Below are 57,088 nucleotides of genomic sequence, written 5' to 3'. Positions count from 1 at the left end.
TCGCTAAAAGTATGGGAAAAGAACAAACAACCTTAATGAAAACATTACTAAAAGACCCTGAATACCAAGCAGGCGTTATAGAAATTATGAAAAACCCTGAAGTAGAAAAAATGATGTTACAAACAATGAAGAGCAAAGAATACCGCCAATATTTACAACAAGTACTAACCGAAACTGCCGAAAGCCCACTCTTCCAAGCTAAGATGATTGATATTATTAGTAAAGGTGTACAAAAGGCCGAAAAAAGTGGATCTGATAAAAAAGAAGCAGGCGGTGAAGGTGGTTCCCAAGACGGTAAAAAGGAGCAACAGTAAAAATAATAATTATAATAATGAGTGGACAATATATGTATTGTCCACTCATTATTATTTTATTTTTGCGCGACAGCTATTTTATCAATTACTGTCTCAGCTATCGTACGATAAATAAGACCCGTCGTATGTGTATCTTCATATACTGAAGGCGCAAAGTCATCTTTATTCCAATCAGGTTGTTGAAGCGGGATTCGGCCAAGTACTTCTGTTTGAAGTTCTGTAGCTAATTTATCTCCTCCACCTCTTCCAAACACATATTCTTTTTCACCAGTTGTTTTACTTTCAAAATACGCCATATTTTCAACAACACCAAGAATACTATGTTCTGTACGTAAAGCCATGGCTCCAGCACGCGCTGCCACAAATGCCGCTGTTGGATGTGGCGTTGTTACAATAATCTCTTTACAAGCTGGCAACATTGAATGTAAGTCTAGCGCAACATCACCTGTACCCGGTGGTAAATCTAAAACTAAATAGTCTAAATCGCCCCACTCTACTTCTGTAAAGAAGTGATTTAACATTTTCCCAAGCATAGGGCCTCTCCAAATAACCGGTGCATTATCTTCTACAAAGAATCCCATTGAAATTACCTTTACACCTAGACGCTCCACTGGAATGATTCTATCCCCTCTTACAACAGGACGTTTTTCTATCCCCATCATATCCGGTACGCTAAAACCATAAATATCAGCATCAATGATACCAACCTTTTTACCTAAACGAGCTAAAGCAATGGCAAGGTTAACAGAAACTGTTGATTTTCCGACTCCACCTTTTCCACTCGCCACTGCTAAAAATGTTGTTTTTGAATTTGGTGACAATAAAGATTCAGTTTGCTCTTCTTCCTGTTCCGGTGCAAACTGAGCTAATTCCTCTTCTGTAAATTCTGCAAAGCGAAGCCCTACTGTTGCTGCCCCTAGTTCTTTTACTAACTTTACAATTCCAGATTGCAATTGCATTTGTTCCGCTGTACCGGTTTTTACAATTGCAATTTTAACACTTACATGTTCCTTCTCAGGCTTAACTGTTACCTCTTTAATTGCACCTGTTTCTTTTAACGTTTTATGTAAAAACGGATCTACAATCCCTTCTAACGCTTCCACTACTTGCTCTTTCGTTACCATAGTTAGCCCAGCCCCCTGTATGAAAAATAACGTAATGTTAATTAAATGTATCTCTCTTTATTTTTGAAATAAATGCGTTTACATTTCCAGTATAACATATTTTCGGAAAACTTCGTTAACGAGAGAAACTCAAAAAATCCTCCTTATTCTGGAGGATTCCCTTTTTCCGTGAAATAACGTAATATACCACGATATACTGCAGCCGCTACCTTTTGCTGATATTTCTCCGAATTTAACATATACCTTTCGTTTACATTCGATAAAAAGCCAGCTTCAATTAAAGCACCTGGTGTTTTCGCATACTTTAATAAATACACATGAGAAATTGTTTTAGCAGAACGATTCGTATTCTCTAAACTCGTTCTCAATTCAGCTTGTATAAATTTCGCAGCACGTTCATTTTCAACCGAAGAACGGTAGTAGAACGTTTGTGCGCCTTTCGATCCACTGCTAGTTAAAGCATTTAAATGAATACTCGCAAAAAAGTCTACATCAGGCTTATTAATAATCTCTACACGCTTTTTTAAATCCTCTGCTTTACGTCTACTATATGATTTTGTATCTTTCTGAGCTAAATCATAATCTCCCTCACGTGTTAAAATAACTAGTGCACCTTGTTCTTGTAAATAATCTTGTACCTTCTTTGTAATCTCAAGCGTAATATCTTTTTCTATAATATCTTTTCCACCAACAGCCCCTCCGTCTGGCCCACCATGCCCAGCATCCAATACAATCACTTTCCCCGATAAGGGTAAATTCCAAGCTCGCCACGATTTTGTAATTTGAAATTCTTGTTTAACTAAAAAAAACAAAACAACCGCAGCGAGTGCAAAAGAGATAATTCGAATTCTCTTCATACCTTTCCTCCTCCAGCTAGTCCCTCTAATTACTTATATGGGACAAGAGGAAAGTTTATGCTTGTCTTAATGAAGCTTTAATCGATATCTTCTTTCACCTTTTTCATATCCTTCCTGCCACCATAAGCCTATAAACTGCTGGCAGGATTCAAAAAGTAATTCCTCATCTTGTAACTTAATTTCCCGCATAGTCATGCTCGTTAAAAATTGAAATAGTGTTTCCGTTAATTGTTGCTCTTCTTCTAAGGCTCTATATTTTACATCAAAGAATGATTCACCATAATAACCAAACTTACTGTATCTCGCTCCTAATAAATACGATTCTATCCCTAATTCAATACAGTAATCTTCATACTGACGATGAAGTTCCTGCATCTGAAAGGCATCCCTAATATTTGAACGTAATGTTTTTAATGATAATTCTCGCAGCATCTTCCGTTCATATTTCAACTGCTTTTCTTTTTGTTTTTCTTGTAAGCTGACAATGACATTCATAGTACTTATAAACCTCCCTAATAAGTATTAGTCTAAACTTCTAAAGAAGAAGCATACGCGAGAGAATAGCACTAAAATATTCCAAACTACAAAAATTACAAAAGAGGAATGAAACATAAAAAAACCCCAACCAAAATGGTTGGGGTTTGTAGTTCGCAAAAATTAACGTTTTGAGAACTGAGGTGCACGACGTGCGCCTTTAAGACCGTATTTTTTACGCTCTTTCATACGTGCGTCACGAGTTAATAGACCTGCACGTTTTAGTGTTAGACGGTATTCTGGATCAGCTTTTAATAAAGCGCGAGAAATACCGTGACGAATAGCACCAGCTTGACCAGTGTATCCACCACCATTTACGTTTACAAGTACATCGTAGTTACCTAAAGTTTCTGTTGCAACTAGAGGTTGTTTCACTACTTCACGTAATGCAGCAAATGGGATATAGTTTTCAAAATCACGACCGTTAATGATAACGCGTCCTTCGCCTGGAACTAGGCGTACGCGCGCTACTGAACTCTTACGACGTCCAGTGCCATAGTATTGAACCTGTGCCAAAGTAAGCCCTCCTTTAATTGATTATCCACGAAGTTCGTAAACTTCTGGTTTTTGTGCTTGGTGTGGATGCTCTGCTCCAGCATACACGTTTAATTTCTTAGATACTTGACGTCCTAAACGTCCTTTTGGAAGCATCCCTTTAATTGCAAGCTCTAACATTTGTACAGGGTAGTTTGTACGCATTTCTAGAGCTGTTCTTTGTTTAAGTCCACCTGGGTGGTTAGTGTGACGGTAGTAAATTTTATCGTTTAATTTATTACCTGTTAAATGAATTTTTTCAGCGTTAATAATAATTACATGATCACCCGTGTCAACGTGTGGTGTAAATGTAGGTTTGTTTTTACCGCGTAAAATAGATGCTACTTCAGTAGATAGGCGACCTAAAGTTTGACCTTCAGCATCAACCACATACCATTTACGCTCAACTTCGTTAGCTTTTGCCATAAAAGTCGTACGCATGTGTTTCCCTCCTCGTTATCTTTTCCATAGAAAAAATCTATTGTTTATCTTAAACACGATTTCCTTCCGGGGCTAATCGTGGTTTTAGAAACAATACCATATGTTATGATATACTTTTGAGTTTCTAATGTCAAGCAAATGTTACACCAGGATTAGTTGTTATAGTTTACCTGCCATAAGTAAAGTCCATGACCTGGAGCCATCTTTCCAGCAAACTGACGATTTTGTTTCGCTAAAATCTCTGGAATGCTATCAGGATCAAGCTTTCCTTGTCCTACGCTAAGTAACGTACCAACAATAATTCTGACCATATTATATAAAAATCCATTACCTACAAAACGAAAAATTAATTCATCGCCTTGCTCAATTAACTCAATTTCATAAATCGTTCGCACTTTATCTTTTTTGTCAGTTTTTGCCGAACAAAAAGAAGTGAAATCATGCGTTCCAATAAAATAAGGAATCGCTTTTCTTATAGAGCTTATTTCGAGCGGATATGGATATTGATATACGTAATTTCTACGGAATACATCCGCAGTCTTTGATAATAATACACGATAACGATATTCTTTTCTCTCGACACCGTAACGCGCATGAAATTCATCTGTTTTTTTCTCTACCTGTCTGATAACAATATCATCTGGCAACATTGTGTTTAATGCATTACTCCATTGCCACTCTTCAAGAGACAACGGTGTATCAAAGTGTATGACTTGTCCTTTAGCGTGAACAGTAGAATCCGTTCTGCCCGATGCCTGAACACGAACAAGTTCTCCTTTATGCAATTTCTGCAAAGCTTTCTCAATCTCTTGTTGAACAGTACGATGCTGCGGCTGAATTTGATAACCACAAAAATGCATGCCATCATATGCAACCGTACATTTTATTCTATCCATTTCTCTATTCTCCATTACGATCGCACCCATGCCAAAATACAAGCTAAACAAAGTAAGCTTATAATCGTTACTGTATCGCTTGTTTTCCAGCGTAGTTGCCTAAATTTAGTACGTCCTTCGCCATTTTGATACCCACGTGCTTCCATAGCAATTGCTAAGTCCTCAGCACGCTTAAAAGCACTGATAAATAGAGGAACGAGTAGTGAGATAATAGCTTTTATCCTATCTTTTATCGGTCCTCCTGCGAAATCAATACCACGTGAAGCTTGTGCCTTCATTATTTTACTTGTTTCATCCATTAATGTCGGAATAAAACGAAGAGAAATTGACATCATTAATGCGATTTCATGAACAGGAACTTTTATACGTTTCAACGGCTTTAATAACGTCTCCAAACCATCTGTAATCTCAATAGGTGTCGTCGTTAACGTTAATAATGTCGTCATTAAAATAATAACGAAGAATCGTATAGAAATGTATATCCCTTGCTCTAATCCTTTTTCATGTATCGAAAACCAACCAAGCTGGAATAGTACTTCCCCTTCTTTATTTGTAAAAATATGCAGGAAAAATGTAAAAAGAAAAATCCATAGAATTGGTTTTAAGCCCGAAAGTACATAACGAATCGGCACTTTTGCAAAAAATAAAGCAATGAGTGCATATAAAAATAAAAATCCATATGAAATCGCATTATTTGCTAAGAAAACAACAAATACATATAAAAAGACAATCAGCAGCTTCGTACGTGGATCAAGTTGATGAATAAGAGACTTCCCTGGAATATATCTTCCAATAATCAACTGCTGCATGATTCATGACCACCTTTTCGTAACACCTGCACAACTTCATGAGTAAGATCCTCTAAAGATAAGGTAGCCTTTGGGATTGAAATGCCAAACTTCTCTTCAATTGCACGTTTATACTTTAAAGACATAGGAAGATCCACGCCAATTTTCTCTAGTTCATCAGCATGTGAAAATACTTCCTCTGCACTTCCTTGCAAAAAGACCGTTCCTTTATGCATGACTACAATCTGCTCCGCATACTTAGCAGCATCCTCCATATTATGTGTTACTAGGATAACTGTAAGACCTTTTTCCTTATGCAGCTTATAAAACATCTCCATAAGTTCATTCTGCCCTTTTGGATCTAGTCCTGCTGTAGGTTCATCTAATACAAGCACTTCGGGTTCCATCGCCAATACACCCGCTATCGCAACACGCCTCATTTGCCCACCACTTAACTCAAACGGTGAACGTGTTAACAGTTCTGGCTCTAACCCTACAAGTTCAATTGCCTCTCTTGCCTTTTGCTTCGCTTCTTCTACAGATATCCCAAAATTAGTAGGGCCGAAACAAATATCCTTCTCCACAGTCTCTTCAAACAACTGATGTTCTGGGAATTGAAAGACAACCCCTACCTTTTTACGTAGTGGCTTTAGCTTTTTTTCTTTCTTTCCTGCCGAAATGAAATGTTCACCAATTTGAACTGTGCCATTCGTCGGCTGCAATAAACCATTTAAATGTTGAATCATCGTCGACTTACCTGAACCAGTATGACCGATAATGGCATAATAGCCCCCACTTGGAAACGACACGTCTACATCATAAAGTGCGCGTCTTTCAAATGGAGTTTTATATTGATAACGATGTTCTACTTTTTGGAATGTAATCTCCAAAGTTCGTTCACCAAGCTTTCCATTGTAAGATGCGTATTTTGCAAGAGAATTTCATTTCTTTTTAATAATTCTGCTATTTTCACTGAAAATGGTACATCTAATCCAATTTCTTGGAGCATATGAGAGGACTTGAATATTTGCTTTGGAGTCCCTTCCTCTAATATTTCTCCCTTATTTAAAATAATGACACGGTCTGATTGCGCCGCTTCTTCTAAATCGTGCGTAATTGATAACACGGTAATACCTTTTTGATTAACAAGTTGTCTAACCGTTTCTACTACTTCACGTCTCCCTTGAGGATCTAGCATTGACGTTGCTTCATCTAATATCAAAATAGATGGCTGAAGTGCTAAAACGCCTGCTATTGCCACTCGCTGCTTTTGCCCACCAGATAACGAATGAGGTTCATCATTAAGAAAATCTTCCATACGGACAAGTTTGAGGGCCTGATCTAATCTTTCTACCATTTTTTCTCTTGGCATTCCGATATTCTCTAAGCCAAAAACAACGTCGTCTTGCACTGTCGTTCCAACAAATTGATTATCTGGATTTTGAAATACCATCCCAATTTGTTTTCGAACATCCCATACCGTTTCCTCTGATAAAACCATTGTATCATTTACTGTAATAGTCCCTGCTTCTGGCAAAAACAAACCATTCAATAATTTTGCAAGTGTAGACTTCCCTGAACCGTTTTGTCCAATAACAGATACCCATTCTCCCTCATACAAGGAAAATGAAACATCTTTTAATGCATAAGTGGCTGCCCCAGGATATTGAAATGATATATTCTCTGTCCGAAGTTTCTCTTTTTTCAATACAAGGCACCCTTTCCTTCGCCAAGTTAGCCTATTTTTATATTTAAAAAAAAGGGCCATGACCAGTTTCTTGAAAAGAACTGTCCTGCCCTTTTAATTATCATTATACTAACTCGATAATTACCATTGGTGCTGCGTCTCCGCGACGTGGACCAATTTTTGCAATACGAGTGTATCCGCCTTGGCGCTCAGCATAGCGTGGAGCTACATCAGCGAATAATTTTTGAAGTGCATCTTGACCAGTCTCAGCGTTAGCTACTTCATTGCGAATGAAAGCTGCTGCTTGACGACGAGCGTGAAGATCTCCGCGTTTACCTAAAGTGATCATTTTTTCCACTACAGAACGAAGTTCTTTTGCACGAGTTTCTGTCGTTTGGATGCGCTCGTTGATAATTAAATCAGTAGCTAAATCACGTAACATAGCTTTACGTTGCGCACTTGTACGGCCTAATTTTCTGTATGCCATTCGTAGTTCCCTCCTTTGTTGATGGGTTTAAATCCTCAGTCGTCTTTACGTAAACCTAAACCTAATTCCTCAAGTTTATGTTTAACTTCTTCTAAGGATTTACGTCCTAAGTTACGAACTTTCATCATATCTTCTTCTGTTTTGTTCGCAAGCTCTTGTACAGTATTAATTCCTGCACGTTTTAGGCAATTATAAGAACGAACAGAAAGATCTAGTTCTTCGATAGTCATCTCAAGAACTTTCTCTTTTTGATCTTCTTCCTTCTCGACCATAATCTCAGCATTTTGTGCTTCATCAGTTAAACCAACAAAGATATTTAAATGCTCAGTTAAGATTTTGGCACCTAAAGAGATAGCTTCTTTTGGCCCGATGCTTCCATCCGTCCATACATCAAGCGTAAGCTTATCATAATTAGCCACTTGTCCGACACGTGTCTTTTCCACTTGGTAAGTCACACGTGATACTGGAGTATAAATAGAATCAATAGGAATTACTCCTATTGGTTGATCTTCGCTTTTATTTGCATCAGCTGGCGTATACCCACGGCCACGCTTTGCAGTTAAACGCATGCGGAAATGCGCATTTTTTGCTAACGTTGCAATGTGTAAATCTGGATTTAAGATTTCTACATCACTATCGTGAGTAATATCAGCAGCTGTGACAATACCTTCGCCCTGCACATCAATTTCCAACGTCTTCTCTTCTTCAGAGTAGATTTTAAGAGCTAACTTTTTCAAGTTTAAGATGATCGTCGTAACGTCTTCTACTACGCCCTCAACTGTTGAAAATTCATGTAATACGCCATCGATTTGGATAGCAGTAACAGCGGCACCAGGGAGTGAGGATAAAAGAATACGACGTAAGGAGTTACCCAAAGTAGTACCATATCCACGCTCAAGCGGTTCAATTACGAATTTACCATATTTAGCATCTTCGTTAAGTTCAACCGTTTCGATTTTCGGCTTTTCGATTTCAATCATTAACTAAACCCTCCTTCAAAACGTCGAAACCCCGGTTAAACAAAGGGATACCCCCTGTCTAACCGAAAGTCCCCCTTAGGCAGTTCCCGATTGTGCACAACAAGCGATGTTTCTGTACGAAATTTCTCGATAATGCATCATATCCATTATAGACAAAAGGGAAAATTCTATACAGAAAAATTACACACGACGACGTTTTGGTGGACGACATCCATTATGAGGAACTGGAGTAACATCTCTAATTGCTGTTACTTCTAGACCTGCAGCTTGAAGAGCACGAATTGCAGCTTCACGACCAGCACCAGGACCTTTAACAGTAACCTCTAAAGTTTTTAAACCGTGCTCCATTGCAACTTTAGCAGCAGCTTCAGCAGCCATTTGCGCAGCGAATGGAGTAGACTTACGAGATCCACGGAAACCAAGTGCACCAGCACTAGACCAAGAAAGTGCGTTACCATGAGTATCTGTAAGTGTTACGATTGTGTTGTTGAAAGTAGAACGAATATGAGCTATACCAGCTTCAATATTCTTTTTCACACGTTTTTTACGAGTGTTTGTTTTACGTGCCATTGTTAGTTCAACCTCCTTTACTTATTATTTCTTTTTATTTGCTACTGTACGACGTGGACCTTTACGTGTACGAGCATTGTTTTTAGAGTTTTGACCACGAACTGGTAAACCACGACGGTGACGAAGACCACGGTAAGAACCGATCTCCATTAGACGTTTAATGTTAAGAGATACTTCACGACGAAGGTCTCCCTCAACTTTAATACGATCGATGATATCACGGATACGTCCTAGTTCGTCTTCCGTTAAATCACGAACTCGTGTTTCTGAAGAAATACCAGCTTCAGTTAGAATTTTTTCAGCAGTTGTGCGACCAATGCCGAATACGTAAGTTAAAGAAATAACAACGCGTTTGTCTCGAGGAATATCTACACCTGCGATACGTGCCATTCTGAATGCACCTCCTTCTGATTAACCTTGTTTTTGTTTATGTTTAGGGTTTTCACAAATAACCATTACTTTTCCACGTCTACGAATAACTTTACATTTTTCGCAGATTGGTTTAACTGACGGTCTTACTTTCATGTCTCGAACCTCCTTAAAGATTACGGAGTGCTATATTATTTAAAACGGTACGTAATACGACCACGATTTAAATCGTACGGAGATAATTCTACCGTAACTTTGTCTCCTGGTAAAATACGAATGAAGTTCATACGGATTTTACCAGAAACGTGAGCCAATACGACATGCCCATTCTCTAATTCTACTTTGAACATAGCATTTGGCAACGTTTCAAGAACGGTACCTTCGACTTCAATTACATCATCTTTAGCCATTCAATAGTTCTCCCTTCTTCAAATCAGTAACATTTTACACTGCTCTGAAATCCCGGAGAGCCAGCTACTTATAAAGTGGTAAGGATTTCGTATCCTGCTTCTGTAAGAGCAATCGTGTGCTCAAAGTGTGCACACCATTTACCATCTACCGTTACCACTGTCCAGTCATCAGATAGTGTTTTTACATATCGTCTTCCTTGATTCACCATCGGCTCAACACAGATGACCATTCCCGGCTTTAATCTAGGGCCTCTATTTGGTGGACCATAGTGCGGGATTTGAGGGTCCTCATGTAAGTCTTGCCCGATTCCGTGACCAACATACTCCCTAACGATCGAGAACCCATTCTCTTCAGCATGGGTTTGAACCGCATGTGAGATATTTGATAATCTTTCGCCTGGTTTTACTTGTTCTAGACCAAGATACAACGATTTTTCTGTGACATCAAGTAGCTTTTGAACAGATTCAGAAATGTTTCCAACTGGATACGTCCATGCAGAATCTCCATGGTACCCATTGTATTTCGCACCAATATCGATACTGATGATATCGCCCTCTTCGAGCTTGCGCTTCCCTGGAATTCCGTGTACAAGCTCTTCATTTACAGAAGCACATATGCTCCCCGGAAATCCGTTGTATCCTTTAAAAGATGGCGTAGCACCATATTTTTGAATCGTCTTTTCCGCTATTTGATCGAGCTCTTTCGTTGTAATTCCTGGAGTAATATGCTGTTTCAACTCTTGATGAGTTAAAGCAACGATCCTGCCAGCTTCTCGCATGATTTCTATCTCGCGAGGAGTTTTGCAGATGATCATTACGCTAAGCCTCCGATGAGAACATCGATATCAGCAAATACTTTATTGATATCTTGCTCACCATTAATGCTTTGTAAGTAACCAAGCTCCTCGTAGAAATCAAGCAAAGGTTTTGTTTGCTTAATATTTACATCTAAACGATTTGCCACAGTTTCTTCATTGTCATCAGAGCGTTGATATAATTCGCCACCACATTTATCGCACACATCAGCTTTTGCTGGTGGATTGAATTCTAAGTGGTAAGTCGCACCGCACTCTTTACAAATGCGACGGCCTGTAAGGCGTGTTAATAACAACCCTGAATCCACATTAATGTTTAAAACATAGTCGATTTTTTTACCAAGATCTTTCATAATCTCTTCAAGAGCTGATGCTTGTGCAACAGTTCGTGGGAAACCGTCTAGTAAGAAACCTCTTACGCAGTCTTCTTGACTTAAACGTTCACGAACGATTCCGATTGTAACTTCATCTGGAACAAGTGCACCTTTATCAATAAAAGATTTTGCTTGTAGACCCATTTCAGTTTCAGCCTTCATAGCTGCACGGAACATATCTCCTGTTGAAATGTGAGGGATGTTATACTTGGCAACAATCTGTTCGGCTTGTGTACCTTTACCAGCACCAGGAAGCCCCATTAAAATTAAGTTCATCCTTGTTCCCCCTCAGAGTACATGAGCATGTAGGGAAGACAATTCTTCCCACTTACTCATTGCTTGATAAACCCTTTGTAATGGCGTTTTACCAGTTGACTTTCTAGCTGCTTCATTGTTTCTAAAGCAACGCCGACAACGATTAACATACTCGTTCCACCAATCTGTGCAGATGGAGGAAGATTTCCCAATTTTGTAAAGATAACTGGTAAGATTGCAATCGCTGCTAGGAAAATTGATCCTACAAAGGTCAAACGATACAAGATTTTTGTTAGATATTGTTCCGTATTCTTACCCGGACGAATACCTGGAACATATCCACCTTGTTTGTTTAGATTCTCTGACATTTGCTCTGGATTAACCTGAACAAACGCATAGAAATATGTGAAGGCTACAATGAGCGCAACATATATGATCATTCCCACTGGGTGAGAATAGTTAAAGTTTGCAATGATCCACTGCGATACATCATGATTCGGGAAGAACTGTGCAATAGTTGGAGGCGTAATTAAGAATGAAACAGCAAAAATGACTGGAATAACACCCGCACTATTTACCTTAAGCGGTAAATGTGTGTTTTGTGCTCCAGCATGATTCCCATTCCCTCCTGTTACACGCTTCGCATATTGAATTGGGATCTTTCTAACAGCCTGTTGAATGAAAATAACACCAACAATAACCGCTAGCACAGCTAGTAAGATCAATGCAACTTTAACGATACTCATGAACAATTGATCTCCGATATTTTGAAACTGTTGTTGATACACTTGAGATATAACACTTGGGATCGCTGCGGCAATACCGCCAAAGATAAGGATGGAAATACCATTACCTACACCTTTAGCTGTAATCTGTTCACCTAACCACATTAAAAATGCAGTACCAGCAGTCAGTACCGTAGCAATGTATAAATAAGTGCTCCAACCAGGATTCAAAATTAATTGCCCACCTACCATACCGTTAAAACCGATTGACATACCAAACCCCTGAATAAACGCAAGAACAATTGTAAAGTAACGCGTGAATTGCGTTAGTTTACGACGGCCCATTTCACCTTGCTTCGACCATTCCGAAAATTTAGGAACAACATCCATCTGCAATAATTGCACGATGATGGATGCTGTAATATACGGCATGATTCCCATCGCGAAGATGGAGAAGTTTTTCAAGGCGCCACCGCCAAATGTATTTAGGATACCTAAGGCATTTAATTGATCTTGTGCTTTCAGTACGTCTCCATTTGTAAATGGCACTGGGATAAACGTGCCAATCCTGAATACGATTAACATCGCTAAAGTGAATAATATTTTACGTCTTATCTCAGCAACGCGCATAAAGTTGGAGATTGTACGAAACATTAGATCACCTCAACTGATCCGCCAGCTGCTTCAATTGCTTCTTTAGCACTTGAAGAGAACTTGTGCGCTTTAACAGTTAATTTTTTCTCTACTGCGCCGCTTGCAAGAATTTTAACACCGTCGTTTAACTTGCTGATAACGCCAGTTTCCAGCAATAATTCAGGTGTTACTTCTGTACCATCTTCAAAACGATTTAACGTTGATAAGTTTACAATAGTAAACTCTTTACGGTTAATGTTTGTGAAGCCGCGTTTTGGTAAACGACGGAATAATGGAGTTTGACCACCTTCGAAGCCAAGACGAACACCGCCACCAGAACGTGCGTTTTGTCCTTTATGACCTTTACCAGCAGTTTTACCGTTACCAGAACCGATACCACGACCGACACGGTTACGTACTTTACGAGAACCTTCTGCAGGTTTTAATTCATGAAGTTTCATTCCCAGGCACCTCCTTATATTAATGAGTTATCCTTAAGCTTCTGTTACAGTTATAAGGTGAGAAACTTTGTTGATCATACCAAGAATAGCAGGAGTTTCTTCCTTAACTACAGTTGAATTCAACTTTTTAAGACCTAAAGCTTCTACCGTCGCACGTTGATCTTGTGGACGACCAATTACACTACGAGTGAGGGTAATTTCTAACTTTTTCGCCATTTGTTTTCCCTCCTTAACCTAGTAGCTCTTCTACAGATTTACCGCGTAATTTTGCAACATCTTCAGCGCGCTTAAGTTCGCTTAATCCGTTCACAGTAGCGCGAATCATGTTGATTGGTGTGTTAGAACCAAGAGATTTCGAAAGAATATCTTGTACACCAGCTAATTCAAGTACCGCACGAACAGGTCCACCAGCAATAACACCAGTACCTTCAGCAGCAGGTTTTAAGAATACTTCACCAGCTCCAAAATGACCGTTGATTGTGTGTGGAATTGTTGTACCAACTAATGGTACAGCGATTAAGTTTTTCTTAGCGTCTTCGATAGCTTTGCGGATTGCGTCTGGTACCTCTTGTGCTTTACCAGTACCGAATCCAACATGACCGTTTTTATCGCCAACTACAACTAGTGCAGCAAAGCGGAAACGACGACCACCCTTAACAACTTTCGCGACACGATTTATCGTAACTACACGTTCTTCAAGTTCTAATTTACTTGGGTCAATGCGATGCATCAATTTTCCCTCCTTTGACCATTAAAATTGTAATCCAGCCTCACGAGCAGCCTCAGCTAGAGCTTTAACACGGCCATGGTATAAGTAACCACCGCGATCGAATACTACTTCTTTAACGCCTTTCTCTACAGCACGCTTAGCAACTGATTCTCCTACTTTCGTAGCAGCTTCAGTATTGCTAGTACCGTTAAGAGCAAGGTCTTTATCAAGAGTAGATGCACTTACTAACGTTACACCATTTACATCATCAATAACTTGAGCGTAAATATGTTGGTTAGAACGGAACACGTTTAAACGTGGACGTTCTGCAGTACCAGTAAGTTTAGCACGTACACGTGCATGTCTTTTCTTACGAGTCGCATTTTTATCAGCTTTAGTGATCATTCTTGTCACTCCTTTCTCTCACCTAACGGGTTTACTTAGCAGTTTTACCTTCTTTACGACGAACAACTTCGCCTTCGTAACGAATACCTTTACCTTTATAAGGCTCAGGAGCACGTACAGCACGGATGTTAGCAGCAAATTCGCCAACACGTTGCTTGTCGATACCTTTGATTACGATTTTAGTTGGTACAGGTACTTCAACTTCAAGACCTGCTTCCGGAGTCATTTCTACTGGATGAGAATAACCTACGCTTAATACAAGTTTATCTCCTTGTTTTTGAGCACGGTAACCAACACCGACTAATTCAAGTCCGCGTGCGAAACCTGTAGTTACACCTTCAACCATGTTTCCGATTAAAGCACGAGTTGTACCGTGTAATGCACGGTGTTCCTTCTGTTCAGATGGACGCTCAACTGTTAGTGTATTTTCTTCAATTTTGATAGACATATCAGCATTGAATTTACGAGTTAATTCACCTTTAGGGCCTTTTACTGCTACAGTATTGTCTTCTGCAATTGTAATAGTAACACCTGCAGGGATTTCAAGAATCTTTTTACCAATACGAGACATGTGGTCACACCTCCGTTCGTTTTAAATATATATTACCAAACGTATGCTACTACTTCTCCACCAGTTTGTAATTGACGAGCGTCTTTGTCTGTCATTACTCCCTTAGATGTAGAAACAAGAGCGATACCTAATCCGTTAAGTACACGTGGTACTTCATCAGCTTTAGCGTAAACGCGTAAGCCAGGTTTACTGATACGTTTTAATCCAGTGATTACACGTTCATTGTTTGCACCATATTTCAGGAAAATACGAAGGATACCTTGTTTGTTATCCTCGATGTATTCTACATCACGAATGAAACCTTCACGTTTTAAAAGTTCAGCGATCTCTTTTTTGATTTTAGAAGCAGGAACCTCTAATTTCTCATGACGTACCATGTTCGCATTACGGATGCGAGTAAGCATGTCTGCAATTGGATCTGTCATCACCATGTGTTTTACCTCCTTCCCATTTGTGGGTTTTACCAACTAGCTTTTTTAACACCAGGAATTTGACCTTTATATGCAAGTTCACGGAAACAAATACGGCAAAGCTTAAATTTGCGGTATACAGAATGCGGACGACCGCAGCGTTCGCAACGTGTATACTCTTGTACTTTAAACTTAGGAGTACGCTTTTGTTTCGCTATCATAGATTTTTTAGCCACGTTTTCGCCTCCTCTACTTAGCGTTGGTTTCCATTATTTTTGGAATGGCATACCGAATTGTGTTAAAAGTTCACGAGCTTCTTCATCAGTTTTCGCTGTAGTAACGATTACGATGTCCATACCGCGGACTTTGCTTACTTTATCATAATCAATCTCAGGGAAGATAAGTTGCTCTTTAACACCTAATGTGTAGTTCCCACGACCATCGAATGATTTCTTAGAAACACCACGGAAATCACGTACACGTGGTAAAGAAACTGATACTAATTTGTCGAAGAACTCATACATTTGCTCGCCGCGTAAAGTTACTTTCGCACCGATTGGCATACCTTCACGAAGACGGAAACCAGCGATTGATTTTTTAGCACGAGTTACAACAGGTTTTTGACCTGCGATTTGTGTTAATTCTTCTACTGCATTGTCTAAAGCTTTTGAGTTAGATACCGCGTCACCAACACCAGTGTTGATTACGATCTTTTCGATTTTCGGTACTTCCATCACAGATTTATAGTTAAACTTGCTCACTAGAGCAGGAGTAATTTCCTTTTGGAACTTCTCTTTAAGGCGATTCAATGAAGTGACCTCCTTTCTTAAGAAAATTATTTATCTAATAATTCACCAGATTTTTTTGCAATACGAACTTTTTTACCATCTTCTACTTTGAAGCCTACGCGAGTAGGTTCACCTGTTTTCGGATCTAAAACCATAACGTTAGAAACGTGAATAGGTGCTTCTTTAGTAATAATTCCACCTTGTGGATTTAATTGAGATGGCTTAGAGTGTTTTTTAACGATGTTAACACCCTCAACGATAACACGGTTTTGCTTTGGGAAAGCCACAAGGATAACGCCTTGTTTTCCTTTGTCTTTTCCAGTGATTACCTGTACTTTATCACCTTTTTTTACATGCATCTTAATTCTGCACCTCCTTAGCAAGGCAATACCTTAAATTATAGAACTTCTGGAGCTAAAGAAACGATCTTCATGAAGTTGCTATCACGTAATTCACGAGCTACTGGTCCGAAGATACGAGTACCACGTGGGCTCTTATCGTCTTTGATGATAACCGCTGCGTTTTCATCAAATTTGATATAAGAACCGTCCGGACGACGAGCTCCGCTCTTCGTACGTACCACTACTGCTTTAACAACGTCACCTTTTTTAACAACGCCACCTGGTGTTGCTTGTTTTACCGTAGCAACGATAATGTCACCAATGTTAGCATATTTACGACCAGAGCCGCCTAATACTTTAATTGTTAAAAGTTCACGTGCACCAGAGTTGTCAGCAACTTTCAAACGAGATTCTTGTTGGATCATGTTATGAAACCTCCCTTCGGACTAAAAATTCCGATTCGTCTATTTAGATAATAACCGCTTCTTCAACGATTTCAACTAAACGGAAACGCTTAGTAGCAGAAAGCGGGCGAGTTTCCATGATTTTAACGATATCGCCAAGTTTCGCTTGGTTTTGCTCATCATGGGCTTTGTACTTCTTAGAATACTTAACACGTTTTCCGTACAAGGAATGAGTTTTGTAAGTTTCAACTAAAACTGTAATCGTTTTGTCCATTTTGTCAGACACAACACGACCAGTATAAACTTTGCGTTGGTTACGTTCGCTCACTATGCAAACCTCCCCTCAATTTATCGATTAATTCCGATCTCTCTTTCACGAACTACAGTTTTCATACGAGCAATTGCTTTACGCACTTCACGAATGCGAGTTGGATTCTCTAATTGTCCTGTAGCAAGTTGGAAGCGAAGATTGAACAATTCTTCCTTTAAAGCTTTAACTTTTGTTTCGATTTCGGCAGTGGTTAATTCACGAATATCATTAGTTTTCATTAGATTCACCACCATTTTCTTCACGTTTTACGAATTTACATTTCACAGGTAACTTGTGAGCTGCAAGACGTAATGCTTCGCGTGCTACCTCTTCAGATACACCCGCGATTTCGAACATAATTTTCCCAGGTTTTACTACTGCTACCCAGCCTTCTGGTGCCCCTTTACCGGAACCCATACGTACTTCTAGAGGTTTTGCAGTGTAAGGTTTAGAAGGGAAAATTTTAATCCATACTTTACCGCCACGTTTCATGTAACGAGTCATTGCACGACGAGCAGCTTCGATTTGACGGTTTGTAATCCATGAAGCAGCTTGTGCTTGTAAACCGAATTCACCGAAAGCAATTTCAGTTCCACCTTTTGCACGACCACGCATTTTACCACGATGCTCTCTACGATATTTTACGCGTTTTGGCATTAACATATTATTTTCCTCCTTCCTCAGAAGCTTTCTTTTTTGTAGGAAGGACTTCTCCACGGTAGATCCATACTTTTACGCCTAATTTACCGTATGTTGTATCAGCTTCAACTGCTGCATAGTCAATATCAGCGCGAAGTGTATGAAGTGGAACAGTTCCTTCACTGTAAGATTCTGCACGAGCGATATCAGCTCCGCCAAGACGACCAGAAACCTGTGTTTTAATACCTTTAGCACCTGCACGCATAGCACGTTGAATAACTTGCTTTTGTGCACGACGGAATGATACACGGTTTTCTAATTGACGAGCGATGTTTTCGCCTACTAATTTAGCGTTAAGATCAGCTCTCTTAACTTCTAAAATGTTGATGTGTACACGCTTGCCTGTTAATTGGTTAAGAGCTTTACGAAGTGCTTCAACTTCAGTACCACCTTTACCAATTACCATACCAGGTTTTGCAGTGTGAATTGTAACATTTACACGATTTGCTGCACGTTCGATTTCTACTTTAGCAACAGCAGAATCTTTTAAGCGTACAGTAATGTACTCACGGATTTTGATGTCTTCATGTAGTAATGTAGCATAATCTTTCTCTGCGAACCAACGAGATTCCCAGTCACGGATAACGCCGACACGAAGACCAATTGGATTAACCTTTTGACCCATCGATTATCCCTCCTTCTTTTCTGATACCACAACTGTAATGTGGCTTGTGCGTTTGTTAATTTGGCTTGCACGACCCATTGCACGTGGACGGAAACGTTTCAACGTTGGACCTTCGTCAACGAAAACTTTTTCAACAACTAGGTTGTTAATATCCATCTCATAATTGTGCTCTGCATTTGCGATTGCAGATTTTAAAACTTTCTCTACAACTGGAGAAGCAGTTTTTGGTGTGTGGTTAAGGATAGCAATCGCTTCACCCACTTGCTTACCTCGGATTAAGTCTACTACTAAACGAACTTTACGAGGAGCAATACGAACTGTTCTCGCTACTGCTTTAGCTTGCATTGAAGTGCCTCCTCTCATTATCTTCTAGTTTTCTTATCGTCAGCAAGGTGACCTTTATACGTACGAGTTGGTGCGAATTCACCTAACTTATGGCCAACCATATCCTCAGTGATGTACACAGGTACGTGTTTACGACCATCATATACAGCGATTGTGTGTCCGATGAACTGAGGGAAGATTGTTGAACGGCGAGACCAAGTTTTAACAACTTGTTTTTGCTCAGATGCAACTAATTTTTCCATTTTGCTCATTAAGTGATCATCGACAAATGGTCCTTTTTTTAAGCTACGAGCCATTTTGGTGCCTCCCTTCGTGATTGGCGTACGGTTCTAGAAATGAACCGTACTACAATCCCATTATTTTTTACGACGACGAACGATAAATTTGTCAGACGCTTTGTTTTTCTTACGAGTCTTGAATCCAAGAGTTGGTTTACCCCATGGAGACATTGGAGACTTACGTCCGATTGGAGAACGTCCTTCACCACCACCGTGTGGGTGATCAACCGGGTTCATTACAGAACCACGAACTGTTGGGCGTTTACCTAACCAGCGAGAGCGACCTGCTTTACCGATTTTGATAAGTTCGTGCTGTTCGTTACCTACTTGACCGATTGAAGCGCGACAAGCAGATAATACAAGACGTACTTCACCAGAAGTTAAACGTACAAGTACGTATTTACCTTCTTTACCAAGTACTTGAGCAGAAGTACCAGCAGAACGAACTAATTGTCCGCCACGACCAGGCTTAAGCTCGATATTATGAACAACAGTACCTACTGGAATGTTGATTAATGGTAATGCGTTACCGATTTTGATGTCAGCTTCTGGGCCAGACATAACTTCCATACCTACTTCTAAAGATTTAGGAGCAAGAATGTAACGTTTTTCACCGTCAACGTAGTTAATTAATGCGATATTCGCAGAGCGGTTTGGATCGTATTCGATCGTAGCAACGCGTCCTGGAATTCCATCTTTGTTACGCTTAAAGTCGATGATACGGTATTGACGCTTATGTCCGCCACCTTGATGACGTACAGTAATTTTACCTTGGTTATTACGACCAGCCTTCTTGCTTAAAGGAGCAAGTAATGACTTTTCTGGTCTGTCAGTCGTGATTTCAGCGAAATCATTCGTAGTCATATTACGACGACCGTTAGTAGTTGGATTATACTTTTTAATTCCCATCTCAATTTCCCTCCTTCTTTAGTAAGAATTAAACACCTTGGAAGATTTCGATTTCTTTGCTGTCAGCAGTTAGCTTAACGATTGCTTTACGACGACGGCTAGTAAAACCAGCGTGACGACCAACGCGTTTTGCTTTCGGCTTGTAGTTCATGATGTTCACTTTTTCTACTTTAACACCAAAGATCGCTTCAAGAGCATCTTTAACTTCTGTTTTATTAGATTTAACGTCCACATCGAACGTGTATTTTTTTTCAGCCATCATTTCCATAGAACGTTCAGTGATAACTGGGCGCTTAATGATATCACGAGGATCTCTCATTATGCAAGCACCTCCTCTACTTTTTCCACTGCCGCTTTTGTCATGATTAGCTTATCATGATGAAGCACGTCTAAAACGTTTACGCCATCAGCAGTGATTACTGTTACTCCAGGGATATTGCGAGCAGATAACTCTACAGATTCGTTTGCATCAGCAGTTACGATAAGAGCTTTCTTCTCAACAGTTAATCCTTTAAGTACTGCTAGCATGTCTTTTGTTTTTGGTGCATTTAACACTAGGTCTTCAAGAACTACAATGTTGTTCTCAACTACTTTAGTAGCTAATGCAGATTTGATTGCTAAACGACGAACCTTCTTAGGAAGTTTGTACGCATAGCTTCTTGGTGTAGGTCCGAATACCGTACCACCACCACGCCATTGAGGAGAGCGGATAGACCCTTGACGAGCACGTCCAGTTCCTTTTTGACGCCATGGTTTACGACCACCACCACGAACTTCAGAACGAGTTTTTACTTTGTGTGTACCTTGACGTAAAGATGCACGTTGCATCATTACAGCTTCGAAAAGTACAGCTTCATTTGGTTCGATACCGAAAATAGCTTCAGCTAATTCGATTTCACCAACCTGTGAACCAGTTTGGTTATATACAGTAACTTTTGGCATTGGAATTCCTCCTTCCTATTGTGAATTATTTGCTAACCTTCACAGCGCCTTGAACAACTACAAGAGATTTCTTAGCACCTGGAACGTTACCTTTTACTAGTAATAAGTTGCGCTCAGTGTCAACTTGAACGATTTCTAAGTTTTGGATAGTAACTTGGTCTCCACCCATACGTCCAGCAAGTTTTTTGCCTTTGAATACACGGTTCGGAGCAACTGGGCCCATTGAACCTGGACGACGGTGATAGCGAGAACCATGAGACATAGGTCCGCGAGATTGTCCGTGGCGTTTGATAACACCTTGGAAACCTTTACCTTTAGAAATTCCTGTTACGTCAACGATTTCACCTGCAGCGAAAACTTCAACTTTTACCTCTTGACCAACCTCTAATCCGTCCACGTCTGCATCGCGGATTTCGCGAATGAAGCGCTTAGGAGTTGTAGATGCTTTAGCAGTGTGGCCTTGTTCAGGTTTGTTAGTTAACTTTTCACGTTTATCTTCAAATCCTAACTGGATTGCATTGTAGCCATCAGTTTCAGTTGTTTTCTTTTGAAGAACAACGTTTGGATTAGCAGCGATAACTGTTACTGGGATTAACTCACCGTTCTCAGCAAATACTTGAGTCATACCGATCTTTCTTCCTAAGATTCCTTTGGTCATGAGTTACACCTCCTACATTTTTAAGTTATATGAATTATAGTTTGATTTCGATATCTACACCAGACGGTAAGTCTAAACGCATTAATGAATCTACTGTTTGTGGAGTAGGACTCACGATATCGATTAAACGTTTGTGTGTGCGCATTTCGAATTGCTCACGAGAATCTTTGTACTTATGAACAGCACGAAGAATTGTGTAAATAGTCTTCTCAGTTGGTAATGGGATCGGACCAGAAACTGTTGCCCCAGAACGCTTAGCTGTTTCTACAATTTTCTCAGCTGATTGATCAAGAATACGGTGATCATAAGCTTTTAAACGGATACGAATTTTTTCTTTTGCCATTATTTTCCCTCCTTCGTTCGCCTATTTCTAAAATAGACCTTCTCCATGGAAATTTCCCCACACCATGCCATGGCAAAGCGGCCGGGTGTGTCAGCAACCTTCCACTTCATCGCAGTCAAAGACCAACATTGTTTATTATACAATGTTATTCGTCTAGATGCAAGCATCTTTTTGTTTGCATCTGCTTTTCTCTACTTTTGCTATTATACATGGCACTTTAAAGAATTTCAAGTTTTCATCTCATAGAATCCGTTTTACAGTTTCTGGATTTTAGTTTTATTGATTTTGTATTACTATAGAAGAAACTCGTCAAAATATAAAAAAATCATTTCATTCATTATATAAATACAAACAAAAAAACCAAGGGAAAATCCCTTGGTTTTTTTATATCAGTTAAGATTACTCAACGATAGTAGCAACTACACCGTAACCTACTGTACGTCCACCTTCACGAATAGAGAATTTAGTTCCCTCTTCGATAGCGATTGGAGCGATAAGTTCGATAGTCATTTCGATGTTGTCACCAGGCATTACCATTTCAGTACCTTCTGGTAATTGGATGATACCAGTTACGTCAGTTGTACGGAAGTAGAACTGAGGACGGTAGTTAGCGAAGAATGGAGTGTGACGTCCACCTTCTTCTTTAGATAATACGAAAACTTCAGCTTTGAATTTAGCGTGAGCTTTTACAGAGCCAGTTTTAGCAAGAACTTGTCCACGTTGGATGTCTTCACGAGCAACCCCACGAAGTAAAGCACCGATGTTGTCTCCAGCTTGAGCTTGGTCAAGAAGTTTACGGAACATCTCTACACCAGTTACAGTTGTAGAAGCATTTTCTTCAGCAAGACCGATGATTTCTACTACGTCACCAACTTTAACGATTCCGCGCTCTACACGACCAGTTGCAACTGTACCACGACCTGTGATAGAGAATACATCCTCGATAGGCATTAAGAATGGTTTGTCAGTTTCACGTTCTGGAGTTGGGATGTAAGCATCAACTTCAGTCATTAATTCAATGATTTTTGCTTCCCAATCAGCTTCTCCTTGAAGAGCTTTAAGAGCAGAACCTTTGATTACAGGAATATCGTCGCCTGGGAATCCGTATTCAGATAATAGGTCGCGAACTTCCATTTCTACTAATTCTAATAATTCTTCGTCGTCTACCATGTCGCATTTGTTTAAGAATACAACGATGTAAGGAACACCTACTTGACGAGAAAGAAGGATGTGCTCACGTGTTTGAGGCATTGGGCCATCAGCAGCAGATACTACTAAGATACCGCCGTCCATTTGAGCAGCACCAGTGATCATGTTTTTAACATAGTCAGCGTGACCTGGGCAGTCAACGTGTGCATAGTGACGAGTTTCAGTTTCATACTCAACGTGTGCAGTTGAGATTGTGATTCCGCGCTCTCTTTCTTCTGGAGCAGCGTCGATTTGATCGTATCCGCGTGCTTCAGCACCACCAGCTTTTGCAAGAACTGTAGTGATCGCAGCAGTTAATGTAGTTTTACCATGGTCAACGTGGCCGATTGTACCGATGTTAACATGGGGTTTAGAACGTTCGAATTTAGCTTTAGCCATTCTAAATTCCTCCTTAGTTTATATAGGTTATTTTATATTTAGACTAGAAAGTGAAACTTACGTCCCACTTTCTAAGCTTACATAAGTAGTTATACTTGAACAATCGATAAAAATCAATTATTCACCTTTATTTTTTTTAATAATTTCTTCAGAAACAGACTTCGGTACTTCTTCATAATGATCAAATGTCATTGAGAATGTTCCGCGTCCTTGAGTGTTAGAACGTAATGCCGTTGCATAACCGAACATTTCAGAAAGTGGAACCATAGCGCGAACAACTTGTGCGTTACCGCGAGCTTCCATACCTTCTACACGTCCACGACGAGATGTTACGTCGCCCATAATGTCACCCATGTACTCTTCAGGAATTACAACTTCAACTTTCATCATTGGCTCAAGAATTACTGGGCTACATTTAGAAACCGCAGCTTTAAGTGCCATAGATGCAGCGATTTTGAACGCCATCTCAGATGAATCGACATCATGGTAAGATCCGTCAACTAACGCAGCTTTAATGTCAACTAGTGGATAACCAGCTAGTACACCATTTTTAAGTGAGTCTTCAAGACCCGCTCCAACAGCTGGGATGTATTCACGTGGAACTACACCGCCGACGATTTTGTTTTGGAATTCAAAACCTTTACCTTCTTCATTAGGTTCAAACTCAATCCAAACGTGACCGAATTGTCCACGACCACCAGATTGACGAGCGAACTTACCTTCAACTTTCGCAGCAGCGCGGAAAGTCTCACGGTATGCTACCTGAGGAGCACCAACGTTTGCTTCCACTTTGAATTCACGGCGCATACGGTCAACGATGATATCAAGGTGAAGTTCACCCATACCAGCGATGATTGTTTGGCCAGTCTCTTGGTCAGTGTGAGCACGGAATGTTGGATCTTCTTCAGAAAGCTTAGATAATGCTGTACCCATTTTATCTTGGTCAGCTTTAGATTTTGGTTCGATAGCTACAGAGATAACTGGCTCTGGGAATTCCATAGACTCAAGGATGACAAGACTCTTCTCATCACAAAGAGTATCACCTGTAGTAGTATCTTTTAAACCTACAGCGGCAGCGATATCACCAGCGTAAACTGTTGAAATCTCTTCACGGCTGTTAGCGTGCATTTGTAGGATACGACCTACACGCTCACGCTTACCTTTAGTTGAGTTTTTCACGTATGATCCAGAGTTTAACACACCAGAATACACACGGAAGAACGTTAACTTACCAACATAAGGGTCAGTCATGATTTTGAATGCTAAAGCTGCGAATGGTTCTTCATCGCTAGACTTACGTTCGATTTCTTCATCTGTATCCGGAAGAGTACCTTTAATAGCTGGTACGTCTAATGGAGATGGTAGGTAATCGATAACTGCGTCTAACAGAATTTGAACACCTTTATTTTTGAATGCAGAACCACAGATTACTGGGAAGAATTCTACAGAAGTTGTAGCCTTACGGATACCAGCTTTAAGCTCTTCTACAGTGATTTCTTCACCTTCTAGGTACTTCATCATCATTTCTTCATCAAGCTCAGCTACCGCTTCAATAAGTTTTCCACGGTATTCTGCAGCTAATTCTTTGTGCTCTTCAGGAATTTCAACACGCTCGATGTCTGTTCCTAAATCGTTACCGTACATGTAAGCACATTCTTCAACAAGATCAATGATACCATTGAACTCATCTTCAGCACCGATTGGTAACTGAATTGGGTGTGCGTTTGCTTGTAAACGATCGTGGATTGTTCCTACAGAGTATAAGAAATCCGCACCAATCTTATCCATTTTGTTAACGAATACGATACGAGGTACACCGTAAGTAGTAGCCTGACGCCAAACAGTTTCTGTTTGTGGTTCTACACCAGATTGTGCATCAAGTACTGCTACCGCACCATCAAGTACGCGTAAAGAACGTTCTACTTCTACTGTGAAGTCTACGTGTCCTGGAGTGTCAATGATGTTTACACGGTGACCTTTCCATTGAGCTGTAGTTGCAGCAGAAGTAATTGTGATACCACGCTCTTGCTCTTGCTCCATCCAGTCCATCTGAGATGCACCTTCATGAGTTTCACCGATTTTATGAATACGTCCTGTGTAATACAGAATACGCTCAGTTGCTGTTGTTTTACCAGCATCGATGTGAGCCATGATACCAATATTACGAGTGTTTTCTAAAGAGAACTCTCTTGTCATTTGGTGTCTTGCTCCTTCCATATATGGATTGGATTTTTTTATTTTAAGTAGCAAAAAAGCCACTTTATATTGTTACACATGTCAGTATGTCCAGTACCCTCATTATGTAAAACGAGCGCCCAACGAAAGGGAGAGGCATTCTCCCTCTCCACACTTCCATAAGCGACAAATAAAGCGGTTTATGCTTACATTTATTTTACGTTGAATCCTACCAACGGTAATGAGCAAATGCTTTGTTAGCTTCTGCCATTTTATGAGTGTCTTCACGTTTCTTAACAGATGCACCAGCGTTGTTAGCTGCATCTAAGATTTCGTAAGCTAGACGCTCTTCCATAGTTTTTTCACCACGAAGACGAGCATAGTTTACTAACCAGCGAAGACCTAAAGTTGTACGGCGTTCTGGACGAACCTCAACTGGAACTTGGTAGTTAGCACCACCAACACGACGAGCACGTACTTCAAGAACAGGCATGATGTTCTTAAGAGCTTGCTCGAATACTTCCATAGGGTCTTTATCTGAACGTTCACGAACGATATCGAAAGCGTTATAAAGAATTGTTTGAGATTTACCTTTTTTACCGTCAACCATCATTTTGTTGATAAGGCGTGTTACTAGCTTAGACTTGTACATTGGATCTGGTAACACGTCACGTTTCGCAACAGGTCCTTTACGAGGCATATTGAGTTCCTCCCTTCATTATAAGTTTATTATTTTTTAGCAGGTTTTGGTCGCTTAGTACCATATTTAGAACGTCCTTGCATACGTTTGTCAACACCAGCTGTATCAAGCGCACCACGAACGATGTGGTAACGTACCCCTGGTAAATCCTTTACTCGACCACCGCGAATTAATACTACGCTATGCTCTTGTAGGTTATGACCGATACCTGGGATGTAAGCTGTAACCTCGATACCGTTTGTTAAACGTACACGAGCGTATTTACGTAACGCTGAGTTAGGTTTCTTTGGAGTCATTGTACCAACACGAGTACATACACCACGTTTTTGAGGTGCAGAGATATCAGTTGATTTTTTCTTTAAAGAGTTGAACCCTTTGTTTAACGCAGGTGATTTAGATTTCCATACTTTATCAGTACGACCATTTCTCACTAATTGGTTAATAGTAGGCATTTGATTATCCTCCCTTCGCATGTTTGTATGACCACATATCCAGGTGGTTCATTATTAGTTGAAAACAAAGTTTTTGCAAGGGAGAGCAAATGCTCTCTCCTCACAAAAACAGTTTTAACTTATTATTCCTATTGCTGAAGCTCCCACTTGAATCCCCGAAACTTTTCCAAGTTTACGAACTGATTCAACTTTGGTTATGGGTATGTTATGTTGCAAGGCAGTACGAATGATCATATGGGTTAACCGCATATCAGCATCTTCCGCAATAACAACTTCTTTAACTATACCATTTTTGATTGCCTCCAATGTGCGTTTATGACCAACGACTACATTTTCAGCATTTGACACTTTTTGATAAGACATATAAATATCCTCCAAAGCATCGTTCAGGAGCAACCTTGATTATAGTAACATTTTGACTCATACAATGTCAACTAGGATTAACTGTTTTTATACAAAATTTACGACGGAAAATTTTACTGTTCCACATAAACTTCATCGTTTTCTACATTCATGTCACCTTGTGTTGTTTTTACAAGATCCACTTTGCGATAACGATTCATACCTGTTCCAGCAGGAACAAGTTTACCGATAATAACATTTTCTTTCAATCCTAGAAGCTCATCGCGTTTACCCTTAATCGCTGCATCAGTTAAGACACGTGTCGTTTCTTGGAACGATGCTGCAGATAAGAATGAATCAGTTTCAAGTGAAGCTTTTGTAATACCAAGTAGAACAGGTCTAGCAGTTGCTGGTTGTTTACCTTTCAGTAATACCTTCGCATTCGCATCAGTAAACTGATGGATATCTAGTAGTGTTCCTGGTAATACATCTGTTTCACCCGCATCACTTACACGAACTTTACGTAACATTTGACGTACCATTACTTCTACGTGTTTGTCACCAATTTCTACCCCTTGCATACGGTATACTTTTTGAACTTCACGTAGTAAGTATTCTTGAACCGCCGTAATGTCCGTTACTTTTAGTAATTCTTTCGGATCAATAGAACCTTCTGTTAACTCTTTACCGTGGCTAATTGGCTGTCCTAGAGTTACTTTCAGACGCGCACCGTAAGGAATAGCATACGTACGAGCTTCAACTTCACCCTGTACAACTACTTCTTGGCGATCTTTAACATTGTTGATCGCTGCGATAACACCATCGATTTCACTGATAACTGCCTGACCTTTCGGATTACGAGCTTCAAAGATCTCTTGGATACGAGGTAAACCTTGAGTGATATCATCTCCGGCAACCCCACCTGTATGGAACGTACGCATCGTTAACTGTGTACCTGGCTCACCGATAGATTGAGCTGCGATAATACCTACCGCTTCTCCTACTTCTACGTCTGTACCAGTTGCTAAGTTACGACCGTAACACTTCTTACATACACCGTGGCGAGTGTTACACGTGAACGCTGAACGAATGTTTACAGTTTCAACACCCGAATTTTCAACGATATGAGCGATATCTTCAGTAATTAGTTGGTTTTCACTAACTAATACTTCACCTGTTTCAGGATGTTTTACAGTTTTTCTTGCAAAACGTCCAACAAGACGATCATATAATGACTCAATTACTTCATTACCCTCTTTAATCGCACCAATTAATAGACCACGATCTGTTCCACAATCATCTTCACGGACAATTACATCTTGTGCAACGTCTACAAGACGACGTGTTAAGTAACCAGAATCGGCAGTTTTAAGTGCTGTATCGGCAAGACCTTTACGCGCACCATGCGTAGAGATGAAGTACTCAAGTACTGTTAAACCTTCACGGAAACTTGATTTAATTGGAAGTTCGATAATACGACCAGATGGATTGGCCATCAGACCACGCATACCAGCAAGCTGAGTAAAGTTTGATGCGTTACCACGGGCACCGGAATCACTCATCATGAAGATTGGGTTGCGTTTATTCAAGGATTTCATCAGTTTTCCTTGGATAACATCTTTTGCATTACTCCAAATAGAGATAACGCGATCGTAACGTTCTTCTTCCGTGATTAAACCGCGACGGAATTGTTTAATTACATTATCCACTTTTGCTTGTGCTTCATGGAGAATTTCATCTTTTTCGCCTAATACAAGAATGTCAGATACCCCAACTGTAATACCAGCTTTTGTAGAGTACTTAAATCCTAAGTTTTTCATGCGGTCAAGCATGCGAGATGTTTCCGTAATTTGGAAACGTTTGAATACTTCCGCAATGATGTTACCAAGGATCTTCTTGCTAAATGGCGCCACTTCTTCGCGACTAGCAATAATTTCTTTAATGTTCGCACCTTTTTCAACGAAATATTCCGCTGGTGTTTCTTTTTCAAGGTTTGAGTTTGTTGGTTCATTAATATAAGGGAACGACTCTGGTAAGATTTCGTTAAATATTAATTTACCAACTGTTGTTAATAGAAGCTTACTCTTTTGCTCTTCAGTAAACGTTACATTATTTACCGAACTTGCAGCAACTGCAACACGTGTGTGCAGATGTACATATCCATTTTGGTATGCAAGTATTGCTTCGTTTGCATCTTTGAAGACCATACCTTCACCGATTGCGCCTTCACGCTCAAGTGTTAAGTAGTAGTTACCTAATACCATATCCTGAGATGGAGTAACAACTGGTTTTCCGTCTTTTGGATTCAAGATGTTTTGTGCCGCTAACATAAGAATACGAGCTTCTGCTTGTGCCTCTGATGATAACGGTACGTGAACTGCCATTTGGTCACCGTCAAAGTCCGCGTTGTATGCAGTACATACAAGTGGGTGAAGACGAATTGCGCGACCTTCTACTAATGTAGGTTCAAACGCCTGGATACCAAGACGGTGAAGTGTTGGTGCGCGGTTTAGAAGTACTGGATGCTCTTTGATCACAGATTCTAAAACGTCCCAAACTTCAGGTTGTACACGCTCAATTTTACGTTTAGCACTCTTAATGTTGTGTGCTAAACCTTTTCCAACTAACTCTTTCATAACGAAAGGCTTAAACAATTCAAGCGCCATTTCTTTCGGTAATCCACATTGGTACATCTTTAAGTTCGGTCCTACAACGATTACAGAACGGCCAGAGTAGTCAACACGTTTACCTAATAAGTTTTGACGGAAACGTCCTTGTTTACCTTTAAGCATGTGAGATAGTGATTTTAATGGACGGTTACCTGGTCCAGTAACTGGACGGCCACGGCGACCATTATCGATTAATGCGTCTACAGCTTCTTGTAACATACGTTTTTCGTTTTGAACGATGATGCTTGGTGCACCTAAGTCCAATAGACGTTTTAAACGATTATTACGGTTAATTACACGACGGTATAAATCGTTTAAGTCAGAAGTAGCAAAACGTCCACCATCCAACTGTACCATTGGGCGTAGTTCTGGCGGGATAACTGGAAGAACATCTAGGATCATCCAAGATGGGTGATTTCCAGAGTTACGGAATGCTTCTAATACTTCTAGACGTTTAATAGCACGAGTACGGCGTTGTCCTTGCGCTGTTTTTAATTCTTCTTTTAAGAAGTCTACTTCTTTATCTAAATCGATGTCTTGTAGTAGCTTTTTAATCGCTTCCGCACCCATAGCAGCTTGGAATGTGCTACCATATCGATCACGATATGCACGGTATTCTTTTTCAGAAAGTAATTGCTTCTTATCAAGTGGTGTATCTCCACTTTCTGTTACAACATAAGAAGCGAAATAAATTACTTCTTCAAGCGCGCGAGGGGACATGTCTAAGACAAGTCCCATGCGGCTCGGGATACCTTTGAAATACCAAATATGAGATACAGGAGCAGCTAATTCGATATGACCCATACGTTCACGACGAACTTTTGCACGCGTTACTTCAACGCCACATCGATCACAAACTACACCTTTATAACGTACACGTTTGTATTTTCCGCAATGACATTCCCAGTCCTTTTGTGGTCCGAAAATACGCTCACAGAACAAGCCATCTTTTTCAGGCTTTAACGTACGATAGTTAATTGTTTCTGGTTTCTTAACTTCACCGTATGACCAAGAACGAATCTTGTCAGGTGAAGCAAGTCCAATCTTCATATATTCAAAGTTATTTACATCTATCAAGGGGCCTACCTCCCTTTTAGTCTACAGGTTATCCCAATTATTCTTTAGTTGTCTCAACTTCGACATTCAATTTATCTGCTGATTGATGATCATCGTCATCTTCTGTATCACGCATTTCAATTTCTTTATCGTCGCTAGACATCATTTTAACGTCCATACCTAAACTTTGCAGCTCTTTAATCAATACTTTGAATGATTCAGGAACGCCTGGTTCTGGAACATTTTCGCCTTTAACAATTGCTTCATACGTCTTAACACGTCCAACAACATCATCAGACTTCACTGTTAAGATTTCTTGAAGAGTATAAGCAGCACCGTAAGCTTCAAGTGCCCAAACCTCCATCTCACCGAAACGCTGTCCACCGAACTGAGCTTTACCTCCAAGAGGCTGCTGCGTTACAAGTGAGTATGGTCCAGTAGAACGAGCATGAAGTTTATCGTCAACCATGTGCGCAAGTTTGATCATATACATGACACCAACAGATACGCGGTTATCGAATGGTTCACCAGTACGTCCGTCATACAGGATTGTTTTCGCGTCATTTGCCATACCAGCTTCTTCAATCGTGCCCCAAACATCTTCCTCACGAGCACCATCGAATACTGGTGTTGCAATGTGAATACCAAGGTATCTTGCTGCCATACCAAGATGAAGCTCTAATACCTGACCGATATTCATACGAGATGGTACCCCTAATGGGTTTAACATGATATCGATTGGCGTACCGTCTGGTAAGTAAGGCATATCTTCTTCTGGTAAAATACGAGAGATAACACCTTTGTTACCGTGACGTCCGGCCATCTTGTCACCTTCAGAGATTTTACGTTTTTGAACGATATATGCACGTACAAGTTGATTCACGCCTGGTGGCAATTCATCGCCATCTTCACGGTTGAATACTTTTACGTCTAAGATAATACCGCCACCACCGTGTGGTACACGTAGTGATGTATCACGTACTTCACGTGCTTTTTCTCCAAAGATAGCATGTAATAGACGTTCTTCAGCTGTTAATTCTGTTACACCTTTAGGTGTTACTTTACCAACAAGTAAATCTCCATCTTTTACTTCCGCACCAACGCGAATGATACCGCGCTCGTCAAGGTTGCGTAATGCATCTTCCCCAACGTTTGGAATGTCACGTGTAATTTCTTCTGGTCCAAGCTTCGTATCACGAGCTTCTGACTCATATTCTTCAATATGAATAGAAGTGTACACATCATCTTTTACAAGGCGCTCACTCATAATGATCGCATCCTCGTAGTTATAACCGTCCCAAGTCATGAAGCCAACAAGCACGTTACGTCCAAGTGCTAGTTCACCTAATTCCATAGAAGGACCATCCGCAAGAATCTCGCCTTTTACAACTTCATTTCCAACACTTACGATTGGACGTTGGTTGTAGCAAGTTCCTTGGTTAGAACGAATGAATTTTTGCATTTTGTAGCGATCTAAGTCGCCTTTTACTGTTTGACCGTCAACTTCTACATAGCGACGTACCCAAACTTCACGTGCTTCTACGCGTTCAACAACACCAGGATGTTTACAGATTACTGCAGCACCTGAGTCTTTTGCTGATACGTACTCCATACCTGTACCTACAATCGGAGATTCCGGATTCATTAACGGAACCGCCTGACGTTGCATGTTCGCTCCCATAAGTGCGCGGTTAGAGTCATCGTTTTCTAAGAACGGAATACAAGCTGTCGCTGCCGAAACTACTTGTTTTGGAGATACATCCATGTAGTCGATGCGTTCTTTATTTGTGACAATGTTTTCACCACGGAAACGAGCTACGATATCTTCGCTAAGGAATTCTCCTTCTTCAGATAATTTCATATTCGCTTGGGCTACAACATAATTATCTTCTTCATCTGCTGTTAAGTAATCAACCTGCCCTGTTACAAGACCAGATTCTGGATCAACACGACGGTATGGTGTTTCAATGAAACCAAACTCATTTACTTTCGCGAACGATGATAATGAGTTAATTAAACCGATGTTTGGTCCCTCTGGTGTTTCAATCGGACACATACGACCATAGTGAGAGTAGTGAACGTCACGTACTTCAAAGCCTGCGCGCTCACGCGTTAAACCACCGGGTCCTAATGCAGATAGTCTTCGTTTGTGAGTTAACTCTGCTAATGGGTTTGTTTGATCCATGAACTGAGATAACTGAGAACTTCCGAAGAACTCTTTAATAGATGCAATAACCGGGCGAATGTTAATTAACGCTTGTGGTGTAATTGCATTTGTATCTTGAATCGACATTCTCTCACGAACAACACGTTCCATACGAGAAAGACCGATACGGAATTGATTTTGTAATAGTTCTCCAACAGAACGCAGACGACGGTTTCCTAAATGGTCGATATCATCTGTATCCCCTACTTTGTATAGTAGGTTGAAGAAGTAACTGATAGAAGCAAGGATATCACCTGGTGTGATGTGTTTTACATCACGAGTAATATTTGCATTACCAATTACATTAATTACGCGTTCGCCTTCTGACTCAGGAGCATAAATCTTAATAGATTGCAGCTCAACATCGCCTTCTACCACTCCACCCATTGGTTTCGCTGTTTTGAATCCAATGTTTTTCTCTAAGTAAGGTAAAATGCGATCAAGTGTACGACGATCTAAGATTGTTCCTTCCGCCGCTAAAATTTCACCAGTTTCTGGATCCACTAATGTTTCAGCTAAGCGTTGATTAAACAATCTGTTTTTAATGTGTAACTTCTTGTTGATCTTATAGCGACCTACATTTGCTAAATCGTAGCGCTTTGGATCGAAGAAACGAGACACAAGTAAGCTCTTAGCATTTTCTACTGTTGGTGGTTCACCAGGACGTAGACGCTCATAAATTTCAAGCAATGCTTTTTCTGTGCTATCTGTGTTGTCTTTTTCTAATGTGTTGCTTAAGTATTCGTTATCACCTAAAAGCTCGGTGATTTCTTGATCAGAGCCAAACCCTAATGCGCGTAACAAAACAGTTACAGGAAGTTTACGCGTACGGTCAATACGCACATATACAACATCCTTAGCATCTGTCTCATACTCTAACCAAGCTCCGCGGTTTGGAATTACAGTAGCAGTAAAACCACGTTTTCCGTTTTTATCCACTTTGCCACTATAGTATACGCTTGGAGAGCGAACTAACTGGGAAACGATAACACGTTCTGCACCGTTAATTACGAATGTTCCAGTCTCTGTCATGAGTGGGAAATCTCCCATGAACACATCTTGTTCTTTTACTTCACCAGTTTCCTTGTTGATTAGACGCACTTTTACACGAAGTGGTGCTGCATACGTCACATCACGCTCTTTGCATTCGTCTACAGAGTATTTAGGTTCACCTAAGCTGTAGTCGATAAATTCAAGCGATAGATTTCCCGTAAAGTCTTCGATCGGAGAAATGTCCTGGAACATTTCTCGCAAACCCTCATCAAGAAACCACTGATAAGAAGAGGTTTGAATTTCGATAAGATTTGGTAACTCTAATACTTCACTAATACGGGCATAACTTCTTCGTTGGCGGTGGCGTCCGTATTGAACTAGTTGACCTGTCAACTGCTTCACCCCTCAAATCATGAGTATTATAAATGCACAAAAAAATTTGTGCAAAATCACAAATAAATACAACTACTGCTATTAGCGTAGTTTTTTTCTCTTAAAGATAAATACGTTGAGTCTTTCTACCTGCTCAAAAAAGAAAAATGGCTTCTATAAGAAAACCATCATTCTGTTTCATAATCTGCTGATTTTACTATCTTTTCCAAGAGAAACAAAAATATACATCTTTCTCAACGCAGAAAATCATATATTGGCATTGTATAATGTTAACATAGCCAAAAATAACCGTCAACGTTTTTTTGATTTTATGATATAATATCCTTTTTTCTTTTCTACAACTTCGACTTCAGAAAATACTTCCTCTAGTTTCTTCAGTGCAGATGGTGCACCTTGCTTCTTTTGAATAACAATCCACAACTCTCCACCTGGAACTAAATACTCTACAGCCTTTTCTAAAATCTCATGCACGATATCTTTACCTGCACGAATTGGAGGATTAGATAGAATAGCAGCATACATACCATCTACATTTTCATAGACGCTACTTTGAAAAACGTGTACATTTCCAATTCTATTGTTAGCGGCATTTTCTTTCGCAAGCTCAAGCGCCCTTTCATTCACATCCACCATGTGAACTTTACGGTCTTGAAACTCTTTCGCCAACGATAAACCAATTGGTCCATATCCACAACCTACGTCTAATATATCACCTTTAATATCTGGCACTTGAAACGCTTCAATTAAAAGACGAGAACCAAAGTCCACTTCGTTTTTCGAGAACACCCCACGGTCAGATAAGAAAGTAAATCGAGATCCACGAAGTGTAAATTCCCATCGCTTACGATCACTTTTACTAGAAGGGTCGTTAGAAAAATAATGGTCTGCCATATGGCCACCTCTTTTCTTTACAGTTAAAAAAAAAGCTCGCATGAGAGCGAGCTTTTTTTAAAGCATCAAAAGTTAATTACTTAACTTCTACAGCAGCGCCAACTTCTTCAAGTTTAGCTTTCATTTCTTCAGCTTCCTCTTTAGAAACGCCTTCTTTGATTGCTTTTGGAGTGTTGTCAACTAATTCTTTAGCTTCTTTTAAGCCAAGACCAGTGATTTCACGTACAGCTTTGATAACTTTGATTTTTTGAGCGCCAGCACTTGCAAGTACTACGTCAAATTCAGTTTTCTCAGCAGCAGCTTCACCAGCGCCACCAGCTACAGCTACAGGAGCAGCAGCAGTTACGCCGAATTCTTCCTCGATAGCTTTTACTAAGTCGTTAAGTTCTAATACAGTCATAGATTTAACTGCTTCAATGATTTGTTCTTTAGTCATTGTAAATATCCTCCCTTAAATAGGTTTGTATTGTTTTATAGATAACAAGTAATTATCTTTTAAAAAATTAAGCGCCTTGCTCTTCCTTTTGTTCTGCAACTGCTTTAGTAGCAAGTGCAAGGTTACGGATTGGAGCTTGAAGAACGCTAAGAAGCATAGAAAGTAAGCCTTCACGTGATGGAAGAGTAGCGATAGCTTTAACCTCATCAAGTGTTACAAGTTTACCTTCGATTACACCAGCTTTAATTTCTAAAGCTTCATGTTTTGTAGCGAAGTCGTTTAATACTTTCGCAGGAGCAACTACATCCTCGTTACTGAACGCGATTGCGTTTGGTCCTGTTAAGAATTCGTTTAACTCAGCCATTTCAGCAGACTCTGCAGCACGACGAGTTAAAGAGTTTTTGTAAACTTTGAACTCAACGCCAGCTTCACGTAAGTTTTTACGTAATTCTGTTACTTCAGAAACTGTTAAACCACGGTAGTCAACAACGATTGTAGATTTACTTCCGCGAAGTTTGTCCGCGATTTCAGTTACAACTTGTTGTTTAGTTTCGATTACTTTGCTCATGTTATTACACCTCCTGTAGATTATATAGAAGATGTACCGAAAGTGCACTAAAAACCTCCATGCCCAACTTGTAGACATGGAGGCATATAGTCACAGAAAAAAATTCCGTTTCGTATATTAACACCTAGGTAGGAAATTAAGTCTATTGACACCTACTGTCTACGGTACACTAATTAAATTCACAACATAAATGATTATATAAAAACTTCTTTATGAAGTCAACTTCCAAATTTTACGCTAATGTAGAAACGTCTACACGTACGCCAGGTCCCATTGTAGAAGCAACTGTTACGTTCTTCATGTAAGTACCTTTTGCAGCAGCTGGCTTAACTTTTTGTAAAGTGTCAGCAATTGTTCCGAAGTTTTCTACTAATTTAGCATCTTCGAAAGATACTTTACCGATTGGAACGTGGATGTTACCAGCTTTATCAACGCGGTATTCAACTTTACCAGCTTTGATTTCGTTAACAGCTTTAGTTACATCGAAAGTAACTGTTCCAGTTTTAGGGTTTGGCATTAAACCTTTAGGTCCTAATACGCGACCAAGTTTACCAACTTCACCCATCATGTCAGGAGTTGCTACTACTACATCGAAATCGAACCAACCTTGTTGGATTTTACCGATGTAATCAGCATCGCCTACGAAGTCAGCTCCAGCAGCTTCAGCTTCTTTAGCCTTTTCACCTTTAGCGAATACTAATACACGTTGTACTTTACCAGTACCGTGTGGAAGAACAACTGCACCACGGATTTGTTGGTCAGCTTTCTTAGGGTCAACACCTAAACGGAATGCAACTTCTACAGTCGCATCAAATTTAGCTGTGTTTGTTTTTTTTACTAATTCTACTGCTTCTGTTGCAGAGTAAGCAGTTGCACGATCAACAAGCTTTGCAGCTTCTACGTACTTTTTACCTCTTTTAGCCATTTTTATTTCCTCCTCGAATGTGGTTTTAGCGGAATAACCTCCCACGTTTACGCTTATTTTCAGGTATAACCTGAGGATGCGCGCCATCCATTTATTTAAAAACGATAATCATTTACGATAATAAAGGTTGCGAATTGGAATTCCAGACCCGCAACCTTTTTTTAAAAACAAATCGAATTAGTCTTCGATAACGATGCCCATACTGCGTGCAGTACCTTCAACCATACGCATTGCAGCTTCTACACTAGCAGCGTTTAGGTCAGGCATTTTAGTTTCAGCGATTTCGCGTACTTTATCACGCTTAACAGTTGCCACTTTATTACGGTTTGGTTCACCAGAACCAGACTCAATACCAGCTACTTTCTTAAGAAGAACAGCAGCAGGAGGAGTTTTAGTAATGAAAGTGAATGAACGGTCCTCAAATACCGTAATTTCAACAGGGATGATAAGACCAGCTTGATCAGCTGTACGAGCGTTAAACTCTTTACAGAAGCCCATGATGTTAACACCTGCTTGTCCTAATGCTGGACCAACTGGTGGAGCTGGGTTAGCTTTACCTGCAGGAATTTGAAGCTTTACCATTTTAATTACCTTTTTAGCCACGAGACACACCTCCTTAAGTCCGTGATGTGGTCAATTGGACAGTGATTTGCCCTCCCACGTCATATTTTATCTGTAAGGATAAAATCTTTCAAAAAACGTCTCCGATAACGAAGACGTACTGACTTAAAAGATATTATCACTTTTTACAATTCATTTCAAGTTTCATTTTATAATTTTTCAATTTGATGGAAGTCAAGCTCAACTGGAGTCTCGCGACCAAACATGTCCACAAGCACGCTAACCTTTTTCTTCTCCACATCAATTTCTTCAATAGCACCTGTATAATCTGCGAATGGCCCCTCATTTACACGCACTGTCTCATGAAGTTCAAAGTCGAAATCAACCACTTCGTTGTCCATTCCCATATGCTTCATAATGGTAACCACTTCTTCTTCTAATAGAGGTGATGGTTTAGATCCAGAACCAGAAGAACCAACGAACCCAGTTACACCTGGCGTGTTACGTACAACATACCAAGAGTCATCAGTCATGATTAACTCTACTAATACATAACCTGGGAACACTTTTCTTTTCATTAATTTTTCTTTACCGTTTTTCATTTCTACTTCTACTTCTTCCGGGACAACAACACGGAAAATTTTATCTTGCATACCCATTGATTCTACACGTTTCTCTAGGTTTGCTTTTACTTTATTTTCATATCCAGAATAAGTATGGACAACATACCAACTTTTTTCCATTCATTTAGGACAAGCGTCCTTCCCTCCCTGACGTACATTTTTTTGCGCAAATGAAAAAACCCGTTCACCGGGCTTTTACACAGTTCTTATAAATAACATTATATCATGGATAAGTGCTTCTTATTCAAGAATTAACCAAGAATTAACCGAATTAAAGAAGAAATGCCCATATCAACCACTGCGAAGAAAATCGCAAAGAAGACAACTGTAGCGATAACAGTCGCTGTTGAACGGAGTAATTCATCTTTTTTAGGCCAACTTACTTTTTTCATTTCGCGACCTACATCGCCGAAAAAGTTCGTTAAACGCATCTACGGGACCTCCAGTGTATTATTTCAATTATTTATTTTGTTTCCTTGTGAACTGTATGCTGATTGCATGTTTTACAAAACTTCTTTATTTCAAGTCGCTCTACTGAGCTCGTATCTTTCATCGTAGAGTAGTTTCGATTTTTACACTCTTCACATGAGAGTACAACTTTTTTTCTCATTAGTTACACCAACCTTGTAACATTATGTCCCTAAAAATGTATCATACAACAAAAGACAATGTCAATGACATGCCTTTTGCACTCTCTACAAAAAGAAAACAGGTGATTTTTTACACCTGTAGCATTTGTTATGAATTTAAAGTGGTACTCTCTCTCATTTCCATATATCGTTCCAATTTCCGCTTCACCCTCTGTAAAGCGTTATCAATAGATTTCACATGTCTATTTAACTGTTCCGAAATCTCTTGATAAGAACGACCATCTAGATATAAAGAAAGCACTTTCCTTTCTAAATCGCTTAATAATTCAGATATTTTAGATTCTATGTCTGTATATTCTTCCTGACTTATAATCATTTCTTCAGGATCCGTTACCTTCGCTTCCGAAATAACATCTAATAATGTCCGATCAGATTCCTCATCATAAATCGGCTTATCTAAAGACACATATGAATTTAACGGAATATGTTTTTGCCTTGTTGCTGTTTTAATAGCGGTAATAATTTGCCGAGTGATACACAGTTCAGCAAATGCTTTGAATGAAGACAGCTTGTCCTCTTTATAATCACGAATCGCTTTAAACAATCCAATCATACCTTCTTGAACAATATCTTCTCGATCGGCACCCACTAAGAAATAAGATCTTGATTTCGCGCGAACAAAGTTCTTATATTTGTGAATCAAATATTCTAGAGCGTCAGTATTACCTTTTCGAACTAACTCAACGATTGCCTCATCCTCTAAATCACGAAATGTAACGTCGCCTACACTTACGAAGCCTGCTTCCACCTTGATCCCTCCGACCGCTATTTATTTAGCAATATTATACAGTAAAAAGATAAAGAGCGTCAATGCTTCAACGCTCTCCTCTTCTTAATTTTTCTAATTTTTCTGTAATATCTTTACTAAATATCTTTCGCATGGCGGGTTGCTTTTCTTTTGTGTCTTGTGTACGCCTTCTTACTTGTTGCTCCATCGCTTGTACTTCCAACTCCAATTCACGTGCAGATTTCCGAAGAGCACCTTGCGCAAATATAACCCATTGTTCCGTATAATCAGAAGTCGCAACATATATTTGCGTATTTATATTTCTAAGCTCAATCGCAAGCTGCTCTATCTTTTCATCTGCAGTTTGATTCTTCCTCGTGAATATGACTTCCACACGCGATTGTTTCATCTTTTTTTCAATACCTTGGACTGTATAAGCATCAAAGACTATCATTACCTTTGTACCTGTGTATCCTTGGTAATCCGCCATCTTATCAATCAGTGCATCTCTTGATGATTGCAAATCTACATCCCGTAGTTTCTTCAAGTCTCCCCAAGCTCCGATAATGTTGTAACCGTCAACGATTAAAATATCGTTCATTTTTTATTTACCAATTTCGTGACGCTTACGATATACCTCATACATTAACAAACTTGCGGCTACTGAAGCATTTAAGGATGTAACTTTACCGACCATCGGTAAAGTAATTAAGAAATCACATTTTTCACCAATAATACGACTCATACCTTTTCCTTCACTTCCAATTACTAATCCAATTGGCATTTTACCATCTAAATTACGGTAATCCGTTTTCCCTTTTGCATCTGTACCAGCAATCCAAAGTCCACGTTCTTTTAATTCATCGATTGTACGAGATAAATTCGTTACACGTGCAACAGGAATATATTCAATTGCTCCAGTCGATGCTTTCGCAACTGATGCAGTAAGTCCCACAGCTCTTCTTTTCGGAATAATAATTCCATGAGCTCCTGTTGCATCCGCAGTACGCATAATAGAACCTAGGTTATGCGGGTCTTCAATTTCATCTAAAATTAAGAAGAACGGATCTTCGTTACGCTTCTCTGCCACTTTAAATAGATCTTCTAGCTCAGCATATTGATATGCAGCCACTTGAGCAATTACACCTTGATGGTTCCCCTCAACTAATTGATCTAACTTCTTCTTTGGTGCATGTTGTAAAATAATCTTATTTTCTTTCGCTAGTGCTAGTACAATTTGTATCTGTCCTTTGGCAGCACCTTCCGCGATCCAAATTTTATTAATATCTCTTCCTGAGCGTAACGCTTCAATTACAGGGTTACGTCCGATAATATATTCACTACTCATGATGATGTGCCCCCTTCCTTTTCTTCTAAAACAGCAATTGCCTTATATACAATTTCGTCTAATCTTTCACGATTATTTAATAAGTGATGATAGCCAATTAGCGCTTCAAAGGCTGTACTATATCGATATGTTTGTACATCAGTATTTTTCGGGACAGTACCTGAATTTGCATTACGCCCTCTTCTTAGTACCGCCTCTTCTTCCTCTGTTAAAAATGCTGTCTCTAATAAATGATAAACAACTTTCGCCTGTGCTTTTGCCGAAACAAAGCTTGTCCCTAATCGATGCAATTGATTAGGACGAACTTTCCCTTTTTGAAGTAGGTGATAGCGGATATATTGTTCATATACCGCATCACCCATATATGCTAACGCTAAGCTGTTTAATTGCTTTGCATCAATCATTCTTATCCTCTTTTCCATCTTGTACCTTGAGCGGTATCTTCTAAAATAATATTACGGTCTTTTAAATCATCGCGAATTTGATCTGATAACGCAAAATCACGATTTTTACGAGCTTCAATGCGCTTTTGAATAAGTACCTCAATTTCTTCATCAAGCAACTCTTCTTGCGCTAATTCTAACCCTAAAATATCAAACAATGTTTCAAGTTGTTTTACGTATGCTTCAATTACAACTGTAGACGTATGTTCTTCCAGTAAATATTGATTTGCATGATTTGCTACATTATATAACTCAGTGATTGCATTAGCAGTGTTGAAGTCATCATTCATTGCTTCTTCAAATGCAGTCTGGAATTTTTCCAGTTCCGCTAACCATTTCTCATTATGATCTGTTAAATCAGTACTACTTTCCATACGGTGTTTTAAATTACCGTAAGCCGTTTTAATTCTTTCCAGTCCATTATTTGTGCTTTGTAGTAAATCTTCACTGAAATTAATTGGGTGACGGTAATGTACCGATAGCATAAAGAATCTAATTAGCTGTGGATCATATTGCTTAATGATATCGTGAACTAAAATGAAGTTCCCCAGTGACTTAGACATCTTCTCATTATTAATATTAATATATCCATTGTGCATCCAATAACGTGCAAATGTTTTTCCTGTTAATGCCTCAGACTGCGCAATTTCATTCTCATGATGAGGAAATGCCAAGTCTTGACCACCAGCATGAATATCGATTGTATCTCCTAAGTATTTACGCGCCATTGCTGAGCATTCAATATGCCAGCCTGGACGACCTTTCCCCCAAGGGCTTTCCCAGAAGATTTCTCCTTCTTTCGCAGCTTTCCATAAAGCAAAATCAAGAGGGTCTTGTTTCTTTTCTCCTACTTCAATGCGCGCACCATGACGTAAGTCGGCGATTGGTTGATGCGATAATTTACCGTATCCTTCAAATTCCTTCGTTCTAAAGTACACATCACCTTCTGATTCATACGCATATCCTTTATTCACAAGTTCTTGAATAAATTCAATAATGATATCCATATTTTCCGTTACACGCGGATGAACTGTTGCATGTTTGCAACCTAGTGCCGTTACATCTTCAAAATACGCTTCAACGAAACGGTCAGCAATTGTCGGCACATCTTCACCTAATTCATTTGCTGCTTTAATTAATTTATCATCTACGTCAGTAAAGTTAGATACATACTGCACATCATACCCTTTATATTCTAAATAACGGCGTACCGTATCAAATACCATAGGTGGTCTTGCATTCCCAATGTGAATATAGTTATAAACTGTAGGTCCACACACATACATCTTTACCTTATTTTCTTCTAATGGAGTAAACTCTTCCTTTTGACGCGTTAACGTATTATAAATGTGAATAGTCATTTTTATCCTTCCTTTCTACCTTTACTTCAAGTTGTTTTTTCAATTTATCAAGTTCTACTTCCATGACCTTTAACTTATCAAAAATTGGGTCTGGAAGGTCAGAATGATTTAATTCTTGACCGATCTTTACTCCATTTTGAATAACGACTCGGCCAGGTATACCTACAACTGTAGAATGTGCAGGCACTTCTTTTAATACGACAGACCCTGCTCCAATTTTAGAATTCTCTCCAACTGTAATAGAACCTAGTACTTTAGCACCTGTTGCAATTAGTACATTATCCTGAATTGTAGGATGCCTCTTCCCCTTTTCTTTACCCGTACCACCTAATGTAACACCTTGATAGATCGTTACATTATCACCAATTTCGCACGTTTCTCCAATTACAACCCCCATTCCATGGTCTATGAAAAAACGACGACCAATTGTTGCTCCTGGATGAATCTCAATACCAGTAAAGAAACGACTAACTTGTGAGATCCAACGTGCAATAAAGAAGAAATTCTTTTTATAAAAAGCATGTGCAATTCGATGGGCCCAAACTGCATGTAATCCAGAGTAAGTCAAAATGACTTCGAAATAACTTCTTGCCGCTGGATCCTGTTCAAAAACGACTTCAATATCTTCCCGAAGCCTCTTAAACATCGATGTTCCCTCCCCTTTATGGGCTGCTTTTTCGAGTGAACTAACTCCCTTTACTCCGTACTTATCCCCCTAAATCTTTATACACAGGGATAAAACTTATACTCATATCCACTTTTACGGTATAAAAAAAGACGCCTCTGTCATATTGACAGAGACGCCTTATAAGCGCGGTTCCACTCTGTTTAGGCTAAAAAAAGCCTCAAACTCATCTATGATAACGGTGTACACCGCTTCTGCTTACTTTACGCCCTAAGACGTTTCACAAAACAATTCGCTGTTCAGCAGAAGACTCGAAGGGGCATTTCAAAAATCCGCTTATAAACCACTTCCAGCCTAAAGGTGGTTCTCTCTGTAAAAAGCCTGATTTTCTACTTCTCCTTCTCGTCGCTTTTCCTTATTAGGTTTTAAGTATACTTATTATATTTCTAAATCTAGAAAATGTTAACCAATTACTTTTTGAAGACGATTTAAAACTTTTTCTTTTCCAAGAAGTGCAATAGCATTAGGAAGCTCTGGGCCATGTGTTTGACCAGTAGTTGCAACACGGATTGGCATAAATAAGTTTTTACCTTTATGACCTGTTTCCTTTTGCACCGCTTTAATAGCCGCCTTAATTGTTGCTGGTTCCATCGCTTCTAGTGCTTCTACTTGATCCGCAAATGCACGAAGTACTTCTGGTACTTGTTCACCTTTTAATACTTCTTGTCCTTCTTCTTCATAATCAACATGATCTTTGAAGAACATTTCAGAAAGCTCTACAATTTCAGCTCCAAAACTCATTTGTTCATGATATAACGCAATTACATCACGAATCCAAGCTTGTTCTTGTTCACTTAAAGTTTCACCTATACGTCCAGCTTTCACTAGATGCGGTAAACTTAACTCTACCACCATATCTAAGTCTTGCTTTTTCATATATTGGTTGTTCATCCATTTTAGTTTTTGAGAATCAAATAATGCAGGCGATTTTGATAAACGAGCTGCATCGAACATTTTGATAAACTCATCTTGAGAGAAGATTTCCTCTTCTCCTACTGGCGACCAACCTAATAGTGCAATAAAGTTAAAGATTGCTTCTGGAAGATATCCAAGCTCTTTATATTGCTCAATAAATTGAATAATAGATTCATCACGCTTACTTAACTTTTTACGGCTTTCGTTTACAATTAAAGTCATATGACCAAATTGCGGAATATCCCAACCGAAAGCTTCGTAAATCATCATTTGTTTTGGCGTATTTGAAATATGATCATCACCACGAAGTACATGTGTAATCTCCATTAAGTGATCATCTACTGCTACCGCAAAGTTATAAGTTGGAATTCCATCTTTTTTCACGATAACGAAATCACCGAAATCATTTGAATGGAATGCAACTTCATCTTTTACGATATCTTTAAACGTGTAGTCGCGATCAACCGGTACACGGAAACGAATACTCGGAATGCGGCCTTCAGCCTCAAATCCTTTCATTTGCTCCTCAGTTAAATCACGGTGGTTTCCAGCATAACGCGGTGTTTCACCACGAGAGATTTGCCCTTCACGCTCTGCTTCTAGCTCTTCTTCTGTCATATAACATTTGTAAGCTAAACCGCGCTCTAATAAATCTTCATATAATTTTTTATAAATATCTAAACGCTCTGTTTGACGATATGGGCCAAATTCACCACCAACATCAACACCTTCATCCCAGTCCATACCGAGCCATTTCAAGTATTTTAATTGGCTTTCTTCTCCACCAGCAACATTACGTTTCACATCAGTATCTTCAATACGAATAATAAACTTACCATCTTGATGACGAGCAAATAAATAATTAAATAATGCCGTACGCGCATTTCCGATATGTAAGTGTCCTGTTGGACTTGGCGCATAGCGCACTCTCACTTGCTTTTCCATAATTGGTACACCTTCCATTCTTAATGTCAACACATTCTATAATTGTACACCAAAAAAATGTGATTATCCATCTTACGAATTAAAAACCATTATTTTTTCTGTAATAAAACAACTGCTTGAGAAGCAATTCCTTCTTCTCTACCTGTAAATCCTAATTTTTCTGTTGTTGTTGCTTTTACATTGATATTGTCAATAGACGTTTCTAATAGTTCACTAATACGTTTACGCATACTTTCAATATGTGGTGCCATCTTTGGCTTTTGAGCAATAATTGTACAATCTAGATTCCCTAACTCGTAACCTTGTTCACGTACAAATTCCCAAACCTTTTGCAGCAATACAGCTGAATCAGCATCTTTAAAAGCAGGATCTGTATCAGGGAAATGTTTTCCAATATCTCCAGCTGCAATTGCACCTAAACATGCATCCGCAATCGTATGTAACAATACGTCTGCATCTGAATGACCAATTAATCCTTTCTCATGAGGAATTGTAATTCCACCAATAATTAACGGTCTACCTTCCGCAAACTCATGCACATCAAAACCTTGTCCAATTCGAAACATTTTTTACATCCTCCTCAAGCTAAACTACAGAGCTTTATGATTCTATATTATATCGCTATCCTTATAAAGAAAAGCCCGGCTGTTGCCGAGCTTTTCTTCGCTATAATCATCACTGTCATTTCTTTTGAACATGAAGGAAACTTTCAGCAATTAATAAATCCTCTGGAGTCGTCACTTTAATATTATAGTAACTCCCCTCTACTACACCTACTTGCTTCCCGATACGTTCTACGAGGCTTGCATCATCTGTACCAAGGAAACAACCCTGTTTTGCACTTCTATGAGCTTCTAACAAAAGAGAAACAGCGAACCCTTGTGGTGTTTGTACAGCTTTAAGCTGAGATCTTTCTACCGTTTCGACAACGATACCCTGCTCTACTTTCTTAACTGTATCTTTCACTGGTACCGCACAAATGGACGCTCCATATTTTTCCGCTGCAGTTAATACATCTTGAATCACTTTATTCGTTACAAATGGACGGGCACCGTCATGTACAAGAACATACTCAACATCATTAGTATACTGAATGGCGTTATATACACTATCTTGTCTTTCGGCTCCGCCCTGAATAAATTGTACTGGCTTTTCAATCGGATACTCCTGCATTAATTCTTCAAAATACGGACGTTCTTCTTCGTTAATTGCCATAATAATACTTTTGCATGCTTTATCTTTTTCAAAAGCACGTAACGTATGCACAATAATCGGTACTTCATTAATAAGTAAGAACAACTTGTTTTTACCAGCACCCATCCGCTTACCTTGACCAGCTGCTGGAATAATTAATGTATACATATTAATAACCCTCTACTTATAATGCTTTTTCTAATAATTTACGTTTGGCGAAAATCATACGCCCAGCCGATGTTTGTAACACACTAGTAACAAGCACATTGAGTTGTGAACCTACATATTCTCTACCATCTTCTACTACAATCATCGTGCCATCATCTAAATATGCAACACCTTGATTTTGTTCTTTTCCGTCTTTGACAACATAAACACTCAGTTCTTCACCTGGGAGTACGACAGGTTTAATTGCATTAGCTAAATCGTTAATATTTAACACCGTTACCCCTTGTAATTCAGAAACTTTGTTTAAGTTAAAATCATTCGTTACTACCGTTCCACCAGTGATTTTCGCCAACTTTACAAGTTTGCTATCCACTTCTTGAATATCATCGAAATCGCCTTCATAAATTTCTACCGGAATTGGCATCTCTTTTTGAATACGATTTAAAATATCTAATCCTCTGCGACCACGATTACGCTTTAAAGCATCAGAAGAATCGGCAATATGCTGAAGCTCTTCTAACACGAATTGTGGAATCACAATTGTTCCTTCTAAAAACTTTGTTTGGCAAATATCAGCAATACGCCCATCGATAATTACACTCGTATCGAGAATTTTCCAATGAGTTGTAGATTCTTCTACCTCAGTTTCTTCATTTTCACTATTATTATTTTTCTTCTTCCCACGTTGTGGTAATGTAAATAATCCTAGCAATTCATTCCTCTTTTTAAACCCTACTTGGAATCCTAAATATCCAAGTAAAAGAGTAAAGAACACTTGCAACACTGTACTAATAACTGGAATTGTAAATTCACGAATTGGTATTAAAATTAAATATGCAACAATAAGACCAGAGATTAATCCTAATGTACCAAATAAAACATCCGCTACAGGCGCCTTTACAAGAGCCTCTTCAATATGCTTAATAAGTTGAACAATATAATCTACAAGCCAAAATGTTGTTAAAAATAAAATAATTGCACCAATAATTGCACGAACATACGATCCTTCCAATAATGGAACAGCACCGATGTCTAATACATTAATAACTTTTGGGATTAAGTAAATCCCTAACGCTCCGCCAATTACTAGAAAGAAGAGCTGTACAATCCGTTTTAACATCGAACCACCTCCTACTCATTATTAACCATTGTTTCGCTAATCAAAACGCCGAATGCAAAAGCGGACGTGTTTTTTTTATAAATAGTTTTATTTACCAATATACCATATCATATACCAAAAATGTTCTAGTGTCGTTATATTATGGAATCAATGTAATATTCTTAATTGTGTCTACTCATATAGAGATGCTCTTGGATTCTTTTTAGGCCTTCTCGTATTTTCTTCGCCCTGACTTCTCCAATTCCTTCCACATCATCCAATTCATTAATAGTTGCTCGACAAACACCTTGCAAAGTCTTAAATCGATTAATTAAATTTTCAATGATAAGTGGCGGAACGCGCGAAATTTTGCTTGTGATTCGGTATCCTCTCGGCGTCACACTTTCTTCTAAACTCATTTGTCCTGGATAGCCAAGCAATTTAACTAAATCGCTATCCTCTAGAAGTTGTGTATTCGCAAGATCTTGTAACTTTTTCAAAATTTGATGATGGTCTTGTGTTTTTTCTTGATAATAATCTTTAATTAATAACGCTGCCTCTGCCTCTAAATCAGCTAGTAGTTCTGTAAGTTGTAAACGAATTAACCTACCTTCCGTTCCTAGCTCATGAATATAGCTCAATATTTCATTTTTAATCCGCAGTACCATTTCAACACTATGTAACACATGAACCACCTCGGACATTGTAACGACTTCTTCAAATTCTAGAATGCCCAAATTCGTAATACCATCATTCCATACAGCCTTATATTTTTCTAACGTTTGAATAGCTTGGTTTGCCTTTGTTAAAATAACACCTATATCCTTTAGTGTATAACGTAAATTCCCTTGATATAGTGTAATTACGTTACGTCTTTGTGAAATAGCCACAACAAGACTACCTGTCTGCTTTGCTACACGCTCTGCCGTCCGGTGGCGCATACCTGTTTCAATAGAATCAATAGATGCCTCTGGAACTAACTGTGCATTTGCAATTAAAATTTTACTTCCAGTTTCATTTAAAATAAGTGCCCCATCCATTTTTGCTAATTCGTATAAACTAGCAGGAGAGAATGCACAATTAATGTGAAATCCCCCATCAACAATACTTTTAATTTGTTCATTATACCCAAGAACAATTAGTCCCCCTGTTTGTGCGCGAAGCACGTTATCTATCCCTTCGCGCAGTGGTGTTCCTGGGGCCACGAGCTGTAAAATATTAATCATGCTTTTGACACGTTGCTTGTTTTCTTCCATAGCCTAGCCTCCTAATGTCAAACGAAGCGCTTCCCCTAAATTAGATACACCTACTACCTCAATCCCATCCGGAATTGTCCATCCCCCCAAATTTTTTCTAGGAATAATAGCACGTTGAAATCCTAATTTAGCTGCTTCTTGTACACGTTGTTCAATTCTTGATACTCTTCTTATTTCTCCAGTTAATCCTACTTCTCCTATTACTGCATCAGTTGGTGTCGTAGATTTATCTCTAAAACTTGAAGCAATACTTAAAGCCACAGCTAAATCAATTGCTGGTTCATCTAATTTCAAACCACCTGCTACTTTTAAATATGCGTCTTGGTTTTGCAATAATAAACCTGTTCTTTTTTCTAGCACTGCCATAATAAGCGATACACGGTTATGATCAATTCCCGTCGCCATTCTTCGAGGGTTTCCAAAACTAGTAGGGGAGATTAATGCTTGTATTTCTACTAAAACCGGTCTTGTTCCTTCCATTGAGGCAACTACTGTTGATCCTGCGACTCCAACGGGTCTTTCCTCAAGAAAAATTTCAGAAGGGTTTAAGACTTCCGCAAGACCAAGCTCTTTCATTTCAAAAATACCCATTTCATTCGTGGAACCAAAACGATTCTTCACAGCTCGCAAGATACGATATGTATGATGACGATCTCCTTCAAAGTAAAGAACTGCATCGACCATATGTTCTAACATACGAGGTCCTGCAATTGCCCCCTCTTTTGTTACATGTCCGACGATAAAAATAGGAATTCCTTTCGTTTTTGCAAGTTTCATTAATTCCGCTGTACATTCACGTACTTGCGCTACACTTCCTGGGGCTGACGTCACTTCAGGTAAATGTATCGTTTGAATAGAGTCAATAACAACAAAAGCTGGATTCATCTCTTCAATGTGCGCTGCAATTCGCTGTAGATCAGTTTCTGCTACAACAAATAGATTACTACCCTTTACATGCAAACGATCTGCACGAAGTTTAATCTGCTTTGCTGACTCCTCACCTGATATGTATAGTACATCATATGAAGAATCTGCTAATTGCGATGAAATTTGTAATAACAATGTTGATTTCCCAATCCCAGGGTCTCCACCAATAAGTACTAAGGATCCATCTACAATCCCACCACCAAGTACACGGTTAAACTCTTGGAATTTCGTTTCAATACGTGCCTCAGATTTTGTTTCTACTTCTGTTAGGCGTCTTGGTTTTGTTACTTCCGATTGAATTGCATTGGCATAATTAAGCCGTCTTGAAGATACAACCGGTTCCATCTCTTCAACAAGCGTATTCCATTGACCACAACCAGGGCATTTCCCCATATATTTTGGTGACTGATAACCACACTCTTGACATGTGAATTTTGTTTTCTTTTTAGCCATATCGTTTTATATTTCACTTCACTTTCATCTATAAACAGTTTATCCTTCTCGTACAAGAAAGAGGGCTATCTCGTAGCCCTCTTAGTTTGTCTATACTTATTTTACCTTTTCAGCGCTATGAATGACAAATGATTCCCCTTCAACATCAAAGATAACTTTTTGTCCTTTCTCAATAGCACCTTTTAAAAGTTCTTCCGATAGTCTATCTTCTACATGTTTCTGAATTGCTCTACGAAGCGGACGAGCACCATATTCTCGGTCAAATCCTTTATCAGCAATGGCTGAAATCGCTCCTTCTGTTAAATGCAATTCAATCTCTTGCTCTTTTAAGCGCTTCACTAACTGATTCACCATAAGTGTTACAATCTCTTGAATATGTTTTTTCTCAAGCATATGGAACACGATAATTTCATCAATACGGTTTAAGAATTCTGGACGAAATGCCTTTTTCAGTTCATCCATTACTTTACCTTTCATATCTGAATAATCGCGGCTCTCATCTTGTACGTTAAATCCAAGATGTTTATTACGTTTTAACGCATCTGCACCAACGTTAGATGTCATAATAACAATTGTATTACGGAAATCAACTGTACGCCCTTTAGAATCCGTCAAGCGACCATCTTCTAATACTTGTAGTAAAATGTTAAACACATCAGGATGAGCTTTCTCTACTTCATCTAATAGGACAACTGAATATGGCTTACGGCGAACCTTTTCTGTTAATTGTCCACCTTCTTCATATCCAACATATCCTGGAGGAGATCCAACTAAACGAGAAGTCGAATGCTTCTCCATGTACTCAGACATATCGATGCGAATCATTGCATCCTCATCACCGAACATAGATTCTGCTAATGCTCTTGCTAGTTCTGTTTTACCTACACCTGTTGGTCCTAAGAAAATAAATGAACCAATCGGACGTTTCGGATCTTTCAATCCTGCTCTAGCACGACGAACAGCTTTCGCTACAGCTACTACCGCTTCATCTTGACCAATAACACGGTTGTGAAGAATGGATTCTAAGTTTAATAATTTATCAGTCTCTGTTTGTGCAAGTTTAGAAACTGGTATACGAGTCCACGTAGAAACGACATTTGCAATATCTTCTACTGTCACTTCTGAGTTTTCTTTTCCTTGTTGCTCTTTCCATTGACGCTTCGTATCTTCTAACTTTTCACGTAAGCGTTGTTCCATATCACGTAAGGAAGCAGCTTTTTCAAACTCTTGACTTTGCACAGCTGCATCTTTTTCTTTTCTAATTTCCTCAAGTTGTACTTCAAGCTCTTTTAGATTTGGTGGTGTTGTATAAGAGCGTAAGCGAACCTTTGAAGCAGCTTCATCAATTAAATCAATTGCTTTATCTGGTAAGAAACGATCTGTAATATAGCGGTCTGAAAGCTTTACAGCTGCATCAATTGCATCATCTGTAATAGATACACGGTGATGCGCTTCGTAACGATCACGTAAACCTTTCAAGATTTGAGTTGATTCGTCTAAACTTGGCTCATCAACGTGAATTGGTTGGAAGCGTCTTTCTAAAGCCGCGTCTTTTTCAATATATTTACGATATTCATCTAAGGTTGTCGCCCCGATACATTGTAACTCTCCGCGTGCTAAAGATGGTTTTAAAATGTTCGATGCATCAATTGCACCTTCTGCTCCACCTGCACCAATTAATGTATGAAGTTCATCAATAAATAGAATAATGTTTCCAGCTTGACGGATTTCATCCATAACTTTCTTTAAACGATCTTCAAATTCACCACGATATTTCGTTCCAGCTACAACTGTACCCATATCTAGTGTCATAACACGCTTATCTCTTAATGTTTCAGGAACTTCATTATTTACAATTTGTTGTGCTAATCCTTCTGCAATTGCCGTTTTACCTACACCAGGTTCTCCAATTAATACAGGATTGTTTTTTGTTCTACGGCTTAAAACTTCAATTACACGTTGAATTTCTTTACCACGACCGATAACAGGATCTAGACGATTTTCACGTGCAACAACTGTTAAATCACGTGCTAAGCTATCCAGTGTCGGTGTATTTGCATTCGTTGAAGAACCACCTTGGTGACCTGAACTTGCTTCATTACTTCCAAGAAGTTGCAATACTTGTTGTCTTGCCTTATTTAGGCTAACGCCTAAGTTATTTAAAACACGTGCTGCTACACCTTCACCTTCACGGATTAAACCAAGTAAGATATGTTCTGTTCCAACGTAAGAATGACCTAATTTACGAGCTTCATCCATAGACAACTCAATAACCTTTTTAGCACGCGGTGTATAATGTACAGTTTGAGAAGCTTCTGTTCCGCGTCCAATTAACGCTTCTACCTCTTTTTGAACCTTCTCTGGACTTAACCCAAGAGCAATTAACGCTTTTGCTGCAATTCCTTCCCCTTCGCGTACAAGCCCAAGTAAAATGTGTTCTGTTCCAATATTATTATGCCCAATACGAATTGCTTCCTCTTGAGATAAAGCTAATACTTTCTGTGCTCTTTCTGTAAATCTTCCAAACATCATAGAAATCGCCTCCTACTTGCGCTTAGTTTTTTTCAATACGTAATCGCTCACGGATTAAGGTTGCTCTTCGATAATCTCTTTCTTCTGGTCCTAAAGGTCCGCCTGCATATTGTTGTAAAATGCCTGGTTGTGTAAGAACCATTAGCTCAGTCAAAATATTTCTCGATACACCTTTTATATATCCTAAATCAATACCAAGTCGTACATCTGATAAGCAAGTGGCCGCTTCTGCAGATTGAATTAACCGACTGTTTGCTAGTATGCCATAAGAGCGATAAACCTTATCTTCAAGCTCAATACTTGAATTTTGTACAATTAATTCTCTAGCCATTTTTTCTTGCTGTATGATTTGTTGAATGACACTTTTTAAATCTGCAATAATATCTTCTTCAGATTTTCCTAGCGTCATTTGATTTGACACTTGAAATATATTACCTAACGCTTCGCTACCTTCACCGTATATTCCTCTTACTACTAACCCTAATTTTTGAATTACTTGTATAATGCGGCTAATTCTTTTCGTTAAAACGAGTCCCGGTAAGTGAATCATTACGGAAGCCCTCAATCCTGTACCAACGTTAGTAGGGCAGCTCGTTATATATCCAAGTGATTCATCAAAAGCATATTCAACCTCTTCCTCTATCCAATTATCTATTTGATTGGCACTTTGAATGGCCTCTGATAACTGTAACCCTGAAAATAAGCACTGTATCCTAATGTGGTCTTCTTCATTAAGCATAACACTAATATGTTCGCTTTCTGATAATAGACATGCTCCGTATTCTGTTCCTGCAAGGTTAGGACTAATTAAATGCTTTTCAACTAATACTCTCCTTTGAAGAGGCGTTAATTCATTCATTTTTAATAGTTCAAAATCTCCAAAAGGTTCTACCGTTTTATTTATAAATTCCTTTTTAAATAATTCATGAATCTGTCTAGCTTCTTCTTCGTTTTGCATAGTAGAGAATTGATATTTTTTAAAATTACGAGCCAAACGAATTCGACTACTTAAAACAATATCAGAATCAGGGCCATCCCCCTTCATCCATGGACTAATCGCTTCATTCATAATTTTGTCCAGTGACATAGAACTATTCCCCCTCTCTATGCTCACTAAGCTGATTTTCAAGACCTCGAATATTATCCCTTACTTCAGCAGCTTTCTCAAACTCCTCTTTCTGTACGTATTGTTTCAGAATGAGTTTTAGTTCATCTAATTCTTTCTTTAAGTGAAGATTTCCTTCTATACGTTCCGGAATTTTTCCACAATGATCTGTATGTCCACCGTGCAGACGTTTTAATAATGGCTTTAAATGTTCCTTAAATGTATCGTAACAAGAAGCACATCCAAACCGTCCCACCTTTGTAAATTGCTCATATGTCATCTTACAATCTGGACACCTTAATATACTTGTATTCGAAAGCCCGTTTTGTCCTTCTTCAAACATTGCTGATTCACCGTGTAATAACCCAGCAAATAAATCATGGAATGAAAAGTTAGACTGCGGTGATTGAAAGAAAGACGTATAGCCACTTTGTTCTGCACATTGCTCACAAAGATGAACTTCCGTCTTCTTTTCGTTGATTACTTTTGTATAATGTAAAGTTGCTGGTCTTATATTACAGTTTTGACAAGTCATCACTATCCCCACCTTTACAATAGGAACGATCTATCTGATAGTACTTTTCATACATTACTAGATTGTTCACTTTCCTTTACTTGTTTAAATAAAAGTGCGTGTTCTTTTTTCAAAACCTCTACAATATTTAACTGCCTTATCTCTTAGTTATTATTCTTTTACAAAAGCTATATTTATTTATATTTCAGTGTTCTTAACATTGCGCATAATATTCGAGCCCTAAGTTCATCTCGAGAAGGAACATCCATTGATAATACAGAACGATCTAGTACACTTAACATAAGTTTAGCTTCACGATTTGTTATGATTCCCTCTTCTATTAAACGTATAATCATACTCTCTGCATTCCCTTGCGCAACGCTATGATCAATCATATGAAGCATTTGATCGATCATGTCTATATCGTCATGCAGTTTGACTTTTATAATGCGAATGTAACCTCCTCCACCACGTTTACTTTCTACTACAAATCCTCTTTCTATCGTAAAACGGGTATTGATTACATAATTGATTTGAGATGGTACGCACTCGAATCGATCCGCAATCTCATTTCTTTTGATTTCAATCACATTATTATTACTTAAGTCAATAACTTGCTTTAGATATTGCTCAATGATATCAGATATATTTCTCATTTATCCGCCACCTTTATTGACTTTGACTATCTTTGACTTTAATTATATACGTATTAATAAAATTTGCAACTCTTTTGCTTATTCACTATCCTAGCCACATTCCCCTGTATTTAATCAAAATAATAATTATTTAAACACATTTTTTAATTACTATGGATTATAAAAGAAAACACGAAAAAACACGAGTCATTTGACTCGTGTTTAGTTGCTTGGCGACGTCCTACTCTCACAGGGACAAGGTCCCAACTACCATCGGCGCTAGAGAGCTTAACTTCCGTGTTCGGTATGGGAACGGGTGTGACCTCTCTGCCATCATCACCAAACTATGAAGGCATATTCCTTCAAAACTAGATAACATTGCTACATATTATATGGTTAAGTCCTCGATCTATTAGTATTCGTCAGCTCCACATGTCACCATGCTTCCACCTCGAACCTATCAACCTGATCATCTTTCAGGGATCTTACTAGCTTACGCTATGGGAAATCTCATCTTGAGGGGGGCTTCATGCTTAGATGCTTTCAGCACTTATCCCTTCCGCACATAGCTACCCAGCTATGCCCTTGGCAGAACAACTGGTACACCAGCGGTGCGTCCATCCCGGTCCTCTCGTACTAAGGACAGCTCCTCTCAAATTTCCTACGCCCACGACGGATAGGGACCGAACTGTCTCACGACGTTCTGAACCCAGCTCGCGTACCGCTTTAATGGGCGAACAGCCCAACCCTTGGGACCGACTACAGCCCCAGGATGCGATGAGCCGACATCGAGGTGCCAAACCTCCCCGTCGATGTGGACTCTTGGGGGAGATAAGCCTGTTATCCCCGGGGTAGCTTTTATCCGTTGAGCGATGGCCCTTCCATGCGGAACCACCGGATCACTAAGCCCGACTTTCGTCCCTGCTCGACTTGTAGGTCTCGCAGTCAAGCTCCCTTATGCCTTTGCACTCTACGAATGATTTCCAACCATTCTGAGGGAACCTTTGGGCGCCTCCGTTACACTTTAGGAGGCGACCGCCCCAGTCAAACTGCCCACCTGACACTGTCTCCCGGGTCGATAAGACCCGTAGGTTAGAATTTCAATACAGTCAGGGCGGTATCCCACCAGCGCCTCCACCGAAGCTAGCGCTCCGGTTTCAATGGCTCCCGCCTATCCTGTACAAACTGTACCAAAATTCAATATCAGGCTACAGTAAAGCTCCACGGGGTCTTTCCGTCCTGTCGCGGGTAACCTGCATCTTCACAGGTACTATAATTTCACCGAGTCTCTGGTTGAGACAGTGCCCAAATCGTTACACCTTTCGTGCGGGTCGGAACTTACCCGACAAGGAATTTCGCTACCTTAGGACCGTTATAGTTACGGCCGCCGTTTACTGGGGCTTCAGTTCAGAGCTTCGCTTACGCTAACCCCTCTCCTTAACCTTCCAGCACCGGGCAGGTGTCAGCCCCTATACTTCGCCTTACGGCTTCGCAGAGACCTGTGTTTTTGCTAAACAGTCGCTTGGGCCTATTCACTGCGGCTTTCCGTTAAGAAAGCACCCC

At 39.3% G+C, this 57,088-nt stretch carries 71 protein-coding genes, 2 rRNA genes and 2 other annotated features (2 of these 75 cut by a window edge); of the genes, 1 reads left to right on the top strand and 72 read right to left on the bottom strand.

Annotated features, from left to right (window positions below):
* Positions 1-314, top strand: partial view of a spore germination protein GerD gene (gerD, locus tag QCI41_RS18795; protein WP_353836943.1) — the 3' portion only. 304 nt of this gene lie to the left of the window's left edge; only the last 314 of its 618 coding nucleotides appear in the window; its start codon lies beyond the left edge, outside the window; it ends in the stop codon at positions 312-314.
* A 56-nt stretch (positions 315-370) separates the two neighbouring features.
* Here gerD and QCI41_RS18790 read toward each other — a convergent pair whose 3' ends face one another.
* The 72 genes from QCI41_RS18790 to QCI41_RS18435 form a co-directional block, all read right to left on the bottom strand.
* Positions 371-1,438 carry an Mrp/NBP35 family ATP-binding protein gene (locus tag QCI41_RS18790; RefSeq protein WP_000256609.1) on the bottom strand — a complete coding sequence of 356 codons (1,068 nt, stop codon included), beginning with the start codon at positions 1,436-1,438 and terminating at the stop codon, positions 371-373.
* Between the two features lie 143 nt (positions 1,439-1,581).
* Positions 1,582-2,295: an N-acetylmuramoyl-L-alanine amidase CwlD gene (gene cwlD, locus QCI41_RS18785; protein WP_000822446.1), complete on the bottom strand. Its 714-nt coding sequence runs from the start codon at positions 2,293-2,295 to the stop codon at positions 1,582-1,584.
* 66 nt (positions 2,296-2,361) lie between these two features.
* A complete protein-coding gene (locus QCI41_RS18780; RefSeq protein WP_001101006.1) occupies positions 2,362-2,790 on the bottom strand; it encodes a YbaK family protein in 429 nt (142 codons plus the stop codon).
* A gap of 162 nt (positions 2,791-2,952) precedes the next feature.
* The gene (gene rpsI, locus QCI41_RS18775) at positions 2,953-3,345 is read right to left on the bottom strand and encodes a 30S ribosomal protein S9 (RefSeq protein ID WP_000079986.1); all 393 of its coding nucleotides are present in this window, start codon (positions 3,343-3,345) and stop codon (positions 2,953-2,955) included.
* Between the two features lie 21 nt (positions 3,346-3,366).
* Positions 3,367-3,804, bottom strand: a complete 438-nt coding sequence (gene rplM, locus QCI41_RS18770) for a 50S ribosomal protein L13 (protein WP_001260795.1) — start codon at positions 3,802-3,804, stop codon at positions 3,367-3,369.
* A gap of 152 nt (positions 3,805-3,956) precedes the next feature.
* On the bottom strand, positions 3,957-4,700 hold the full coding sequence (gene truA / locus QCI41_RS18765; protein WP_353836944.1) for a tRNA pseudouridine(38-40) synthase TruA: 744 nt from the start codon (positions 4,698-4,700) through the stop codon (positions 3,957-3,959).
* A gap of 14 nt (positions 4,701-4,714) precedes the next feature.
* Entirely contained in the window at positions 4,715-5,509 is a 795-nt protein-coding gene (locus tag QCI41_RS18760; protein ID WP_001186519.1) for an energy-coupling factor transporter transmembrane component T family protein, read from the bottom strand.
* On the bottom strand, positions 5,497-6,378 hold the full coding sequence (locus tag QCI41_RS18755; protein ID WP_000406512.1) for an energy-coupling factor ABC transporter ATP-binding protein: 882 nt from the start codon (positions 6,376-6,378) through the stop codon (positions 5,497-5,499). Before QCI41_RS18755 ends, QCI41_RS18760 begins: the two co-directional genes overlap by 13 nt.
* Positions 6,354-7,196, bottom strand: coding sequence for an energy-coupling factor ABC transporter ATP-binding protein (locus QCI41_RS18750; RefSeq protein WP_000711780.1), 843 nt, complete (start codon positions 7,194-7,196; stop codon positions 6,354-6,356). The genes QCI41_RS18755 and QCI41_RS18750 overlap by 25 nt, the downstream gene beginning before the upstream one ends.
* Positions 7,197-7,299: 103 nt before the next feature.
* Positions 7,300-7,662 (bottom strand): 50S ribosomal protein L17, encoded by a 363-nt coding sequence (rplQ, locus tag QCI41_RS18745; RefSeq protein ID WP_000331490.1) that lies wholly within the window; start codon positions 7,660-7,662, stop codon positions 7,300-7,302.
* A 35-nt stretch (positions 7,663-7,697) separates the two neighbouring features.
* Positions 7,698-8,642 (bottom strand): DNA-directed RNA polymerase subunit alpha, encoded by a 945-nt coding sequence (locus tag QCI41_RS18740; RefSeq protein WP_000569644.1) that lies wholly within the window; start codon positions 8,640-8,642, stop codon positions 7,698-7,700.
* 180 nt (positions 8,643-8,822) lie between these two features.
* Complete coding sequence (gene rpsK / locus QCI41_RS18735; RefSeq protein WP_000101797.1) at positions 8,823-9,212, bottom strand: 30S ribosomal protein S11; 390 nt, start codon at positions 9,210-9,212, stop codon at positions 8,823-8,825.
* Between the two features lie 24 nt (positions 9,213-9,236).
* On the bottom strand, positions 9,237-9,602 hold the full coding sequence (gene rpsM / locus QCI41_RS18730) for a 30S ribosomal protein S13 (RefSeq protein WP_000090790.1): 366 nt from the start codon (positions 9,600-9,602) through the stop codon (positions 9,237-9,239).
* A 21-nt stretch (positions 9,603-9,623) separates the two neighbouring features.
* On the bottom strand, positions 9,624-9,737 hold the full coding sequence (gene rpmJ / locus QCI41_RS18725; protein ID WP_000868344.1) for a 50S ribosomal protein L36: 114 nt from the start codon (positions 9,735-9,737) through the stop codon (positions 9,624-9,626).
* 35 nt (positions 9,738-9,772) lie between these two features.
* Positions 9,773-9,991 carry a translation initiation factor IF-1 gene (infA, locus tag QCI41_RS18720; RefSeq protein WP_001029884.1) on the bottom strand — a complete coding sequence of 73 codons (219 nt, stop codon included), beginning with the start codon at positions 9,989-9,991 and terminating at the stop codon, positions 9,773-9,775.
* A gap of 68 nt (positions 9,992-10,059) precedes the next feature.
* Positions 10,060-10,806 (bottom strand): type I methionyl aminopeptidase, encoded by a 747-nt coding sequence (map, locus tag QCI41_RS18715; RefSeq protein ID WP_000582534.1) that lies wholly within the window; start codon positions 10,804-10,806, stop codon positions 10,060-10,062.
* The gene (locus tag QCI41_RS18710; RefSeq protein WP_001048998.1) at positions 10,806-11,456 is read right to left on the bottom strand and encodes an adenylate kinase; all 651 of its coding nucleotides are present in this window, start codon (positions 11,454-11,456) and stop codon (positions 10,806-10,808) included. Before QCI41_RS18710 ends, map begins: the two co-directional genes overlap by 1 nt.
* A 56-nt stretch (positions 11,457-11,512) precedes the next feature.
* Positions 11,513-12,814 carry a preprotein translocase subunit SecY gene (gene secY, locus QCI41_RS18705; RefSeq protein WP_000490119.1) on the bottom strand — a complete coding sequence of 434 codons (1,302 nt, stop codon included), beginning with the start codon at positions 12,812-12,814 and terminating at the stop codon, positions 11,513-11,515.
* Positions 12,814-13,254, bottom strand: a complete 441-nt coding sequence (gene rplO / locus QCI41_RS18700; RefSeq protein WP_000766083.1) for a 50S ribosomal protein L15 — start codon at positions 13,252-13,254, stop codon at positions 12,814-12,816. The genes secY and rplO overlap by 1 nt, the downstream gene beginning before the upstream one ends.
* Positions 13,255-13,287: 33 nt before the next feature.
* Positions 13,288-13,470 carry a 50S ribosomal protein L30 gene (gene rpmD, locus QCI41_RS18695; protein ID WP_001085232.1) on the bottom strand — a complete coding sequence of 61 codons (183 nt, stop codon included), beginning with the start codon at positions 13,468-13,470 and terminating at the stop codon, positions 13,288-13,290.
* A gap of 13 nt (positions 13,471-13,483) precedes the next feature.
* Positions 13,484-13,984 (bottom strand): 30S ribosomal protein S5, encoded by a 501-nt coding sequence (gene rpsE, locus QCI41_RS18690; protein WP_000554646.1) that lies wholly within the window; start codon positions 13,982-13,984, stop codon positions 13,484-13,486.
* A 21-nt stretch (positions 13,985-14,005) separates the two neighbouring features.
* Entirely contained in the window at positions 14,006-14,368 is a 363-nt protein-coding gene (gene rplR / locus QCI41_RS18685; RefSeq protein WP_000628818.1) for a 50S ribosomal protein L18, read from the bottom strand.
* Between the two features lie 31 nt (positions 14,369-14,399).
* Entirely contained in the window at positions 14,400-14,939 is a 540-nt protein-coding gene (rplF, locus tag QCI41_RS18680; RefSeq protein ID WP_000086550.1) for a 50S ribosomal protein L6, read from the bottom strand.
* Positions 14,940-14,971: 32 nt separating this feature from the next.
* Positions 14,972-15,370: a 30S ribosomal protein S8 gene (gene rpsH / locus QCI41_RS18675; protein ID WP_000245511.1), complete on the bottom strand. Its 399-nt coding sequence runs from the start codon at positions 15,368-15,370 to the stop codon at positions 14,972-14,974.
* 29 nt (positions 15,371-15,399) lie between these two features.
* Complete coding sequence (gene rpsN / locus QCI41_RS18670; protein WP_001085700.1) at positions 15,400-15,585, bottom strand: 30S ribosomal protein S14; 186 nt, start codon at positions 15,583-15,585, stop codon at positions 15,400-15,402.
* A 33-nt stretch (positions 15,586-15,618) separates the two neighbouring features.
* Positions 15,619-16,158, bottom strand: a complete 540-nt coding sequence (rplE, locus tag QCI41_RS18665) for a 50S ribosomal protein L5 (RefSeq protein ID WP_001080829.1) — start codon at positions 16,156-16,158, stop codon at positions 15,619-15,621.
* 26 nt (positions 16,159-16,184) lie between these two features.
* Positions 16,185-16,496 carry a 50S ribosomal protein L24 gene (gene rplX, locus QCI41_RS18660; RefSeq protein WP_000558201.1) on the bottom strand — a complete coding sequence of 104 codons (312 nt, stop codon included), beginning with the start codon at positions 16,494-16,496 and terminating at the stop codon, positions 16,185-16,187.
* A gap of 38 nt (positions 16,497-16,534) precedes the next feature.
* A complete protein-coding gene (rplN, locus tag QCI41_RS18655; protein WP_000615912.1) occupies positions 16,535-16,903 on the bottom strand; it encodes a 50S ribosomal protein L14 in 369 nt (122 codons plus the stop codon).
* A 43-nt stretch (positions 16,904-16,946) separates the two neighbouring features.
* Positions 16,947-17,210: a 30S ribosomal protein S17 gene (rpsQ, locus tag QCI41_RS18650; RefSeq protein ID WP_000004106.1), complete on the bottom strand. Its 264-nt coding sequence runs from the start codon at positions 17,208-17,210 to the stop codon at positions 16,947-16,949.
* 20 nt (positions 17,211-17,230) lie between these two features.
* Positions 17,231-17,431 carry a 50S ribosomal protein L29 gene (gene rpmC / locus QCI41_RS18645; protein WP_000855718.1) on the bottom strand — a complete coding sequence of 67 codons (201 nt, stop codon included), beginning with the start codon at positions 17,429-17,431 and terminating at the stop codon, positions 17,231-17,233.
* Positions 17,421-17,855, bottom strand: a complete 435-nt coding sequence (gene rplP, locus QCI41_RS18640; protein WP_000928969.1) for a 50S ribosomal protein L16 — start codon at positions 17,853-17,855, stop codon at positions 17,421-17,423. The genes rpmC and rplP overlap by 11 nt, the downstream gene beginning before the upstream one ends.
* Before the next feature lies 1 nt (position 17,856).
* Entirely contained in the window at positions 17,857-18,516 is a 660-nt protein-coding gene (gene rpsC, locus QCI41_RS18635) for a 30S ribosomal protein S3 (RefSeq protein WP_000529958.1), read from the bottom strand.
* Between the two features lie 3 nt (positions 18,517-18,519).
* Complete coding sequence (gene rplV / locus QCI41_RS18630) at positions 18,520-18,861, bottom strand: 50S ribosomal protein L22 (protein WP_001148024.1); 342 nt, start codon at positions 18,859-18,861, stop codon at positions 18,520-18,522.
* Between the two features lie 17 nt (positions 18,862-18,878).
* On the bottom strand, positions 18,879-19,157 hold the full coding sequence (gene rpsS, locus QCI41_RS18625; RefSeq protein WP_000124454.1) for a 30S ribosomal protein S19: 279 nt from the start codon (positions 19,155-19,157) through the stop codon (positions 18,879-18,881).
* A 60-nt stretch (positions 19,158-19,217) separates the two neighbouring features.
* Entirely contained in the window at positions 19,218-20,048 is an 831-nt protein-coding gene (rplB, locus tag QCI41_RS18620; protein WP_000511583.1) for a 50S ribosomal protein L2, read from the bottom strand.
* Between the two features lie 28 nt (positions 20,049-20,076).
* Positions 20,077-20,367: a 50S ribosomal protein L23 gene (rplW, locus tag QCI41_RS18615; RefSeq protein ID WP_001205558.1), complete on the bottom strand. Its 291-nt coding sequence runs from the start codon at positions 20,365-20,367 to the stop codon at positions 20,077-20,079.
* A complete protein-coding gene (gene rplD, locus QCI41_RS18610; RefSeq protein ID WP_001127258.1) occupies positions 20,367-20,990 on the bottom strand; it encodes a 50S ribosomal protein L4 in 624 nt (207 codons plus the stop codon). Before rplD ends, rplW begins: the two co-directional genes overlap by 1 nt.
* Positions 20,991-21,015: 25 nt before the next feature.
* Positions 21,016-21,648, bottom strand: a complete 633-nt coding sequence (gene rplC / locus QCI41_RS18605; RefSeq protein ID WP_000160209.1) for a 50S ribosomal protein L3 — start codon at positions 21,646-21,648, stop codon at positions 21,016-21,018.
* Positions 21,649-21,682: 34 nt separating this feature from the next.
* Entirely contained in the window at positions 21,683-21,991 is a 309-nt protein-coding gene (gene rpsJ, locus QCI41_RS18600; protein WP_001040595.1) for a 30S ribosomal protein S10, read from the bottom strand.
* A 399-nt stretch (positions 21,992-22,390) separates the two neighbouring features.
* The gene (gene tuf, locus QCI41_RS18595; protein ID WP_001029617.1) at positions 22,391-23,578 is read right to left on the bottom strand and encodes an elongation factor Tu; all 1,188 of its coding nucleotides are present in this window, start codon (positions 23,576-23,578) and stop codon (positions 22,391-22,393) included.
* A 117-nt stretch (positions 23,579-23,695) separates the two neighbouring features.
* Positions 23,696-25,774 (bottom strand): elongation factor G, encoded by a 2,079-nt coding sequence (fusA, locus tag QCI41_RS18590; RefSeq protein WP_000196381.1) that lies wholly within the window; start codon positions 25,772-25,774, stop codon positions 23,696-23,698.
* Between the two features lie 208 nt (positions 25,775-25,982).
* The gene (gene rpsG / locus QCI41_RS18585; RefSeq protein WP_001137489.1) at positions 25,983-26,453 is read right to left on the bottom strand and encodes a 30S ribosomal protein S7; all 471 of its coding nucleotides are present in this window, start codon (positions 26,451-26,453) and stop codon (positions 25,983-25,985) included.
* 29 nt (positions 26,454-26,482) lie between these two features.
* Positions 26,483-26,905, bottom strand: a complete 423-nt coding sequence (gene rpsL, locus QCI41_RS18580; RefSeq protein WP_001142341.1) for a 30S ribosomal protein S12 — start codon at positions 26,903-26,905, stop codon at positions 26,483-26,485.
* 114 nt (positions 26,906-27,019) lie between these two features.
* The gene (locus QCI41_RS18575; RefSeq protein WP_000121828.1) at positions 27,020-27,268 is read right to left on the bottom strand and encodes a 50S ribosomal protein L7ae-like protein; all 249 of its coding nucleotides are present in this window, start codon (positions 27,266-27,268) and stop codon (positions 27,020-27,022) included.
* A 113-nt stretch (positions 27,269-27,381) separates the two neighbouring features.
* Complete coding sequence (gene rpoC, locus QCI41_RS18570; protein ID WP_353836945.1) at positions 27,382-30,993, bottom strand: DNA-directed RNA polymerase subunit beta'; 3,612 nt, start codon at positions 30,991-30,993, stop codon at positions 27,382-27,384.
* Positions 30,994-31,030: 37 nt separating this feature from the next.
* On the bottom strand, positions 31,031-34,564 hold the full coding sequence (gene rpoB, locus QCI41_RS18565) for a DNA-directed RNA polymerase subunit beta (RefSeq protein ID WP_000147550.1): 3,534 nt from the start codon (positions 34,562-34,564) through the stop codon (positions 31,031-31,033).
* A 291-nt stretch (positions 34,565-34,855) separates the two neighbouring features.
* Positions 34,856-35,455 (bottom strand): class I SAM-dependent methyltransferase, encoded by a 600-nt coding sequence (locus QCI41_RS18560; protein WP_353836946.1) that lies wholly within the window; start codon positions 35,453-35,455, stop codon positions 34,856-34,858.
* A gap of 76 nt (positions 35,456-35,531) precedes the next feature.
* Complete coding sequence (gene rplL / locus QCI41_RS18555; RefSeq protein WP_000159737.1) at positions 35,532-35,891, bottom strand: 50S ribosomal protein L7/L12; 360 nt, start codon at positions 35,889-35,891, stop codon at positions 35,532-35,534.
* Positions 35,892-35,958: 67 nt separating this feature from the next.
* A complete protein-coding gene (gene rplJ, locus QCI41_RS18550) occupies positions 35,959-36,459 on the bottom strand; it encodes a 50S ribosomal protein L10 (protein ID WP_000048722.1) in 501 nt (166 codons plus the stop codon).
* Positions 36,460-36,498: 39 nt separating this feature from the next.
* Positions 36,499-36,642: a sequence feature (ribosomal protein L10 leader region), on the bottom strand.
* Positions 36,643-36,691: 49 nt separating this feature from the next.
* Positions 36,692-37,384, bottom strand: coding sequence for a 50S ribosomal protein L1 (rplA, locus tag QCI41_RS18545; RefSeq protein ID WP_002096939.1), 693 nt, complete (start codon positions 37,382-37,384; stop codon positions 36,692-36,694).
* A gap of 177 nt (positions 37,385-37,561) precedes the next feature.
* On the bottom strand, positions 37,562-37,987 hold the full coding sequence (gene rplK, locus QCI41_RS18540; RefSeq protein WP_001085872.1) for a 50S ribosomal protein L11: 426 nt from the start codon (positions 37,985-37,987) through the stop codon (positions 37,562-37,564).
* A gap of 167 nt (positions 37,988-38,154) precedes the next feature.
* On the bottom strand, positions 38,155-38,688 hold the full coding sequence (gene nusG, locus QCI41_RS18535) for a transcription termination/antitermination protein NusG (protein ID WP_000415794.1): 534 nt from the start codon (positions 38,686-38,688) through the stop codon (positions 38,155-38,157).
* A 131-nt stretch (positions 38,689-38,819) separates the two neighbouring features.
* Positions 38,820-38,999 carry a preprotein translocase subunit SecE gene (gene secE / locus QCI41_RS18530; protein ID WP_001241321.1) on the bottom strand — a complete coding sequence of 60 codons (180 nt, stop codon included), beginning with the start codon at positions 38,997-38,999 and terminating at the stop codon, positions 38,820-38,822.
* A gap of 32 nt (positions 39,000-39,031) precedes the next feature.
* Positions 39,032-39,178, bottom strand: coding sequence for a 50S ribosomal protein L33 (gene rpmG / locus QCI41_RS18525; RefSeq protein WP_002070160.1), 147 nt, complete (start codon positions 39,176-39,178; stop codon positions 39,032-39,034).
* Positions 39,179-39,306: 128 nt separating this feature from the next.
* The gene (locus QCI41_RS18520) at positions 39,307-39,966 is read right to left on the bottom strand and encodes an RNA polymerase factor sigma-70 (RefSeq protein WP_000387198.1); all 660 of its coding nucleotides are present in this window, start codon (positions 39,964-39,966) and stop codon (positions 39,307-39,309) included.
* A 67-nt stretch (positions 39,967-40,033) separates the two neighbouring features.
* Positions 40,034-40,546: an NYN domain-containing protein gene (locus QCI41_RS18515; protein ID WP_000997888.1), complete on the bottom strand. Its 513-nt coding sequence runs from the start codon at positions 40,544-40,546 to the stop codon at positions 40,034-40,036.
* A gap of 3 nt (positions 40,547-40,549) precedes the next feature.
* Positions 40,550-41,293 (bottom strand): 23S rRNA (guanosine(2251)-2'-O)-methyltransferase RlmB, encoded by a 744-nt coding sequence (gene rlmB / locus QCI41_RS18510; RefSeq protein WP_000093757.1) that lies wholly within the window; start codon positions 41,291-41,293, stop codon positions 40,550-40,552.
* Positions 41,290-41,697, bottom strand: a complete 408-nt coding sequence (locus QCI41_RS18505) for a Mini-ribonuclease 3 (protein WP_000564263.1) — start codon at positions 41,695-41,697, stop codon at positions 41,290-41,292. Before QCI41_RS18505 ends, rlmB begins: the two co-directional genes overlap by 4 nt.
* A gap of 2 nt (positions 41,698-41,699) precedes the next feature.
* Positions 41,700-43,097, bottom strand: a complete 1,398-nt coding sequence (gene cysS / locus QCI41_RS18500; RefSeq protein ID WP_000152265.1) for a cysteine--tRNA ligase — start codon at positions 43,095-43,097, stop codon at positions 41,700-41,702.
* Positions 43,078-43,743: a serine O-acetyltransferase gene (gene cysE, locus QCI41_RS18495; protein WP_000476500.1), complete on the bottom strand. Its 666-nt coding sequence runs from the start codon at positions 43,741-43,743 to the stop codon at positions 43,078-43,080. Before cysE ends, cysS begins: the two co-directional genes overlap by 20 nt.
* Positions 43,744-43,890: 147 nt before the next feature.
* Positions 43,891-44,137, bottom strand: a binding site (T-box leader).
* Between the two features lie 47 nt (positions 44,138-44,184).
* Positions 44,185-45,642 (bottom strand): glutamate--tRNA ligase, encoded by a 1,458-nt coding sequence (gene gltX / locus QCI41_RS18490; protein ID WP_353836947.1) that lies wholly within the window; start codon positions 45,640-45,642, stop codon positions 44,185-44,187.
* Positions 45,643-45,731: 89 nt separating this feature from the next.
* Positions 45,732-46,208 (bottom strand): 2-C-methyl-D-erythritol 2,4-cyclodiphosphate synthase, encoded by a 477-nt coding sequence (ispF, locus tag QCI41_RS18485; protein ID WP_000488386.1) that lies wholly within the window; start codon positions 46,206-46,208, stop codon positions 45,732-45,734.
* 115 nt (positions 46,209-46,323) lie between these two features.
* Positions 46,324-47,004 (bottom strand): 2-C-methyl-D-erythritol 4-phosphate cytidylyltransferase, encoded by a 681-nt coding sequence (ispD, locus tag QCI41_RS18480; protein ID WP_353836948.1) that lies wholly within the window; start codon positions 47,002-47,004, stop codon positions 46,324-46,326.
* 16 nt (positions 47,005-47,020) lie between these two features.
* Entirely contained in the window at positions 47,021-48,124 is a 1,104-nt protein-coding gene (locus QCI41_RS18475; protein ID WP_000919686.1) for a PIN/TRAM domain-containing protein, read from the bottom strand.
* Between the two features lie 161 nt (positions 48,125-48,285).
* The gene (disA, locus tag QCI41_RS18470) at positions 48,286-49,359 is read right to left on the bottom strand and encodes a DNA integrity scanning diadenylate cyclase DisA (protein WP_000392165.1); all 1,074 of its coding nucleotides are present in this window, start codon (positions 49,357-49,359) and stop codon (positions 48,286-48,288) included.
* 3 nt (positions 49,360-49,362) lie between these two features.
* Entirely contained in the window at positions 49,363-50,739 is a 1,377-nt protein-coding gene (gene radA / locus QCI41_RS18465) for a DNA repair protein RadA (RefSeq protein WP_001085205.1), read from the bottom strand.
* Positions 50,740-50,835: 96 nt separating this feature from the next.
* Positions 50,836-53,271, bottom strand: a complete 2,436-nt coding sequence (gene clpC, locus QCI41_RS18460; RefSeq protein ID WP_046958120.1) for an ATP-dependent protease ATP-binding subunit ClpC — start codon at positions 53,269-53,271, stop codon at positions 50,836-50,838.
* A 22-nt stretch (positions 53,272-53,293) separates the two neighbouring features.
* Positions 53,294-54,358 (bottom strand): protein-arginine kinase McsB, encoded by a 1,065-nt coding sequence (gene mcsB / locus QCI41_RS18455; RefSeq protein ID WP_046958121.1) that lies wholly within the window; start codon positions 54,356-54,358, stop codon positions 53,294-53,296.
* A gap of 4 nt (positions 54,359-54,362) precedes the next feature.
* A complete protein-coding gene (gene mcsA / locus QCI41_RS18450; protein ID WP_353836949.1) occupies positions 54,363-54,911 on the bottom strand; it encodes a protein-arginine kinase activator protein McsA in 549 nt (182 codons plus the stop codon).
* Positions 54,912-55,084: 173 nt separating this feature from the next.
* The gene (gene ctsR / locus QCI41_RS18445; protein WP_001244556.1) at positions 55,085-55,546 is read right to left on the bottom strand and encodes a transcriptional regulator CtsR; all 462 of its coding nucleotides are present in this window, start codon (positions 55,544-55,546) and stop codon (positions 55,085-55,087) included.
* 207 nt (positions 55,547-55,753) lie between these two features.
* Positions 55,754-55,869, bottom strand: a 5S ribosomal RNA gene (rrf, locus tag QCI41_RS18440).
* A gap of 48 nt (positions 55,870-55,917) precedes the next feature.
* Positions 55,918-57,088, bottom strand: a 23S ribosomal RNA gene (locus tag QCI41_RS18435); it runs 1,751 nt beyond the window's last position.

Origin of the sequence: Bacillus cereus group sp. MG4 (assembly GCF_040460055.1) — a bacterium.
Classification (GTDB): Bacteria; Bacillota; Bacilli; order Bacillales; family Bacillaceae_G; genus Bacillus_A; species Bacillus_A wiedmannii.
This window is presented reverse-complemented; position numbering and strand designations above follow the sequence as displayed.

Coding starts and splice junctions, on each gene's coding strand:
- rplN (WP_000615912.1), bottom strand. CDS start 16,903: ATGATCCAACAAGAATCTCGTTTGAAAGTTGCTGACAACTCTGGTGCA.
- rplM (WP_001260795.1), bottom strand. CDS start 3,804: ATGCGTACGACTTTTATGGCAAAAGCTAACGAAGTTGAGCGTAAATGG.
- rplL (WP_000159737.1), bottom strand. CDS start 35,891: ATGACTAAAGAACAAATCATTGAAGCAGTTAAATCTATGACTGTATTA.
- rpsH (WP_000245511.1), bottom strand. CDS start 15,370: ATGGTGATGACAGATCCAATTGCAGACATGCTTACTCGCATCCGTAAT.
- QCI41_RS18575 (WP_000121828.1), bottom strand. CDS start 27,268: ATGTCTTATCAAAAAGTGTCAAATGCTGAAAATGTAGTCGTTGGTCAT.
- QCI41_RS18780 (WP_001101006.1), bottom strand. CDS start 2,790: ATGAATGTCATTGTCAGCTTACAAGAAAAACAAAAAGAAAAGCAGTTG.
- rplV (WP_001148024.1), bottom strand. CDS start 18,861: ATGCAAGCTAAAGCAGTAGCGAGAACAGTTCGTATTGCTCCTCGTAAA.
- infA (WP_001029884.1), bottom strand. CDS start 9,991: ATGGCTAAAGATGATGTAATTGAAGTCGAAGGTACCGTTCTTGAAACG.
- gltX (WP_353836947.1), bottom strand. CDS start 45,642: ATGGAAAAGCAAGTGAGAGTGCGCTATGCGCCAAGTCCAACAGGACAC.
- rlmB (WP_000093757.1), bottom strand. CDS start 41,293: ATGAGTAGTGAATATATTATCGGACGTAACCCTGTAATTGAAGCGTTA.
- rpsK (WP_000101797.1), bottom strand. CDS start 9,212: ATGGCACGTAAAACAAACACTCGTAAAAAACGTGTGAAAAAGAATATT.
- QCI41_RS18515 (WP_000997888.1), bottom strand. CDS start 40,546: ATGAACGATATTTTAATCGTTGACGGTTACAACATTATCGGAGCTTGG.
- mcsB (WP_046958121.1), bottom strand. CDS start 54,358: ATGTCACTGGACAAAATTATGAATGAAGCGATTAGTCCATGGATGAAG.
- cwlD (WP_000822446.1), bottom strand. CDS start 2,295: ATGAAGAGAATTCGAATTATCTCTTTTGCACTCGCTGCGGTTGTTTTG.
- rplQ (WP_000331490.1), bottom strand. CDS start 7,662: ATGGCATACAGAAAATTAGGCCGTACAAGTGCGCAACGTAAAGCTATG.
- rpsC (WP_000529958.1), bottom strand. CDS start 18,516: ATGGGTCAAAAGGTTAATCCAATTGGTCTTCGTGTCGGCGTTATCCGT.
- radA (WP_001085205.1), bottom strand. CDS start 50,739: ATGGCTAAAAAGAAAACAAAATTCACATGTCAAGAGTGTGGTTATCAG.
- rplP (WP_000928969.1), bottom strand. CDS start 17,855: ATGTTAATGCCAAAACGCGTAAAATATCGTAGAGAGCATCGTGGTAAA.
- rplA (WP_002096939.1), bottom strand. CDS start 37,384: ATGGCTAAAAGAGGTAAAAAGTACGTAGAAGCTGCAAAGCTTGTTGAT.
- tuf (WP_001029617.1), bottom strand. CDS start 23,578: ATGGCTAAAGCTAAATTCGAACGTTCTAAACCCCATGTTAACATCGGT.
- QCI41_RS18505 (WP_000564263.1), bottom strand. CDS start 41,697: ATGATTGATGCAAAGCAATTAAACAGCTTAGCGTTAGCATATATGGGT.
- rpmJ (WP_000868344.1), bottom strand. CDS start 9,737: ATGAAAGTAAGACCGTCAGTTAAACCAATCTGCGAAAAATGTAAAGTT.
- QCI41_RS18560 (WP_353836946.1), bottom strand. CDS start 35,455: ATGGCAGACCATTATTTTTCTAACGACCCTTCTAGTAAAAGTGATCGT.
- QCI41_RS18710 (WP_001048998.1), bottom strand. CDS start 11,456: ATGAACTTAATTTTAATGGGGCTTCCTGGTGCTGGTAAAGGTACACAA.
- rplO (WP_000766083.1), bottom strand. CDS start 13,254: ATGAAACTTCATGAATTAAAACCTGCAGAAGGTTCTCGTAAAGTACGT.
- mcsA (WP_353836949.1), bottom strand. CDS start 54,911: ATGACTTGTCAAAACTGTAATATAAGACCAGCAACTTTACATTATACA.
- clpC (WP_046958120.1), bottom strand. CDS start 53,271: ATGATGTTTGGAAGATTTACAGAAAGAGCACAGAAAGTATTAGCTTTA.
- QCI41_RS18740 (WP_000569644.1), bottom strand. CDS start 8,642: ATGATTGAAATCGAAAAGCCGAAAATCGAAACGGTTGAACTTAACGAA.
- secY (WP_000490119.1), bottom strand. CDS start 12,814: ATGTTTCGTACAATCTCCAACTTTATGCGCGTTGCTGAGATAAGACGT.
- rpmC (WP_000855718.1), bottom strand. CDS start 17,431: ATGAAAACTAATGATATTCGTGAATTAACCACTGCCGAAATCGAAACA.
- map (WP_000582534.1), bottom strand. CDS start 10,806: ATGATCATCTGCAAAACTCCTCGCGAGATAGAAATCATGCGAGAAGCT.
- cysE (WP_000476500.1), bottom strand. CDS start 43,743: ATGTTTAAGAGGCTTCGGGAAGATATTGAAGTCGTTTTTGAACAGGAT.
- rplR (WP_000628818.1), bottom strand. CDS start 14,368: ATGATCACTAAAGCTGATAAAAATGCGACTCGTAAGAAAAGACATGCA.
- rpsG (WP_001137489.1), bottom strand. CDS start 26,453: ATGCCTCGTAAAGGACCTGTTGCGAAACGTGACGTGTTACCAGATCCA.
- disA (WP_000392165.1), bottom strand. CDS start 49,359: ATGGAAGAAAACAAGCAACGTGTCAAAAGCATGATTAATATTTTACAG.
- rpmD (WP_001085232.1), bottom strand. CDS start 13,470: ATGGCGAAAAAGTTAGAAATTACCCTCACTCGTAGTGTAATTGGTCGT.
- QCI41_RS18760 (WP_001186519.1), bottom strand. CDS start 5,509: ATGCAGCAGTTGATTATTGGAAGATATATTCCAGGGAAGTCTCTTATT.
- rplC (WP_000160209.1), bottom strand. CDS start 21,648: ATGACCAAAGGAATCTTAGGAAGAAAGATCGGTATGACTCAAGTATTT.
- secE (WP_001241321.1), bottom strand. CDS start 38,999: ATGCGTTTAACGAACTTTTTCGGCGATGTAGGTCGCGAAATGAAAAAA.
- cysS (WP_000152265.1), bottom strand. CDS start 43,097: ATGACTATTCACATTTATAATACGTTAACGCGTCAAAAGGAAGAGTTT.
- rplD (WP_001127258.1), bottom strand. CDS start 20,990: ATGCCAAAAGTTACTGTATATAACCAAACTGGTTCACAGGTTGGTGAA.
- rplJ (WP_000048722.1), bottom strand. CDS start 36,459: ATGAGCAAAGTAATCGAAACTAAACAACAAGTTGTAACTGAAATCGCG.
- QCI41_RS18475 (WP_000919686.1), bottom strand. CDS start 48,124: ATGTTAAAACGGATTGTACAGCTCTTCTTTCTAGTAATTGGCGGAGCG.
- rpmG (WP_002070160.1), bottom strand. CDS start 39,178: ATGAGAAAAAAAGTTGTACTCTCATGTGAAGAGTGTAAAAATCGAAAC.
- rpsL (WP_001142341.1), bottom strand. CDS start 26,905: ATGCCTACTATTAACCAATTAGTGAGAAATGGTCGTACTGATAAAGTA.
- rplF (WP_000086550.1), bottom strand. CDS start 14,939: ATGTCTCGTATTGGTAAAAAGATTCTTGAAATCCCTGCAGGTGTTACT.
- nusG (WP_000415794.1), bottom strand. CDS start 38,688: ATGGAAAAAAGTTGGTATGTTGTCCATACTTATTCTGGATATGAAAAT.
- ctsR (WP_001244556.1), bottom strand. CDS start 55,546: ATGAGAAATATATCTGATATCATTGAGCAATATCTAAAGCAAGTTATT.
- rplX (WP_000558201.1), bottom strand. CDS start 16,496: ATGCATGTAAAAAAAGGTGATAAAGTACAGGTAATCACTGGAAAAGAC.
- QCI41_RS18790 (WP_000256609.1), bottom strand. CDS start 1,438: ATGGTAACGAAAGAGCAAGTAGTGGAAGCGTTAGAAGGGATTGTAGAT.
- rpsS (WP_000124454.1), bottom strand. CDS start 19,157: ATGGCTCGTAGCTTAAAAAAAGGACCATTTGTCGATGATCACTTAATG.
- rpsM (WP_000090790.1), bottom strand. CDS start 9,602: ATGGCACGTATCGCAGGTGTAGATATTCCTCGAGACAAACGCGTTGTT.
- fusA (WP_000196381.1), bottom strand. CDS start 25,774: ATGACAAGAGAGTTCTCTTTAGAAAACACTCGTAATATTGGTATCATG.
- ispF (WP_000488386.1), bottom strand. CDS start 46,208: ATGTTTCGAATTGGACAAGGTTTTGATGTGCATGAGTTTGCGGAAGGT.
- rpsE (WP_000554646.1), bottom strand. CDS start 13,984: ATGCATCGCATTGACCCAAGTAAATTAGAACTTGAAGAACGTGTAGTT.
- rplW (WP_001205558.1), bottom strand. CDS start 20,367: ATGAGAGATCCTCGTGATATCATTAAGCGCCCAGTTATCACTGAACGT.
- rplB (WP_000511583.1), bottom strand. CDS start 20,048: ATGGGAATTAAAAAGTATAATCCAACTACTAACGGTCGTCGTAATATG.
- truA (WP_353836944.1), bottom strand. CDS start 4,700: ATGGATAGAATAAAATGTACGGTTGCATATGATGGCATGCATTTTTGT.
- rpsJ (WP_001040595.1), bottom strand. CDS start 21,991: ATGGCAAAAGAAAAAATTCGTATCCGTTTAAAAGCTTATGATCACCGT.
- ispD (WP_353836948.1), bottom strand. CDS start 47,004: ATGTATACATTAATTATTCCAGCAGCTGGTCAAGGTAAGCGGATGGGT.